This is a genomic window from Parabacteroides sp. AF39-10AC, from assembly GCF_003635405.1.
In the GTDB taxonomy this organism is placed as follows: Bacteria; Bacteroidota; Bacteroidia; order Bacteroidales; family Tannerellaceae; genus Parabacteroides; species Parabacteroides distasonis.
In genome coordinates this window covers 1-45653 of the sequence record NZ_QTLP01000030.1, presented here as the reverse complement: position 1 = coordinate 45653, position 45653 = coordinate 1, and the positions used below count along the sequence as shown (strand labels likewise).

The following is a 45653-nucleotide window of genomic DNA, read 5'->3' as shown; positions in this document are numbered from 1 at the left end:
AACAGGATTGTTGAAATCATAAACCAACTGTCGGATGATTGGAAAAATAAAAAAGGGAAGCGGATTTAAAGGCTGCGTGAACTATGTACTCGGTAAGGAACAGGCGGCTTTGCTTCATGCGGAGGGAGTGTTAGCGGAAAGCAACTGGGACATCATACGCAGTTTCATACTGCAAGCCGGGATGAACCCCGACCTGAAAAAGCCTGTCGGACATATTGCGCTAAGCTATTCCCCAGTGGACGCACCCAAGCTGACAGACGGGAAAATGGTACAGCTTGCGCAGGAGTACATGCGTGAAATGAAAATCACCGATACGCAGTACATCATCGTGCGACACCAAGACCGGGAACATCCGCACGTGCATATCGTGTTCAACCGTATAGACAACAACGGCAAGACCATTTCGGACAGGAACGACATGTACCGCAACGAACAGGTATGCAAGAAGCTGAAAGCCAAACACGGGCTTTATTTCGCTAAAGGCAAGGAGCATGTAAAACAGCACCGTTTGAGAGAGCCGGACAAATCCAAATACGAGATTTACAATGCCGTAAAGGATGAAATCGGGAAATCAAGGAACTGGCAGCAGTTACAAACCCGGCTGGCAGAAAACGGTATCGGGATTCATTTCAAGTACAGGGGACAGACTGGTGAAGTGCAGGGCATATCTTTTTCCAAAGGTGAATACACGTTCAAAGGTTCGGAGATAGACCGCAGTTTCAGTTTCTCCAAACTGGATAAATGTTTCGGGGATGCGGGGCTGAACACTACCGAAAGCAACCGACAGACGGTTTCCGCACCTATTCAGGAGCTATCGCAGACACTGGGCAAAGCCGACAGTCCGTTACTGACAGGCTTGGGCGGTCTGTTCTCCGCCCCGTCCTCTCCGGCTGATGAAACACCCGACAATCCCGGTGAAAGAAAAAAGAAGAAAAAGAAACGACACTTAAAATTATAGGAACATGGAAAATAACTTAATTTTGGAGGGGCTTCTCTCTATGGTTACGGAACTGAAAGAACGGCAGGAGAAGCAGGTAACGCCAGCCAGCCGGGAGGAAATGATTAACCGACTGGACGTTATCGAACAGCGCATTTCGGAAATGCAGGGCAAATCCGGCATTCCTGAAAACATGGTGCGGGAGATTCTAAACCAAATCGGCAGTATCAGAAATGGGCAGTCCGAGAACCAAAAACAAGACCTTGAAGATATAAAGGGGCTTATCATGACCTCGCACCGATATTTCAAGGAGCGGTTAAAGGTGTTGTTCCCGGCTGATGATACACCAGCCGGAGAAATAACGCCCGTTTCATGGTACGACAAACTGATATATCGGGTAACTCCCTACCTGAAACCCAAGTTCTTTCTTCTTTCAGCAGGTTTTATTATCTGTATCATTTCGCTAATCTTGAATATTCGTTTTACGGAACGGATGCAACGGTTACAGGACAACGATATAAAATACCGCTATATCCTGATGAAAGGAAAGGCAGACGGCAGCAGCCTTGATTTGCTGGAAACGAAGTTCAGCAGGGAACGGGATAACGCTTTCATCCGAAGCCTGACCGATTCGGTGAAAGACTTTGAATACCGCAGCAGGAAGCAGGCGGAAGCGTTGGAACGGGCAAGGCTGTTAAACGAGCAAGCCGAGCAGCTAAAGGAGGAAGCCGACAAGCTGGGCAAGCCATAAGCCAAAACAAAGCCGGAGCAGAACCGCCCCGGCTTTTTAATTCACTTCTTTTTCTTCGTGCAGTGTCCTTTCTCGAACTGGCGCAGCGTGGTGACGCTGAACCGTTCCTTGATGAACTCCCGGACATCGGAAGCCTTGTAGTACACTTTTCCGCTGATTGTGAAGTACGGCAGCGCACCGATAGCCCGGTAGCGTTGCAGGGTCTTGATGCTTACTTTGAACAGCAGGCACAAGTCCTGATTATCCAGCAGGTTGTCATCTTCGGGCAACACCCTGTCGGCATTGCGCAGTACCCGTACATCCTTGCAGAGTTCTTCCAGTTTGGCGTACAGCTTCTGCATCCATACGCTGAAATCGTCATTATCTATATACATGATTGCTTCATTTTTCTGATTATACATTATGGTCTGTCAATCGATTGATGAAGCAAAGTTCAGAAAACAGGTGCAAAGAAATTATAGGGGGACTAATGGAATCCCCTATAAATAAGTCATAAACAGCTGGTTATCTGTACCCTTTCTTTTCATGTTCCTTGCGAATAAGCTCTGCCAGTCCATTAAGAAACTCTGTCAGCTTGCCCGGCTTTCGTTTTATCACGTCCTCATGCTTTTGGTAACAGTCACCTATCTTGATATTGAAAAGCCATTCAAAGGCTTTCGTCAAGTCCACTAAATAAACAGGCTTGCCATTTTGATACACAATCTTTTGGGAAAGGAACAACCCGCTAACTATTTCCATGATATTGATAAGAGTGGTTCTGTCAGCGAGATATAGAGGGGAAAGGGCTTGTTTGTTGGTGCGTTGCTGCAACTGTTCCGGGTACTTGATACGCCATTCGATTAGGCGTATTTCGGTATTCAATAGCCCTATCGCTTCATCAATTAGATACAAATAGGATATTTTTTTCCTGCTCAAACCATACACGGTATGATTTAAGACGATACAAACCAAAAGAGAAATAGCGGAGTAAAATGCTATAATCTTGTTCTGTAATACTGAAATCGGCTACATGGGTCGCCAATTCTTCGATAGCTTCTGCAAATTCAGATGCAGACACTTTACGTTGTGAGCATTCCGACAATAAGCGGAAAAATCTTTGGTCGAATATTTTTTTCATTTAGTCGATTAAAAATACTATTTGACAGCAATCAAATAGAAATGTTATTGATAATATTTTTAACTTCATATTTTAAAGAATCTGGTCTTATTATAGTTGCACTATCTGCAAAAGACAGATACCAATGTGCAAACTTACTGATTGAAAATGTTAGAAAATGAAGCTCAAACATATCCCCTATCTCTTTCTCAGATGTTAATCCGTAATAATATTTATCATCATTCATTATGGAGGTTTTATTCTTTTTTATTCTTATAACGATTTCATGTAATTTTTCTTTATCATAAAACTCGCGTATGAATTTTTCCAAAGAAGGATGTTCCCGTGATTGTAATTCATTAAGAATGTGCATTTTTTGAATTCTATCTATCCGAAATGTAAGATAGATTTCTTTGGGAAGATAAAAGCCTATTAGATACCAGTTAGTTCTCGAAAAGAAAATTCCAACAGCTTCAATCTTTCGTTCTGAAACACTTAACGCATTACTTCCCAAATAAGATATTTCAATAATTCTTTTTTGGTATATACTTTGTAAAATAAGTAAAAGAATATCAGGTTTATAGGTAGATGATTTATAAGTATCCAATACAGACATGCACTTTTCCATTGTTTCTAACATATTTTTGTCTGCAAAACGCATGACAGACCTAATCTTTTCTATTCCAGACTTATAATGTTCGTTGCTATTTGAATCAGTTAGTTCATGTACTAATTTCTCTGCAATCAAAAAGGACAAAGCCTCTTTTTGAGTAAACATTAGAGGAGATAATTTGAATCCTTCTGCAAGTGAATAACCAATACCGGGATTTCCTATGATAGGAATGCCTGCCTCTTCCAATGTTCTTATATCTCGATATACAGTGCGAATGCTTATATTAAAACGTTCTGAAATTTGCTGTGCTTTCACTAACGAGTGCGATTGTAACTGAATCAATATAGCAGAAATACGGTCTATTCTATTCATTTTGCATCTTTAATTTGAATATTTGAATCTTCAATAATAACAGCTTGTTTATTACTTATAGGAATAAGCTGCAACTTCTCATTATATAGTTGAACTATCTTTTCACCTTTTTTCTTGAATGGAAAATTTCCATAATGGGGAATCGTATAAAAATCGACCAAATCTAAAGAAGTACAGTCTTTCAATTCAGGAGCCTTTTCTATTGGATCAAAATTCACACTTCTCATATATTCTGCATCGGGAGAGGCTATTATTGCTCCGGCAGATTCCCCAATATACAGTTTACCCAATTTCACTTGTTTAGATATAATTTTATCAACACCTTTTCTTTTTAACTCTTGCAAAAGGAAAAATGTATTTCCACCTGTTATGTAGATATAATCGCATTTATGTAATATAGAAGATATTTCCTCTTTGGGCAGTTGGGTAATCTCGACTTCTTCAACAATCATTCCTGCTTCTTCTAAAGCCTTTTTCCCCTTTTTTACATAGAATCGTATTGGTTCTGTAAGGCTTGCAGTTGGTATAAAAGCTATAATTTTCCCTTGCAAATCTTCTTTGGCACAATCGACAAATAGATTAGCAACATCAGCAAATGATGAGCATAAAAATAATCTTTTCATATTCTATAATATTAAGTTGAATACTTTTTGATACAAAGATAGCGTCTTCTATGACAGCCCTATGTCAGTAAGTCTAATATTGAAGAGTTTTTTTCATCAAAACAATCCATTATTGAAATTTACCCTATTCGTAATGTGGCTGCACGTTTCGAAACCAGTGGGGTTTATGTAGTTATACATATTACTCGATAAAAATACTCCTTTACGATTCAATCTATTGGGAAAATTGATACCTGACATTTCGACTAAAGTTCTTTCTATATACTTCATGGATATTGAAAACCTTCCGTCACATAGCCTGCAATTCTTCTTAATGATACAGAGAAAAATCCTCAAAACAACTCCTAAAAGAATACTGAACAAAATTCAAACAGACTTTTAGCAGTAAATACAAAAAAAGTTCTTGGAAATATTGATAATTCCAAATAAATATCTACCTTTGCACGCAGAAATCGAACCTGAGACACAAACTTGTGTTGAACGGTGCAAAGTTGTGAAAACCTTATTCAAGGGACTAACATCGTAATAAAGATATAACTTATTGAGAAATAGTGCTATACAAACCGATTTTCGGTTACTGGTGGCACCACTGAAAATCAAAGGGTTACTCATATGAGTAACCCTTCTTTATTTTTACCTCTCTGCGATATAAACTCCACTAATAATGGCTAAAGCGCCAATACCAGAAGCTATCGTAATAGTTTCTGATAGAAAAATCGCAGAAGTTATCAAGGTGACCAGAGGGACAATGTAAATATAATTGGCTGTTTTTGATGCTCCGAGGGCTCTGACTGCCGTATTCCACATGATATAACAAAGCATTGAGGCGATGACACCCAGAAATAATATATTTAAATATACGACTGGCAGTTTCAATAACTCTAGTTTGATATTTAAAGGGTAGATCACAAAATAGAAGAAAAGAGAAAGTATCCCATAAAAAAATACTTTTCGTGTAATAAACAAGGTGGGATAAGAACGACTCAAACGCTTTAGGATAAGGCAGTAAAAAGCCCACATCGTAGCGGCAACTAAAGTGAGAAAATCACCAAGTGGATTTACTTTTAAAAGAACACTGCCGTTGAAAACAACTAATCCGACTCCAAATAAGGCAACTAAAGATCCATATAACAGTCCTTTCCTAAGAGATTCTTTATAAAATAGGTGAGACAATACCGTTGTAATGATCGGTGCTGTACAAATCAATAATGAAACGTTGGAAGCCAATGTGATGCCCAGTGCCGTATTCTCCGCTATGAAGTATAGGGAACCACCACATAATCCAGACAAGAACAATAAGAATTCATCTTTTACGCAATTAGCCCACAACCGTCGATGCGCTATAGTCAAAATACAAAAATACGCAAGCACGAAACGGTATAACAATATCTCAACCGGTGATAATCCTGTATTAATCAGTATTTTTGTGGAGACAAACGTTGTTCCCCATATAATGACTGTCAATATGGCGATACTATGATACAGAAGATCTTTACTTTTAAACATAATTGTGTTAGAATTAGATTTTTATTTGCTGCAAAGTTATTTAAAGAAGATTGTTTTCCTATACGTCAAGCTTAAATACGATAATTTTCCTATTTTTGTCCTGTTTTGCATTCTATAATTCTAATTCGGGGATATTAAATCAAATAAAACAGGAAAAAAAACTATGGCACTACTTGATGAGACAGATATTGAAATTCTTCATTCTTTGCAAAAGGACGCGAAGATCAATACAAAAGAGCTTTCTGAGAAACTTCATATCTCCAAGACTCCTATTTACGAACGAATCAAACGTTTAGAAAACGAAGGATATATAAAAGGATATGTGGCATTGGTCGACAATAAAAAAATAGGATTACCCTTGATCATTTTCTGTAATGTATCTTTAGCTGTACACGATGATGAGCATATCGAACGCTTCAAAGAAGAAATACGGAATATCGATGAAATAATGGAATGTTACTCGACGGGAGGTATTTATGATTTCTTTGTCAAAGTGGTTCTTAAGGATTTAGATGCCTATAATCAATTTGTGTTCGAGAAATTAACCAAGGTTCATGGCATCGTGAAGATGCAAAGCTCTTTTGTGCTTAATGAAATCAAGCATACTACAGTTTTGAATATACCCAAAAATAGTTGATTGAAGCTTAATGTCGCAGTATTATATAAAATGTCTCTTTTTTACTATAGAATTGATTAGGGGTTATTTACCTTTGCCCCGATAAATTAAATTCTATAAGATGCAGTCATTTAAAATAATAAAGCCTATTCATATATTAACTCCTTATGTGAGATATTATTGGATACTGGAAGATGGCGCGGATGTTTCTGTATCTGAACGGACTTTACCAACGGGCTGCATACAATTAGTATTTCATAGGGGTAAAAGGCTTTTATTAGTAGGAAAAAAAGAATCGCAGCCTCAAGCGTTCATCTGTGGGCAATGCCTCAACTTTTCAGATGTGATGTCAGCCGGAAAGATTGAAATGATCACGGTTGTTTTTCAGCCGTACGCGGCAAGAGCCATCCTTCAACTTCCCCTTAAGTTCTTTTATGGAGAACTTATAGCGGTGGATGCTATAGCAGATTTGGAATTATCAATATTATCCAGAAAAGTGATAGAGGCTGATGACCATGAAACTTGCATCCGCTTGATCGAGCAGTTTTTGATTCACCGTCTTTATAGGTTTGAAGGCTATGAATATAACTTAAAGCGAATATCCGCAGTCCTCCATCAAATAAATGAACAAGCGAAAACTAATATTTCTGAGTTATCTGAAACCGCATGCCTAAGCTCTAAACAGTTCAACCGCATTTTCTTAGATTATGTAGGAGCTACGCCCAAAGAGTTTCTTCGTATCGTTAGGATGCAACGAGCTTTATTTAAGGTACAACAGAATCCATCCATTTCATTCGCTCAATTAGCTTATGAATGTGGGTTTTCAGATCAGTCACATATGATAAAAGAGTTTAAACTGTTTTCCGGCTATACACCCACGGAGTATCTTTCCTTATGCGCTCCTTATTCTGATTATTTCTCGGAGTGATCAAGATGTCCTTTTTCTTCTATCCTATAGATACGATACGCTCTACTTTTGTGATGTCTTCGCGAGGACATTAACAGTAACTATAAAAAGAAAACAAAATGAACAATTTAATTGCTTTTTTCGAGATTCCAACTGTAGACTTTTATCGAGCGATCAATTTCTATGAAACTATTTTGGGGTTAAAACTATCGGTTTCCGAATGTGAGACAGAGAAGATGGCCTGTTTTATCGAGCAAGGAGAAGCGGTTGGGGCTTTGTTCTACGCTCCTAGTTATCAACCTTCGCCGGATGGTATCTTAATCCATTTTAATAGCCAAGATATCGAGGACACTTTATCTAAAGTATTGGATAAAGGGGGTAAAATTATTATACCCAAGACAAAGATTGAAGCGGAAAATAAAGGATACTTCGCCGTTTTAGAAGATAGCGAAGGAAATCATGTCGGTATCTACGAAAAATAAGTATCTTCGGCCAAGATATCCCTACAATATATAATATGAAAGAAAATAAGTATGATGATGAACGCTTTTTCGGTCAATACAGTCAGATGTCTCGCTCTGTACAAGGGCTGAGAGGAGCAGGAGAATGGCATGAGCTAAAGAAGATGTTGCCTGATTTTAACGGAAAGCGTGTATTGGATTTAGGGTGTGGTTTTGGCTGGCATTGTCGATATGCCATAGAGCGAGGGGCGACCTTCGCTTTAGGCATTGACCTTTCCGGGAAGATGTTAGACAAGGCACGGGAGATAAATCCCTCCCCGTTGATCGAATATAAAAGAATAGCAATCGAGGATTTTGATTTTGCTCCAAATTCTTTTGACATCGTGATCAGCTCCTTGACATTCCATTATCTCGAGTCGTTCGATACGGTTTGTACAGAGGTATATAAATGTTTAACGCAAGAGGGTGTCTTTGTCTTCTCTGTGGAACATCCCGTTTTTACTGCTTATGGCAATCAAGATTGGATTTACGATTCGGAAGGGAAACCTGCGCATTGGCCGGTGGATCATTATTTTCAAGAGGGAATCCGGCATGCTCGTTTTTTGGGAGAGGATGTAACCAAATATCATAAGACACTTACGACTTACGTGAACGGATTGATCAAGGCGGGTTTCTGTATCACCCATCTGGTGGAGCCTCAACCGGACGAATCGATGCTGGATACGGTTCCCGGGATGCGAGACGAACTTCGCCGTCCGATGATGTTGCTTATCGCCGCTCGAAAGAATTAAAAAAAAGCGTATCTTTGTGGCTGAAAAGATGTCTTTTCCGTGTGCTTGCTAAACCACGTATTAAAAACAAGAAAGATATGAAACAACAAGATGCCGCTTTGGTATGCTTCTCGGGTGGACAAGATTCCACGACTTGCCTTTTCTGGGCGAAGAAGCATTTTTCACGTGTAGAGGCCGTATGCTTCACATACGGACAGAAACATTCCTTGGAAATAGAGGTCGCTCGAAAGATCGCTGCGGATGCGGACGTACCTTTTCAGTTATTGGACGTATCGCTTATCAGCCAGTTAGATCCCAATTGCTCGCTTACGAATGCGAGCATAGAGATGGATCAAGAGAAGCCGGAGGATAGCTATCCGAATACGTTTGTGCCCGGCCGTAATATGGTATTCCTTACTTTCGCCGCTATCTTAGCCCGTGGTAAGGGGATTTATCATTTGGTAACGGGTGTCTCCGAGGCTGATTATAGTGGTTATCCGGATTGCCGGGATACGTTCGTGCGTTCTCTTAACGTAACATTAAATCTGGCGATGGATGAGCAATTCGTAATTCATACCCCGCTTATGGACCGGGATAAGAGCGAAGTCTGGGAATTGTCGGACGAGCTGGGCGTCTTTGATCTAGTACGTACGCAGACGCTGACTTGCTATAACGGTGTTATGGCTGAGGGATGTGGGCATTGCCCCGCTTGCAAACTTCGCAAGGACGGATTGGAGAAATACCTGAAAAGGAAAGAAGAGAATCAAAAGTAAATTTAAAGAAATGGACGAGAGAAAACAAGAAGGAGAGTTGCACTTATTAGGTGGCTCTACCGTATATAAACAGGATTACGCTCCGGAGGTATTGGAGGCATTTACGAACAAGCATCAAGGAAATGATTATTGGGTACGGTTTAATTGCCCGGAATTCACCAGTCTCTGCCCGATTACCGGACAACCGGATTTCGCTACGATTCATATCGATTATATCCCCGACGTGAAAATGGTAGAGAGCAAGAGCTTGAAGCTTTACTTATTCAGCTTCCGCAACCATGGGGCGTTTCATGAGGATTGCGTGAATATTATCATGAAGGACTTGATAAAATTAATGGATCCGAAATATATCGAAGTTACTGGTATATTCACACCGAGAGGCGGTATAAGTATTTATCCGTATTGCAATTACGGTCGTCCGAACACCAAGTTTGAGCAGTTGGCCGAGAAAAGATTATTTGATCATAATCAATAAGATTTCTGACAAATCGTTATCTGTTTCGGCAAAAAACGGTATATTTGCAGCAAGAAATGTTAACTAACTAATAAATCATTTTAGACCATGAACAAAAGATTGCTTACAGTTGCGGCTTTCGCTTTAGCGGGTTGCGTCACTATTGTCGCTCAAGACAAGAAAAAAGAGTTCAAGATGCCTACAGGTTATGCGGGTATCACGCATGAGATGTCCGAGTTTTACGAACCTGTTCCGCCGGTAGTCACTCCGGGTACAGATTTAAAAGGTGGAGGTTTCACGGCTCCTTCCGACGCTATCGTTTTGTTTGACGGCAAGGATCTTTCCGCTTGGGAGAGCGTAAAGGGCGGTGCCGCCGAATGGGATGTGCATGATGGTGTATTTACCGTAAACAAGAAGAAGGGTGACATCCAGACCAAACAGAAATTCAACGATTTCCAGATGCACATCGAGTGGCAGGTCCCGACGAATATTACCGGTGAGAGCCAGTCGAGAGGTAACAGCGGTATTTTCCTACAAGGGATGTATGAGGTTCAAGTGTTAGACTGCTACAATAACCCGACTTACGTGAACGGCCAGACTGGTAGTATCTACAAACAATCCATTCCTTTGGCCAATGCCATGCGTAAACCGGGCGAATGGAACGTATACGATATCATTTATACCGCCCCCACTTTCAAGGAAGATGGTTCTTATCGCACGCATCCAACCGTAACGGTTATCCAGAACGGCGTGGTTTTGCAGAACCATACGACGATATTGGGTACGACAGAGTGGATCGGTTTCCCGCAAGTGAAGAAACATGGCGCAGGCCCTATCATCCTGCAGAGCCATGGCGATCCTAGCGAGCCGATCAGCTTCCGTAATATCTGGATTCGTGAGCTATAAGAGAAACGTGTTGATTGTAATAAGAAGGGATGGACTTGATATTAAGTTCATCCCTTTTTCGTTAAATAACAGGCTGGTTTTATATGAGAGAAACATTTTTTTCTATAGCACGAAATTTTAGTTTTCCTTAGATGAAACAAAAGTTTTCCAATGGAGAAACTCTAGTTTCCTGCTGAAAAAACTTTAGTTTTTCGATAATGAAATTAACAAAAACTGTAATTGGCTGATTAATAGCAATTATACTATTATCTCTTCTCCGGCATATATTTCCAAAAACGAGCCGGCATATGTTGGCGATGAAGCCGTGGGTTTAAACGCTCCTTGATAGCGATAGACTTAAAATACTCTTTCCACATACTTTGAAAAAGTTTCTCATCCTTATCCATGATATCCTCACTGAGCAATCCGGTCAATAAGTGTGAATCTTTCTCTTCGAAACGGACTTCTATCGTATCGTTAAGATCATAATAATATCCATACTCTCTTTTTAAGTCGTAAATGAGCCATTGCTGATCAGCGAAACGGTCTTGCGCATAAGGTAATACCAAAGGTAATACGTTATATATAGGTGCGATGGCAGCAAAGTAAGTTCCATCCGCCGCTTTTTGGAAACGAAAGAATTGCATCACTCGCAAGCGTTCGTTGTTTACTTTCTTCCAGATCTTGGCCGTTTCCAATATGTCCGGGTCACCAAGATTGAACTCAATCGTGGCTGGAGCGTCGATCGCTTTGCGGATATATCTGAATAACAACAGGTCTACTTCCGGTAATTCCGACAACCAAGTTACCGTCAGCCCGGAAAGAGAAGACTTGGAGATTTTCTTCTCAAGCCCTTTCCATACCCGTTCTGCTTTCCGGTCGTCCGTATAAATCCGGATCGCCTCGTCATAGAACAATGGAAATGGCTCGCCCTCGGTTACTAACAAATCCGGAAAAGTTCGACGGGAATAGGCATCGAATACAGCGGTAAGCAATCCCTCAAAAGTCTTGTCGTAAACAAATATAATCATTATCAATCCTTCTTATAAAACAGGCGTTAATCTATAAAAGGCAGTATAAGCTGCCGATCGTCTACTTTCTTTCCGCTCTTTCTCGTCAATAGTTGCCGGACGGTTTCAGGGCTGACCTCATTCACGGTCTGCGTCGGGAGTTCCCGGCAAGTAATAAAATAGCTAGCCTTTTTCATGACCACTCCTATTTTCTTCAACTGCTCTGAACCGAGATTAGCGTAACGCCGGGAAACGATTATGATCTTTGCCGATTTCACGCCAATTCCCGGAACCCGAAGAAGCATCTCGTAATCCGCTTTATTGATATCTACCGGGAAGACCTCCGGATACCGCAGGGCCCAAGCCAACTTCGGGTCCACGTCTAGATCCAGATCCGGATATGCGTCATTGACAATCTCATCTACCTTGAATTGATAAAAACGCAATAACCAATCCGCTTGATATAAACGATTCTCACGGACCAGCGGAGGCGTGGTAAGTGCCGGAAGACGGTTATCATACGCATTTACCGGAATGAATCCCGAATAGTAAACACGCTTCATCGTAGGTCTCTGATATAAGGCCGATGATAGACGAAGTATATCCTTGTCGGTATCCGCCGTAGCGCCAACGATCATCTGCGTGCTTTGCCCGGCGGGAGCGAATCGTGGGGCATACCGGAAACGCTTGCGTTCCTCGGCGCTTTGTAATACACCTTGTTGGATATAACGCATAGGGGCAAATACGCTTTTAAAATCCTTTTCCGGAGCTAGAGTCCGCAAGCTCGCCTCATTCGGGATCTCTATATTCACGCTTAAACGATCGGCGTAAAGCCCAGCCTCATTTACCAATTCTTGGCTGGCTCCGGGGATACTCTTCATATGTATGTATCCATTGAAGTGATGTACGAGGCGCAAATCCTTGATGGCTCTCACCAACCGTTCCATCGTGTAATCCGGGTTTCGGACCACGCCGGAGCTTAAAAACAATCCTTCAATGTAATTACGCCGGTAAAACTCGATCGTAAGATTCACCAACTCGGTAACGGAAAGCGTAGCTCTCGGTAAATCATTACTTCGCCGGTTGATGCAGTAGGCGCAATCATACATACAATAATTCGTCAGCATGATCTTTAAAAGCGAGATACACCGTCCGTCCTCAGCGAAACTATGGCAAATACCCCATCCCGCGGCACTTCCTATAGCCCCGCTCTTATGCGAACGGGAGGTTCCGCTGGAAGCGCAGGATACGTCATATTTTGCCGACTCGGCCAAGATTTTCAATTTCTCGAGCACTTTCTCGTCCATAATTTCACCGATATGTTTCGTACAAAGATAATGATCTCACAGAAATCAATAGTACGTTTTAAAGAGATTTAAATGTGATAAAAACCTTATATTTGTATCGTGAAAATTTTGGAAGTGCCTTACTTCGTTGAAATCGCCAGTTTTAACAGCACACAAGGCACAAGCCCTCGCTATATCTGCGGGTTGCTTGTCTACGTGTGCATAGGTCTCTGGCGATACCTTACGAAGTGTGGGCGACAACCCGCTTTTTTTCTAAGCATAAAAGGGCATGAAAGTATCTAAACAAAATATTAAGAACTTGTTATCTTCTGTTTCTTCAGACGGCAGAGGGGCATTTGAGCGCTTTTATAATTTGTATTACGATCAGGTATTCCGTTTTGCGTATTATTGCCTTGGAGAGAAAGAGGCTTGCAAGGAGGTCGTGTCCGACGTGTTCTTTTCTATTTGGAAATCAAAAGCACGCTTAAAAGAGATAGACAATATAGATACTTACTTGTATATAACGGTACGCAACGAAGCGCTTCGTCATATTTCAAGAAGCAATAGTGTCAATAAAATCCAGATGGATCAGTTATATTCATTTGAACCAGAGGAAGAAGCTACTCCTGAGGGTATGTTGGAATCGCAAGAAATGCGGGAACTTTTTAATCTGGCAATTGATGAGCTTCCCGAAAAATGTCGCCTAATATTCTTGATGATCCGTGAGGAAGGATTAAGTACCAAGGGGGTCGCTAAAATCCTATCCATCCAAGAGAGTACGGTCCGAGTGCAAATGAAGATTGCGGTGGAGAAGTTAATAAAACGGTTGAAATCGGATTTTCCTGATATTTCGTTTGTTTTCATATTAATATCCATTTTCCAATAAAATCAAATTAGCCAATGAAGTATATATTCCAAGGCACTTGAAGTATATATCCTATAGCACTTAAAGTATATATTCTACACAGAAGGGAGTAATACTAGGTGAAAATGACTTTCTACACGACAATTATTTGGATGTTTTATGTATCTAGGACATATTTCAAACATTTTAAAAAAAACGTCTTTCTCTTTAAACGAATTTCACCGATCCTTACTCCTTATTATAAGAAAGACGAAATATGGAGACAAGAAAAGAGATCATAAAGCAAATGGGTGACGAAATGAGGGAAGATATCTTCCTAGAGGTCAACAACCGTATCGAACGCAGCTTGCGCAGAAGGTTTTGGTTGAGAATATCTGCGGTCGCCGCCTCCGTCACGCTTTTGTTCAGCATCTCCAATTATATCTCTTTCCATGAAGGTTACAAGAAACTGAACAGCCAAATGATAGAGATGGTGAATCCGATGGGAATGCGATCCTCCGTAGTCCTGTCTGACGGCACGAAAGTGATCCTCAATGCCGGTACAACATTGAGTTATCCGGCAGCTTTCGTCTCCGGGCAGAGGGAGGTAAAGGTGAACGGTGAGGCATTCTTCGAGGTATCGCACGACAAGGAGCATCCCTTTATCGTTAGCGCTGAAAATGTTAAGGTGAAAGTATTAGGAACAAAGTTTAATGTGAAGGCCTATGATGACGATGATAATATAGAGGTGACTTTAGCGGAAGGGAAAGTCGGTGTCGGACTTGACACTAAAAATCTCATCCAGATAATGCCGGGACAGCAAATAAAATATATGAAAGCCTCACATCGCTTTATCAAGAGAGAGGTGAGATTGCAAAGTTATACGGCATGGGTTTGTGGTAAATTCTATTTCACCAATTATCCACTAGAGAAAATCGCTAAGCAACTGGAAAGGAGTTTTAACGTGAGAATCCAGATACTCGGAGATGACTTGAGAAAGGCTGCTTTCACCGGTGATTTCGTACGAGGAGAGAACATAGACCAAATCCTTCGGGTCATGACCGCTAATCGACCTATAAGGTATGAGATAGAAGGGGATCAAATCACGATCTCGAAAAAATAAACTAAATGAGTTATAAACGTTAAATCGATATGCCTATGAAATAGAAAAAAGAGGGAATAGAGAAAAACAAAACGGAAAATGCTACCAACATCTTCCGTTTCTAAAGACTCAAGTCTTAATTATCGCAACACAATTAAAAACTTTAAATCATTGCAAAAGTATGAAATTTATTTCACACACAAGGCATTATATGCCTAATGTTAACCTAAAAAAAACATATAACATCATGAGACTATCTGTTGTACTATGTATGCTCAGCTTATTTTGCGCATCCGCGAAAACGGGTTACTCTCAAGTAGCGGAAATATCATTGAATCTGCACAATGTTACTATCTCGGAGGCGCTTGAAGAGATCAAGCACCAAAGTGAATACTCTTTTTGGTATAAGAATGATGAGATTAATCTTAATGAGAAGATCTCTGTGAAGGCTAATAAGCAAAGTATCAACCAAGTATTGCATGGCATTCTTGGTAAACAAGGTTTGTCTTATACAATCGATGATAAACATATCATAATCTACAAGAAAAATGAACAGCCTCGGATGGTCCAACAAGATGGTAAAATTACAGGTATCATTACCGATCAAGCGAATGTACCCATCATTGGTGCAAATGTTATCGTAAAAGGTTCCTCTATAGGTAGCATATCCGATATGAATGGGCATTTCAGTTTAGATGCGTCGGAAAAGGATATACTTCTGATATCTTATATCGGTTACATGACTAAAGAAGTAAAAATAGGCAAGCAACGTTCCCTTAAAATCCAACTGACTGAGGATACCCAAAATATTGATGAGGTTGTTGTCATTGGCTATGGTTCTGTGAAGAAGAGTGATTTAACGGGTGCTGTATCTTCTGTTAAAACAGCTGAATTACAGCAAACGCCCATGACTTCTATCGATCAAGGTTTAGTCGGTCGAGCCTCTGGTGTGCAAGTAATCCAAACCTCTGGTATGCCGGGAGCCGTAGCCTCTATTCGGGTACGTGGCAGTAGTTCTTTGCAAGGTGGAAACGAGCCTCTATATGTTATCGATGGTTTCCCTGTTTATAGTGGTAGTGGTTTCGGTAATACGGGTGGTAAGACACAGATGAGTGGTTTGTCTACAGTGAATCCATCAGATATTGAGTCTATAGAGATCTTGAAAGATGCCGCCGCCACGGCGATCTATGGAGCACGTGCGGCGAATGGTGTCGTATTGATCACAACAAAAAGCGGTAAAAAGGGACGGGATATTATCTCTTTTGAGGCAAGTTTTGGAATATCAAACGTATCCAAAAAGATAGATGTCATGAATGCGCAAGATTATGCGAAATTAGTGAATGAGGCTTATGCAAATGATGGATTGAAACCCTATTATGATGCTACGGCTTTATCTGAGATCGCAAAGATCGGTAATGGGACGGATTGGCAAGACGAGATCTTTCGTGGAGGAAGTACGCAAACATATCAATTAAGTTTTTCGGGTGGTGACGAGAAGACACAATATGCGATATCAGGCAATTATTTGAATCAAAAGGGAATTATTGAAAATTCGGACTTTAAACGTTACTCGATCCGTCTAAATTTAGATCGCAAAATATTTAAGAACTTCAATGTCGGAACCCATATGACAGCAAGCCATACGATTAATAATGCGGTAGCTACTGATACGGGAGGAGAAGATGGCGTTGTTTCCGGTGCGATTAAGATGAATCCGATACAGCCTGTTTTTGAGGATGAATTGACTGGCGCATATACGCAGGTCAATGTGCCGGGTACGTTGTACCGCAATCCTGTGGCGACAGCTAAAGAGCAAAAATTCAACAATGCTACATCTCGCCTGTTAGGTGATATCTACGCTCAATGGGAGATTATTCCGGATCTACGCTTAAAGGTATCTCTGGGTACGGATATCATGTATCATAAAACAAATAGATATACCCCCTCCAATATCTATCAGTCAGGAGGTGTGGCATCTGCTTATGTAGGTGTAAATAAAAGCATAAATTGGTTGAATGAAAACACATTGACATGGAATAAGACATTTGCGGAAGATCATGATTTGAGTTTGTTGGGTGGCTTCACAATGCAAAGAAACAATAGGGAATATGTCATGGCTTCCTCTTCTAATTTCGTGAATGATGTGATGCAATGGAATAATTTAGGAGCCGGTTCCGTTTACAATAAACCGGAATCAAATGCTACACAATGGAGCTTGATGTCTTATTTGGCACGTGTGAACTATACATTGAAACATAAGTATCTATTTTCTCTAAATGCTCGTGTTGATGGCTCTTCCCGTTTTGGCGCGAATAATAAATATGGATTCTTCCCTTCCGCATCCGCAGGATGGCGTATATCCGAAGAAGCTTTTATGGAATCAGTAAAAGAAACGATTTCAAACTTGAAGTTAAGAGCCAGTTATGGTTTTACGGGAAATACGGAGATCGGAGTTTATGAGTCTCTTGCCACACTAGGTACAAGCAATTGGATTCTGGGTAATCAATTGGTATCTGGATTTTTCCCGAATAAGATACCTAATCCCGATTTGAAATGGGAGCGTACTGGACAGTTTGATGTCGGTTTGGATCTTGGATTATTCAATAATCGGTTACGTGTAACTATGGATTACTACAAGAAGAAAACAACCGACCTTTTATATAATGTAGCGATTCCTTATACCTCTGGTTATGATACCATGCTGAAAAATATCGGAAGCTTAGAGAATCATGGTTATGAGTTATCAATAGAAAGCGATAATTTGACAGGTCCTTTTAGCTGGACAACAGCGTTTAATATTTCTTTCAATAGAAATAAAGTGCTTGAGTTAGGAGGAGAAGAGTATAAAGAGATGGCAGAAGGTGACGGACACTTAAAAACAGGATCTGTGCGTCGCTTAATTGTTGGTGAGCCTGTCGGTGTTTTCTATGGATATCGTTTTGATGGCATTTTCCAAAATGAGGAAGAGTGCAAACAACAAACTTCCTCGGCTGCGCCCATAGGAGTGGGTTTACGGAGATATAAGGATTTGAATGGAGATGGTAAAGTTGATGCTGTTAATGACCGGGAAATATTAGGAAATGCGAATCCGAAGTTTTTTGGAGGTTTAACGAATACTTTTGCTTATAAGGGATTTGAACTGAATGTATTCTTGCAATATTCGGTTGGAAACAAGATCCTTAATTATAATGCGATGGAACTGGAGACTCCTACCGGTGGACAAAATGCTTATGCGGACATGGTAAATCGTTGGACACCAGAAAATCCCAGCAATATTTATCCAAAGGCAACAACAAATAGAAATGTGTTGGTAAGCGACCGATTTATAGAAGATGGATCCTATCTGAAACTAAAAACCTTGTCTCTTTCTTATAGCTTCCCGAAAGTAAATATCAAACATATCCAAGGGCTACGTATATATGTGACCGGACAGAATTTGTTGACATGGACGAAGTATAGAGGATATGATCCGGAAGTTAGTTATCGTGGTGCTTCAACGCTTGAAAGTGGAGAGGATTTCGGAGGTTATCCCCAATCTCGTACGTTTATGCTCGGTGTAAAGTTAGATATTAAGTAACTCTTAAATTGTATAGTCATGAAAAAAATCATAATATGCAGCTGCATATCAATAATCGCATTATTCAATACACAATGCTCATTTTTAGATGAAAAGCCTATAGATAGGTTGGTTGTAGATAATTTTTACACAAGCCAGAAAGATGCACAAGCGGCGGTTGATGCGACTTATCAACAGCTTAATAGCATTTATAGCCGTGCTATGTATATGCTATGTGATCTGACATGTGACGGAATGAAGAATGGTCTAGGAATGCCAAATGCCTTTTTGCAAAATTTAGAATTTCTGCGTCATACACCCGAGAATACATTTATCAGGGATATGTGGAAAAATAATTATATGGGGGTTATGAAAGCAAATGCCGCGATTAATAATATTCCATCCATTACAATGAATCCTGATTTGCAAAAAAGATTTATCGCAGAGGCTAAATTCTTGCGCGCCCTTTATTATTTTAACTTGGTTCGCTTTTTTGGGGATGTTCCATTAATAACTCAATTGGAAAATATTGATGACGCAATGGGACCAAGAGTCTCGAAAGAGCAGATCTATGAGCAAATCATATCAGACCTGACAGAAGCAGAGAATAGTCTCCCATTTCCTTCTGAATATAAGATTACGGATGCTGGACGAGCAACCAAAGGTGCCGCAAAAATCTTATTTGGAAAAGTCTATTTGACAAAAGGCGATTTTGCTAAGTCGAAGGAAAAACTAGCGGAAGTAGTAGAGCAGGAAGGTGCTTATGGATATGGTCTGCATACGAATTATGGGGATAATTGGAACTTGGATACTGAAGTAGGGAAAGAAGCTGTGCTTTATATAGAATATAAACCAGACCCATTTCCTCACAATGATGAGATGAGCTTGACAGGCCCGAAATATTCTATACCTGAAACTGTTGGTGTAACAGGTTCGAATGAAGCTGATATTCCAACAATGGAGTTAAATAATGCTTTTAAAGAAAATGACAAGCGGAAAGCTGTGAATTTAAGGACTCATTATACGAATCCTACAAATGGAAAAGAATTAATATCAAGCATTCCTTTGTTTGGCAAGTATTGGCAAGAGGGTATAACTGCCATTAAATTCTGTGAAATCAATATGCATATCATTCGTTATTCAGATGCCTTGCTTATGTATGCTGAAGCATTAAATGAAATCGGAGAGTCCGCAAAGGCCCACCAAATTCTTAACCGTGTTCGGGAACGTGCGTTTGGAGATTCCTCTGGGAATTATTCGGGCTTGTCCAAAGATGCATTTAGGGAAGCAATACTGAATGAGCGTTTTTTGGAATTTCCGATAGAAGGGCATCGTTGGTTTGACTTAGTTCGTACAGGTACATTTATAAAACGGATGAAAGAGCATAGTGCATACGAAGCGAAAGTTGCCGAAAAAAATAAGACGGATATCGCTAGTAACATAAAAGATCACATGACTCTAATGCCTATTCCTCAACGAGAATTAGATTTGAATCCTGAGTTAACTCAAAATCCGGGTTGGGACTAATTATGAATTCGGAGCTGTATATTTTACAGCTCCAAAATAATTCTTTTCTATGGATGCAAGATTTAATAACACGCTGTTGGCATTGACTATCGCAAGTCAATGTCTAGCAGGACAGCCTGAAAATCAGAAAGCGGAAAATACTTCTTCTGGTATAAAGCCTTTAAATGTCGTTTTCATTCTTTCGGATGACCATCGGTATGATTATATGGGATTCATGGGAACTATCCCTTGGCTGGAAACACCCAGTATGGATCGGATGGCAAAAGAGGGAGCGCATATTAAAAATGCGTTTGTCACGACTTCTCTCTCCTCACCCAGCCGGGCTTCTATATTGACAGGTATGTATTCGCATAGTCATAAGGTTGTTGATAATACCGCCCCTCTTCCCGAAGGGTTGATCTTTTTTCCTCAATACCTGCAAGAGAACGGATATAAAACAGCTTTCTTTGGAAAATGGCACATGGGAAATGACTCGGGTGCTCCCCAGCCAGGATTCGACCATTGGGAAGGATTTAAAGGACAAGGAGAATATTATAACCCCCGTATTAATACAAATGGAGAATGGATTCAGTATAAAGACAGTACCTATGTTACGGATTTGTTAACTGAGCATGCGATCCTGTTTATGAAGAATCAGAAACAAGCGGATAAACCATTTTTCGTTTATTTATCTCATAAGGGCGTACATGATAATTTCTCTGCGGCAAAACGACATAAAGATTGTTATAAAGACAAGGAGTTAGTATTACCTCAGACAATCAATACCCCTTATTATGGTGTTAAAGATTTACCGACTATTCATGAGGAAACCGGAAAAGCTGCTTCAGGAAAAGATTATTATGGAGAGAAAATGTCTCCTAATTGGGTTAAAAATCAAAGAGAAAGCTGGCATGGGGTAGATTATTCTTATCATGGTCGTCCTTGGGATGTTCAAGTCCGCAAATATTGCGAGACCCTGCGTTCCGTGGACGAAAGTATTGGCTCTGTCCTAGATTATTTAAAAGAGGCAGGATTGGATGATAACACGTTGGTGATTTATATGGGTGATAATGGCTTCGCATGGGGAGAGCATGGATTGATTGACAAGAGACAATTTTATGAGGAGTCTGTCCGGGTTCCTATGCTAGTTCGTTGTCCCGGCTTATTTGAAGGTGGTAAGGTTATAGAAAACATGGTGCAAAATGTTGATGTGGCTCCTACAATAATGGCATGTGCTGGTTTGGATAAGGCTAAGCAAATGGTAGGGTATTCTTTTTTGCCATTGCTTAGAGGAGAGCTGGTGGATTGGCGAGATCATATTTTCTATGAATATTATTGGGAATATGAATTTCCGCAGACACCTACGATGCATGGTATTCGTACCGACCGATACAAGTACATACGTTATCATGGGGTTTGGGACACGAATGAATTCTATGATTTACAAAATGATCCGTATGAAACAACTAATTTAATTGCAGAGCCTGAATATAAAGAGGTTATCAAGCAATTGAATGGTCGCATTTATGATTGGTTGGAATCTACGGATGGAATGAATATTCCTTTGAAACGAACTGTGAGACCTCATACGGATCATAGGAATCAAGGGGATTATTAATCTGTGAATGTATGATTCAAGGCTTGTCTAGTGAATAACTTACGGTTTGTCAAGCCGCAAGCTTGCGGCTACCCCCAGCCGTTAGCTTACGAGTTTGGAAGTGATAAGTTATTCACTTGGGAAGCCTTGTATTAGTCGTTTTATGAATCTTTTAAAGATTTGTTATTTAGAAGTTTAGTTGTAATAAATTAATACAAAATGTCATGAGATACAAATATCTTTTACTTTCAAGCATTTGTCTGTATGACCTTAGTGCCGTTCAAACAGCAATAGCACAGAATGGGGCACCGAATATTATCTACATCATGTCTGATGATCATGCTTCGCAGGCGGTAAGTGCTTACGGCGGCATCTTATCTAATATTTTGCCGACACCCAATATCGACAGGATAGCGCATGAAGGCGCTATCCTTCGGAATTGTTTTGTGACAAACTCGATAAGCACTCCTAGCCGTGGAGCGATTATCACCGGTCAATATAGTCAAAAGAATGGGGTTTATACCTTGCAAGATCCGCTGAATCCGGATCATCCCAATGTGGCTAAATGTTTGCAGCAGGCAGGTTACCAAACGGTCATCTTTGGTAAATGGCATTTGCACGCTGAACCTACCGGATTTGACTACTACAACATCCTTCCGGGACAGGGACGTTATATAGATCCACAATTGATAGAGAAGGGAGAATGGGGAGACGATCCAAGAGTGGATCACAAAGGTGGAAAGGTTTATAAAGGACATTCCACGGATGTGATTGGTTCCGAGGCTATCAAATATATGGAAAATCGAGATAAGAGCAAGCCTTTCTTTATGATGTGCCATTTCAAGGCTCCTCACAGACCGTGGACACCCGCTGAGCGTTTCAAGGATTTATTGAAAGATGTAACGATCCCGGAGCCGGAGAATTTATTGGACACATATGAGGGCAAGGGAGAGTATGCGGAGTTGCTACGGATGAGCATGGAGCATTTGAGGCAGACGGATGTGAAAACGGATATACCTACGGACATGAGCCGGGATGAGCTGCGTCATTGGGCTTACCAATTATATATCAAGGATTATTTACGCTGTATCGCTGGCATCGACGAGAACGTAGGGCGTATCTTGAAATATTTGGACGATAATAGCTTGGCTGAGAATACGGTTATCATGTATACGGGTGACCAAGGTTTCTTCTTGGGGGAACATGGTTGGTTTGATAAGCGATTGATGTATGAGGAGTGCCTGCGTATGCCATTCGTTATCCGTTATCCGAAAGAAATCAAACCCGGCACGGATAATAAGGATATAACATTGAACATCGATTTCGCTCCTCTATTTTTGGATTATGCCGGAGTGGACAAGCCTAGCCAAATGCAGGGAGAAAGTTTCCGCTCGAATTTGAGAAATGAGACCCCAGCTAATTGGAGACAGGCTATGTATTACCGCTATTGGATGAATGCAGATAACGACCATAACGTGACAGCCAACTATGGTATCCGTACGGATCGCTATAAATTGATATTCTATTATGGAGAGTCGTTGGGAATGACCGGGACCAAGAATGAGTCCAGAACTCCCGAATGGGAATTGTATGACTTGAAAGAGGATCCAATGGAAATGAAGAACCTGTATAACGACCCATCGAAAAAGGCGTTGATTAAAGAGTTGAAGACAAAACTATTGGAATTGAAACAACAATATGACGATGAGGATAGTAAATATCCGACTATGGCTGAGATAGCCCGGAAGTATTATTGGTGATAATTTCTGTTTTTTGTACGTTTGTGTAATTTTAAAATTTTGAATACATGAAGAATGCGATTAACTATGGGGTCTTCTTAGCCCCTGCCCTTTTATTCTCCGCATGCGGAACAGGGCAAAAAGAAGTGGCAGAGAAGCCGCTCAATATCATTCATATCATGACGGATGATCATTCGTATCAAACTATTAGCGCTTATGGACATGCGCTAGGTAAATTGGCTCCTACACCAAATTTAGATCGTTTGGCTGCGGAAGGTATGTTATTCAGGCAAGCCTTTGTAGAGAATTCTCTGTCTACTCCTAGCCGTGCTTGTTTGATGACCGGTCTTTATAGCCATCAAAACGGACAAAGACAATTAGGAAAAGGTATTGATACGACAAAAGTATTCTTCTCTGAAATCTTACAACAGCACGGTTATCAAACAGGTGTTGTCGGTAAATGGCATATGCAATGTGAGCCGAAAGGTTTTGATTATTATCATGTGTTATGGGATCAGGGAGATTATTATAATCCGGAGTTTAAAAGCAATGAATCGAATGGCAAGTATGTAAAAGAAGAGGGATATGCGACGACCCTTACGACCGATCACGCTATCGAGTTTTTGGAAGAGAGGGATAAGGATAAGCCTTTCTGCCTGCTGGTTCATCATAAGGCTCCACATCGTAACTGGATGCCGGATACGAAATATATGGATTTATATGAGGATGTAGAGTTCCCATATCCAGATACTTTCAATGATAATTATGCTACTCGTTGCGATGCCGCACGTACACAAGAGATGAGTATAGACAAAAATATGACTTTGGTTTATGATTTGAAGGTAGATGAGCTTAAAGATAAGGAGGCTTATAAAAAGGAATGGAATATTGGTGGTTGGGAGGCCTCTTTGGATCGTATGACCCCGGAACAACGGGAGGCTTGGATCGCTTCTTATAAGCCTCGTAACGAAAAATTCATTAACGAGAACCTGAAAGGTGAGGATTTGGTTAAATGGAAATATCAACGTTATATCAAGGATTACGTACGTTGCATCAAATCGATTGACGATGAGGTAGGGCGTTTGATCGCCTATCTGGAAAAAGAAGGGCTTATGGATAATACCGTGATCGTTTATACCTCGGATCAAGGTTTTTACATGGGTGAACATGGCTGGTTCGACAAACGTTTCATGTATGAGGAATCTTTCCGTACGCCGTTGATTATCCGTTATCCTGCTAAAATCAAGGCGGGAAGTGAATGTACGGCCTTAGTACAGAACATTGACTATGCCCCGACTTATCTGGATATAGCCGGTATCGAGAAACCTGATTATATGGTAGGAACTTCTTTAGTCCCCTTGTTTGGAGGCGAGACACCAAGAGATTGGCGTGAGTATCTATATTATCATTATTATGATTATCCAGCTATCCATATGGTACGTCGCCACGATGGCGTACGTGACAGTCGTTATAAATTGATCCATTTCTATGGAGAGAAGAATGAGCATAATGACGCGATTAATTGCAATGAGCTTTACGATTTGCAAAGTGATCCGAATGAGCTGAATAATTTATACGATAATCCGGAATATGCTGATATCCAAACTCGCCTGCAAGCACGTTTGGATAAGTTCCGTGTAGACCAGAAAGTTGACGAATATTAAGGTGCTAACTCTGTAAAATCATTTATTTTGTGTAAGTTTGGCGGATAGAAAGAATCATTCACCTAAAATACGATCGTGAAATGAAAATCAATTTATCCGCCAGATTTTTAATGCTGGCCCTGCTTTGTGGTTCTTGCGTATTGAACACGCCAAAGGAGGAGCTTGAATACAACGGAATGAATACGCTACAGATATCAAATGTAGATGATTTGATATCTTTCTACCAATATGCCGATGACCGAATTCCTTTAATTAGTGGACACCGAGGTGGACGGGGAAAAGGCTATCCTGAGAACAGTATGGAAACCTTTGAAAATACCCTCTCTTATACTCCTGCCACGTTCGAGATAGATCCGAGGTTAACCAAAGATAGTGTTATCGTCCTTTTCCACGATGATACACTGGAGCGTACCAGTAATGGGACTGGGAAAGTTTCTGATTATACTTGGGAAGAATTGCAAAATTTCCGTTTGAAGGATCCCGAAGGAAATATCACAAACTATCGTATCCCGACTTTAGAGGAAGCGATTCGTTGGGCCCGTGGAAAAACAATCCTAATCCTTGATAAGAAGGATGTTCCGATGGAGCGCACTGCTCAGTTGATTACCGATATGCAAGCGGAACCTTATGTAATGATTACGGTTCATGATGGTGCCTCGGCTCGTTTCTTTTACGAGAAAAATCCGAATTTCATGTTTGAGGCTTTCGTGAAAACGAAAGAGGCGGTTCAAGACTATGAGGATAACGGTATACCTTGGAATCATATCATGGCTTACGTAGGTCCGAAGATTACCCCCGAAGTCCGTGAGGTGATCGATATGTTACATGAAAGAGGTGTCATGTGCATGATATCTACCGCTCCCTCCGACGATAAACTATCCACACCCGAAAGTCGTGCTGAAGCATACCGTATGATCATCCGTCAAGGTGTGGACATCATAGAGTCTGACCGACCTATAGAGGTTGCTGAAGCGATCTCTAGCTTGATTCCGGTTAGCAGTTCCAAAGGAAAGTTTTTCTCTACACTATAAACATAATCAATATAAGACATGAACAAAGAACTAGAAATGACTCCCAACGTATTAGTGGAGTTTTTACAAAAGCCAGCGTCCGAGTTTACGAAAGAGGACATTATCCGTTATATCTATGAGAAAGATATCCAGATGGTTAATTTTATGTATCCTGCAGGCGACGGACGTTTGAAAACACTAAACTTTGTAATCAACAATGCGGCCTATCTGGATGCGATCTTGACTTGCGGTGAGCGTGTGGATGGCTCTAGTCTTTTCTCGTTTATCGAGGCGGGAAGTAGTGACCTGTATGTGGTGCCCCGTTTCCGTACGGCTTTCGAGGATCCGTTTGCGGAATTACCTACGCTTACCATGCTTTGCTCATTCTTCAATAAGGATGGAGAACCCTTAGAAAGTTCCCCGGAATATACCTTGCATAAAGCTTGTAAGGCTTTTCATGAGGTGACGGGAATGGAATTTGAGGCAATGGGTGAATTAGAATATTACGTAATCGCACCGGATGAAGGCGTTTTCCCTGCTACCGACCAAAAAGGTTATCATGAATCCGCTCCTTACGCTAAGTTCAATGAGTTCCGGACGGAGTGCATGCACTGCATAGCGCAAGCCGGGGGACAAATTAAATATGGTCATTCAGAAGTTGGTAACTTTACGTTAAATGGTTTGATCTATGAGCAAAATGAGATCGAGTTCTTACCATGTCCTGCGGAAAATGCAGCGGATCAATTGATGATCGCTAAATGGGCGATCCGCAATCTAGCGCATGAATATGGATATAACATCACTTTCGCTCCGAAAATTACGGTGGGAAAAGCAGGTTCCGGTCTGCATGTCCATATGCGTATCATGAAAGATGGCAAGAATCAGATGTTAGCGAATGGTATCTTATCCGAAACCGCCCGTAAGGCTATCGCTGGAATGATGTGCTTAGCTTCCTCTATTACGGCTTTTGGAAATACGAACCCAACCTCATATTTCCGCTTGGTTCCACACCAAGAAGCACCTACGAATATTTGTTGGGGAGATCGGAATCGTTCAGTTTTAGTTCGTGTTCCGCTAGGTTGGGCCGCAAAAACGGACATGTGTGCTTTGGCGAACCCATTGGAACCTGCCAGCCATTATGATACGAGCCAAAAGCAAACGGTCGAGATGCGCTCACCGGATGGCTCCGCTGATTTATACCAATTATTGGCAGGATTGGCAGTTGCGTGCCGCCATGGTTTTGAGATCGACGATGCTTTGGAGATCGCTGAGAAGACTTATGTAAACGTGAATATTCATAAGGAAGAGAATCAAGATCGCCTAAAGACATTGGATCAACTCCCAGACAGTTGCGCAGCCTCAGCCGCCCGTTTAAGACAACAGCGTGCTGTTTTTGAAAAATATAACGTATTTAGTCCGAGTATGATAGACGGCATCATCCGTAAACTGGAATCTTATGATGACGCTTCTTTACGCAAGGACCTAGAGAATAATCCGGAAGAGATGTTGAAGCTGGTCAATACTTATTTCCATTGTGGCTGAAAATCTTTTTTATGGTTTCACAAGAGGGTGTGTCATGACACACCCTTTTTATGCCCTGCTTTCATTTCTTGAACTTTCCATTGCGTTTTTTTGAATATCCGAGCACAAGAGAGGCCATAAATTAAAACGAAAATATTCTAGAGAAGAAAAAAAAGATATAATAGTAAAAAAAACATGATAAAAAATTGTTATTTACAAATTAAAGGCTTACCTTTGCCAACATCAAAACAAAATGATGTTATAAATTCATTTTGAAGTTATATGTTTTTCGAGTTTAACCTTGACTGTGAGCACAAAAGATTATCGCGAAGATCTTTTGAACGGTTGGATAGAGACGTCTATTTAGCCGTTTTTTCTTTTAGCCCTATCCAATAAAGCTATTCAGCTATTTGACAAATACAGCTTTATTTGTCACGGAGATTTTATATCCTTTTATTTTATGGATTACGAAATAACATACTGCATAAAAGCGGTATGTTGTATCGCACTATTATACAGTTGAGCAATGAATTATACATATAAACAAATATGGCTCATCAACTTTCCTGTAATAATGAGCATCTTAATGGAACAATTAATCAATATTACGGATGCTGTTTTCTTAGGCCACGTTGGAGAGATAGAATTAGGAGCGTCCGCTATCGCCGGAATTTATTATTTGGCGATTTATATGCTTGGTTTTGGGTTTAGCATTGGGTTGCAAGTAATGGTAGCTCGAAGGAATGGAGAGCAAGATTACAAGGAAACCGGCAAGACCTTTTTTCAAGGCTTATTTTTCCTTTTGGGATTGGCTATCTTTCTTTACCTTCTCATTCATACGGTTTCCCCATTTATACTAAAGAAGCTGATCGTTTCCTCGGATATTTATCGAGCGGTAATCCTATACTTGGATTGGCGTAGCTTTGGATTGTTGTTTTCATTCCCATTTTTAGCGATACGTTCTTTTTTAGTGGGGATAACGCATACAAAAGCTCTATCTTGGGCTGCTGCCATAGCGGTATTAATCAATATTCCTTTAAATTTTTATTTGATATTCACTAGGGAATTAGGAATCTCGGGGGCGGCAATTGCCTCTTCTTTGGCAGAGATGGGCTCCTTTATGATGCTTTTCTTCTATATGTGGATACGATTGGATAAAGAAAAATATGGGTTAAGGCCGGTCTATAATGGTAATTTACTTATAAAAGTCTTGAAGTTATCAATATGGAGTATGCTTCATGCGTTTATTAGTGTAGCCCCTTGCATAGTGAAAAAATATTTCCAAAATGAAAGAGATACAGAAGGTTTATTTAAAAAACAGTCGTATGTCCTCTTCCGAAAACAATATAGCGGTATTGACTAGTGCCAAATGGGAATATGCTTGAGGAAAATTCCCCAGTTGCTCCTTGGTTTCAAAATCAATGTCTTCACTGAAAAGTCCCAAGTGATTTGAATTATGAAGCATTTCCTCAAACAGACTACGTGCTTCTTCTTTTTCTCCTATGACATAAAGAGCACGAATGAGCCAGAACGTACAAATAGTAAAGGCGGAAGAGGGAAGTCCGAAATCATCATGAGATTTATAACGGTACATCAACCCTTTGTAAAGTAACGCATTCTTTATCGCTTGCACTGTTTTATGGTAGCGTATGTCTCTCGGATCGATAAATCCGTACGGTTCCATTAACAACAAGGACGCATCAAGGTCGGAATTACCGTAGGCTTGCGAGAAACTTTGCATCTCTTCTTTCCAACCGTTTTTCATGACATTTTCTTTGATTACGGTCGCTTCTTCCGACCAACGTCTCCGGTATGTCGGTTTGTTTAATAAATCTGCAATACGAGCTCCCCTGTCTAATGCGACCCAGCACATAACTTTGGAGGAAACAAAATGCTGTCCTTTTCCTCTAATTTCCCAAATGCCTTTGTCTGGTTTTTTCCAGTCAATCATCACATTCGTCAGGATACTTTTTACCATTTCCCACATATCTTCCACCTCGTCCAATGTACCGGGCATCAAACGATAGTATTGGTAGATCAGGTCCATTAAATAGCCGAACGAGTCATTTTGAAGCTGGTGGTAAGCATCATTACCGATCCGAACGGGTCGTGAGTTCTTATAACCGGAAAGATGTCCCAGAATAACTTCCGTCAATTTTCTTTCTCCGCGAATACCGTACATGATCTGGTAAGTATCGTGTTGAGAAACAAAAGTAGACTGGACAAATCTCATGAACCGCCTTGCGGCTTCCACATGGCCTATCTGGAACAAAGTTTCAATGGACATGGAGGCGTCGCGCAGCCAACAAAAACGATAATCCCAGTTACGGACTTCTCCGATCGTTTCCGGTAGGCTAGTTGTTATGGCCGCCAATACGGCTCCATTATAAAAAGACATCAATTTTAAAACTAGGAGACTTCGCTCAATGACATCGTTATAGACCGTAAACTTCTTGGTTCGGTCAGTCCAATTCAACCAATAAACCAGCGTCCGGCAGTATTCCAGTTTCTCACGCTCAATGTTGACAGGTATTACTTTCTCGTTATATGAAAGTAGCAAGAACTCGTCCTTAGCCAGTACGATTCCTTTCTGTTCCAAGATGTTGTGCAAAGGTAGTGAGGAATAAAGATATTGCCTATCTTTGCTGTTAGAAGTAGAGTAGGTCTCTATATATTCCGAGGTCGTGTTGAAAATTGTCTTTCCACGGGCATAGTCCGGAGCCGGCTCATAGTTGATTTTAAAACGGGGAGTACCTTTGATTCTGCGGATATATCGGTAGATCTCTGCCGGACGATAACAATTGCTCGCATCGCTCAGATGGTAACAAGGCATGAAATCTACAACGGCAAATTCATTTTCTTCTGATACGAAGTTGGTCGAAAGAATATTTGTATGAGGAACATACGATTGCGATATTTGATAATCCGGAGAAACCTCGAAGCCGAAATATCCCCCTTTCTCCCGATCGAGCAATGATGCAAAGATGGAAGGTGAGTCGAAGTTAGGGAAACATAACCAATCTATACTGCCTTTATCCGAAATCAAAGCCGCAGTGCAGCAATTTCCTATTACTCCGTAATTTAACTTGTCCATAAAAATTATTTTTTATTTGTCCACAATCCTTTAAAAAAATCAACGGTGGCTTTCAGTTGACCTTTTATGCTTTTGGAAGTCGTTCCGTAACTAACACCTTCACCCGACAGTTTTTCCAAAAAAGGCAATACTTCTTCCTGCGAGGACAGATTGTATTTGGCTTTTTCAGATACAATTCCAACTTTAACTGTTATGGCGGATACTGGAAGAGCCCGGAACATATCCTCATCCGTCGTGTCATCTCCCATTGCTAGTATAAAATCATAGCGGGAAGCCAATAATAGGCGAGCTACTTCCGAACCTTTTGTGCATTCTGGAGATTTTATTTCCACGACTTTGTTGCCCTGCATGATTTGTAATCCCTTTTTCAGGCAAACAGGCATTATAGCCTTTGTTAGCTGTTGCGCTCTCAGCTCTCCCAGCCAGGCGTCCGATTCTCTATAATGCCAGGCAAGAGCAGCTTCTTTTGTCTCAAGATGAGAGTACGGGGTTTTGCTTACAAACAAATTTAGAATAAACAATAGCTCCGAATCCCACTCTCGATTGCCTATGTTTTTATGCCATGCGCCTTTTTCCTTGTAAAATGCACCATGCTCGGCGGCAAAAGACAGAGGAAGATCTCCCAGCCATTTCTCCAATGTATAGTGGTCCCGCCCGCTATTAATGGTTACATGATTCCGAGAGTCGGAACAAAAACGCTGTAACAGGTCTCGTAATGCAGGTGTTGGAACTTCATCTTCCGGATGATTTTTGAATGCAGTTAATGTTCCGTCGTAATCCAGCAAAATCAAGCGCTTTTTCGCTTGGTCATATAATGTTTTGATTTCGTTCTGGTCTTGTGCGGAGATCTTTTTCTTTTGTAATCGTTTGTTTTTCTCTGCGGTCTGCCGCCATTCTCTCATGAAATCCGCAGCCCATTTGTTTACGGTTTGAACCGAAAGGATGGCTTGCATTCGCTGAAGCCTTTCTCTTTGTTCCTCCAATGGCATTTTCAATGCACGGCAAATGGCTTGTTCGATCTGGTCCGTGTCGTTTGGATTAATCAATAAAGCATCAGACAATTCAACCGAAGCACCGGCCATTTCACTTAAAATGAGTACCCCCGGATTATCTTGTTTGGTAGCGACATACTCTTTTGCCACAAGATTCATACCATCGCGCAAAGGGGTTACCAAGGCTATATCGGCAACATAATACATCGCTACTAATTCCTCAAAAGAGAAACCGTGATAAAAATAACATACCGGAGTCCAATTCATGGTAGAGTAAGTTCCATTGATAGAACCGATCTCCTCGTCTATTTTGGTTTTCAATTCGGCATAACTGCCTACATGGTCGCGAGAGGGGACGATAACCATCGCCAATGTCACTTTCCCGTGATATTCCGGATGATTTTTCAAAAAAGAGGCGAATCCGTAAAGACGGTGCAATATTCCTTTGCTGTAATCCAGTCGGTCTACCGATATGATTAACTTATGATCTCCAAATAGAAGTCGTGTTTTCTCTACTGCGTGGTGGACTTTGTCATCAGCTATCACATTGTGATAAAGATCATAGTTTATCCCCATCGGTAATGCATCCACACGGGTTACACGATCATTCATTTGAACTTCATCCAGATTGAAATTCTTATGAAGGATGCGTTCCGTCGCACTGATGAAATGACGCATATAATCGTGAATGTGAAAAGCGACAAAGTCGGCTCCCAAAAGTCCGTTCAGGATCTCGACCCTTTCGGGCAGAATCCGGAAAAGTTCATGTGAAGGGAACGGAATATGGTGGAAATACCCGATATGAAGGTTGGGAAACTTCTCACGGAGCATGCCCGGCAACAGCATTAACTGATAGTCCTGTACCCAAACCCAATCATTAGGTTCAACTATCCGAGATATCTCTTCACAAAAAACAGCATTGACTTCCCTATATGATTCCCAAAAGTTCTTTTTATATAACGTATAAGCAAAAAAGTAATGACAGAGGGGCCATAGGGTACTGTTGCTATATCCTTCGTAGTAATTTTCATACTGCCTGTCGGATAAGAATACCGGATGATAATTATTTTTTTCCAATTGACTGCAAATGTCATCTTTTTCCGTCTTTTGTTCTACGCAGACGCCAGGCCAACCAATCCAATGTTTTTCACAATCAACGTCCAATGACTTCAAACCTGTAGCCAGCCCTCCTTCGCTCCGTGAAAAAACAAATTTTCCATCGGAGGAACGTGTAACTTTTACAGGCAACCTATTCGAAATGATAAATAATCTCATATTTGAAATATTATATACAACACAAAGCAAAATCCATACCAATTTGTATTTGTCATTGATAAACAGATGTTTGCAAATAGGGAAGCCTAAGTAATATTACCAAAATGAAAAAGTGTTTTTCATTTTAGTTGTTTTTTTTACTTTCAATTTAGAATTGATATTTTTAATCTATTGATATATAGTGATTTATGTTTATTGTTCTTAAATTGGTCTGATTTTGGCATTATCTTTATCAGTTTAGATTTCCGAAGAAAGTATCATTAATATTCATCTTCGGTTGTCTGCTATAAGAAACAATGTAGAACAACAAAGAAACAAAATGGTATTTTTTATTTATCAGTTAGGCTCGCTTGCCTCTGTATGGGCAATCAGCAATTTAATAAAAAAAGATGTTCCTCAAAGGATCAAAAACAAGATTATCGTTCTGTTACTAGTAACAAGCTGGATTGGTGTTTTGGGGTATTTTTTCATTTTGAAAAACAGGATTGAAAAATGGTGGCCTTGCAAGAAGTACTTGGTTGCTCATAGAAGGATATGAGTTTCATATTATATATTATTGCAATTAAAGTTGTTTTATGTGTACCAAAATCTTTTTCTCCATTCATTCTGTAAAGATTTGAATTGTTTTTTTCTTTTTGAGCCGTGGATATAATTTATTCACGGCTTATTTAAAGGATTTGATTTCAAAAATTAGGATACAAATGGAAAAGAATATGCGGATGAAATTTTTAAAGCAACGGATAACGGTAATATTACTGTTAGTGGCTAGCGTATGTATATGTGGTAGCATCAATGAATTCTATGTCTTCGAAAATGATTATTATTTTAAATATCTGCTGAATACTTTTACAGGAATCATCCTTTTGACAGGAATTGCCTATTTATGCTATCCTCAAAAGAAGACAAATCAGGAAAATGAATTGGTGCTGAATGAATACAAACTGGTGTATGAAACGGAGTCTACCGCATCGCAATATTTTATTTCTGATACAGAAGCTTGGAACACATTAAGAAAACAATTGAAAACAACAGCTCAAGGACATGCTATTTTATATATCAGCGAAAGTTGCGAATTGCCTATAATCAATAACATGATTTTAGCTAAAAAGAGAAATTTCGATTGTTGGAAGCCTGCCTGTGCAGGGCAGATATCTAAAGATTTTGGTGAGATTTAAAGTGATCATAAAAAATATATGGCAGCCATAAAACGATGTCCATGGAAAGGAAATGTCAATTATCTGAAAATACGGGGAATAATATTGAATTGGACCTAGTCAGCGTTGAAAAGCACCACATTCAGAAAGTTCTCCAACATACTAACGGATACAAACCCGAAGCTGCTCGTCCTCTTGGGATAGCCTTAACCACACTTTATAGGAAGATGGAAGCCTATGGACTATAATGTGGAACACTTTGTTCTTGCATACCCGGTAGGTTTACCTAAAACAGGCAGCTTGCGTTTTTTATATACCTTTTCAAAATGAAAATATCTTTTTCCTTTTGAAAAGGATTGAGCATATTACATAATAATATTATTTTTTGATTATATAACTGATAAACAATGTATTGTGCAAGAACTCGATTTTTTGGCACAGCTTTGGCATATAGTAGGGTGGAAAACAAATAAATAGTATTAACAATTAAAAAAGACAAGTATGGAAGATACGTTATCATTTTTGTTCTTGTGTGCTACCGGTGTAGCATGCTATTGGTTTTTCTTCAAGTGTGTGGACTGGTTTGAGAAAATTTAATGTAAGAAAGGAGAATTAAATTATGTTTTTAGCACTGTTTATACTTTGCTTATTGATCTTCGGGTATTTGATGTATGTCCTAATTAAGCCCGAAAAGTTTTAATGGTAATTAGTTTTTTTAAGTGAAAAGATGAATACAGAAATTTTAGGTGTAGCATTGCAGATATTGCTGCTGCTGGTTATCAGTTACCCGCTGGGAAAGCATATCGCCAAGGTGTATAAGGAGGGAAACGACTGCATGCGTTTCATGGCTCCAATTGAAAGATTTATTTACAAGTTGGCGGGTATCAACCCCAATGAAGAGATGGATTGGAAGGCATTCTTGAAATCTCTGCTTATTATAAACGTATTTTGGTTCTTCTGGGGTATGATCCTGTTGGTATCGCAAGGATATCTTCCTTTGAATCCTGATGGGAACAGCGGACAAAGTCCAGATTTGGCGTTCAACACGTGTATTAGTTTCATGGTTAACTGTAACTTGCAGCACTATAGCGGAGAAAGCGGTTTGACTTATTTTACACAGTTGTTCGTCATCATGTTGTTCCAGTTCATCACTGCTGCAACAGGTATGGCTGCCATGGCTGGAATTATGAAGTCGATGGCCGCCAAAACAACTAAAACAATCGGCAACTTCTGGCACTATTTAGTGATCAGCTGTACACGTATCCTTTTCCCGATGTCTCTGATCGTGGGGTTCATCCTGATCATACAAGGTACGCCGATGGGCTTTGACTCCAAAATGACAATCCCGACATTGGAAGGAGCTGAACAAACTGTTTCACAAGGTCCTACAGCTGCAATCGTTCCGATTAAACAGTTAGGTACGAATGGTGGTGGTTACTTCGGAGTAAACTCTTCTCACCCATTGGAAAACCCGACTTACCTGACCAATATTGTAGAATGTTGGTCTATTCTGATCATTCCGATGGCATTGGTATTTGCTTTGGGATTTTATCTGAAACGTAAAAAGTTAGGTTATGTGATCTATGGTGTGATGCTGTTTGCTTATCTTTTGGGGGTATTCTGTAACGTTCACTATGAGATGGCAGGTAACCCGAAAATCGACGAGATGGGTATTGACCAGTCTTGCGGTGCTATGGAAGGTAAGGAAACCCGTCTGGGTCCGGGCGCAACCGCTTTGTGGTCTGTGACTACGACCGTCACCTCTAATGGTTCCGTTAACGGTATGCACGACAGTACAATGCCTCTTTCTGGTATGGTGGAGATGTTGAACATGCAGATCAATACATGGTTTGGTGGTGTCGGCGTAGGTTTCATGAACTACTATGCATTCTTGATTATAGCCGTATTCATCAGCGGTTTGATGGTCGGACGTACGCCGGAATTCTTAGGTAAAAAGGTAGAAGCCCGAGAAATGAAGATTGCAACGATCGTTTCGTTGGCTCACCCATTCGTGATTTTGATCTTTACGGCTATCTCTTCCTACGTATGGGTATATGCCCCTGAATTCGTAGAGAGCGAGGGTGGCTGGTTGAACAACCCTGGTTTCCATGGTTTCAGTGAAATGTTATATGAATATACTTCTTCTTCTGCTAACAACGGTTCCGGTTTTGAAGGATTAGGCGACAATACCTATTTCTGGAACTACACTTGCGGTTTGGCACTGATCATTTCACGTTATTTGCCAATTGTCGGACAGGTAGCTATTGCAGGTCTTTTGGCAAACAAGAAGTACACTCCGGAGAGTGCGGGTACATTAAAGACTGATACGGTTACATTCGGTGTGATGACATTCTTCGTAATCGTCATCGTTGCTGCCTTGTCATTCTTCCCGGCACAAACATTAGGCCCGATCGCCGAATATTTTAGTATTTACTAATTGACAGATTAAGAAGATGAGAAATAACAAAACTGCTTCTTTATTTCCAAAGAAGCTCGTTATAGAAAGTTTGAAGCAATCATTCATTAAGTTGAATCCGCGGATGATGTTCCGTAACCCGATCATGTTTATCGTGGAGGTGGTGACATTCGTCATGTTGTTTGTTACGATTTGGGCGGCTACCACCGGTGATACGACACAAGGATCTTTCGGTTACAATATCTTAGTGTTTATTGTATTGTTCGCCACGTTGCTTTTCGCCAACTTCGCAGAGGCGATTGCAGAGGCACGAGGCAAGGCACAGGCCGACAGTTTGCGTAAGACCCGGGAAGAAACTCCTGCCAAATTGTGTGTCGGTAACAAGATCGAAACGGTCAGTTCTTCTCAGTTGAAGAAAGGCGACATCTTTATTTGTGAAGCCGGCGACACGATTCCTTCCGATGGTGAAATTATCGAAGGTCTGGCTTCTATCGATGAAAGCGCCATCACAGGTGAATCTGCTCCGGTGATCCGTGAAGCGGGTGGAGACAAGAGTTCTGTAACAGGCGGTACGAAAGTATTGTCCGACCAGATCAAGGTGAAAGTGACGACCGAACCGGGTGAAAGTTTCTTGGATAAGATGATCGCCTTGGTGGAAGGCGCTTCTCGCCAGAAAACTCCGAACGAAATCGCCTTGACAATCTTGCTGGCAGGTTTTACATTGGTATTCGTTGTTGTTTGCGGTACCTTGAAACCGTTTGCTGATTATTCCAACACGACGATTACGATCGCAGCCTTTATCTCTTTGTTCGTTTGTTTGATCCCGACTACGATCGGTGGTTTGTTATCTGCCATCGGCATTGCCGGTATGGATCGTGCGTTGTCTGCTAATGTAATCACCAAATCCGGTAAGGCGGTTGAAACAGCCGGTGACATTGATACTTTGCTGCTCGACAAGACCGGTACGATCACGATCGGTAACCGTAAAGCAACCCAATTCTATCCGGTATCCGGCATTGACGAACACTCTTTTGTACAAGCTTGTCTACTGTCCTCTCTTTCTGACGATACACCCGAAGGTAAGTCAATCGTGGAACTGGGACGTGAAAAAGGTGTACGTGTACATGATCTGAATACATCCGGATCAAAGATGATCAAGTTTACGGCAGAAACTAAATGTTCAGGGGTGGATTTGGCAAACGGTACTCGCATCCGTAAAGGAGCTTTTGATGCTATTCATAAGATGAGTGAGGCTGCCGGCAACAAATATCCGAAAGAAGTGGCCGATTTGGTTCAGAAGATCACGAGTAACGGCGGTACTCCGCTGGTTGTTTCACAGGATGATTTCATCATTGGTGTGATCGAGTTACAGGATATCATCAAACCGGGTATCCAAGAACGTTTTGAACGTTTGCGTAAGATGGGTGTGAAGACGGTAATGGTAACCGGTGATAACCCGTTGACCGCAAAATATATCGCTGAAAAAGCCGGTGTAGACGATTATATCGCCGAAGCCAAACCGGAAGACAAGATGAACTATATCCGTAAGGAACAGGAAAACGGTAAGCTGGTCGCCATGATGGGGGACGGTACGAACGATGCCCCGGCCTTGGCTCAGGCAAACGTTGGTGTCGCAATGAACAGTGGTACGCAGGCTGCCAAGGAAGCTGGTAATATGGTTGATTTGGACAACGACCCAACGAAACTGATCGAGATTGTCGAAATCGGTAAACAGTTGCTGATGACTCGCGGTACGCTGACTACTTTCAGTATCGCTAACGACGTGGCCAAGTATTTCGCTATCGTACCAGCTCTGTTCATGGTTACGATCCCGGCATTGGCCCCGATGAACATCATGCACCTGCACAGTCCGGAATCAGCGATCCTGAGTGCGATCATCTTTAATGCGATCATCATCCCGATTCTGATCCCTCTGGCATTACGTGGTGTGGCTTATAAACCGATCGGTGCTTCCGCATTGCTTCGTCGCAACTTGCTGATCTACGGTTTGGGCGGTGTAATTGCCCCGTTCATTGGTATCAAGTTGATAGATATGATTGTAAGTTTATTCATGTAAAAGTAAAATCAATATTAAAAACCTTCCTCCCTCTGTATGAAGATAGGAGGAAGGTTAAGAAAATAAAACAATAATTCATTATGATATCAAATCTTTTTAAATCATTAAGACTGACAATTGCATTTTGTTTGTTCTTCAGTGTTTTCTACATCTTCGTTTTGTGGTTGTTTGCCCAAGTGGCAGGACCGAATAAGGGTAATGCCGAACTGGTTACATTGAATGGAAAAGTAGTGGGGGCCGCCAATGTTGGTCAGAATTTCACGCAAGATATTTATTTCTGGGGACGTCCTTCCCATGCTGGTGACGGTTACGATGCATCCAGTTCGGCAGGTAGTAACAAGGGACCTTCCAATGAAGAACATTTAGCTTTGTTGGAAGAACGTATTGATACATTCTTGGTTCATCATCCTTACCTAACCCGTGAAAAAGTTCCGGCTGAAATCATCACGGCCAGCAGTTCCGGTTTGGATCCCCATATCTCACCGAAAGCCGCTTATGCACAGGCCAAACGTGTAGCGGACGCTCGTGGATGGTCGGAAGAAAAGGTAATGGGTATCGTCAATTCTCATGTTGAGAAACCGTTATTGGGTATGTTCGGAACGGAGAAAGTAAATGTATTGAAATTAAATGTTGCGCTTGATCAAGCATCAAATAACAAATAACAAATTTTTAATAAGTCAATTAGATTTAGGTTATGAAATCATTCGTAAAAAAAGTAGCAGCCTTGGCAGTTGTATTCTCAATGGCATCTTCTACGTTGGCTAATGCACAGGAAGAGGATGGTAAAGTAAGTTTTTCTGTACAGGGAGATTTGGTAAGTTCCTATATTTGGCGTGGTTTCTACCAAACTGGTGCTAGCTTCCAGCCGACACTATCACTGGGGGTAGGTAATTTCTCTTTGACAGCCTGGGGATCTACCGATTTTCAGGGAGCAAACTCTACATCTATGCCTGCGGCTAAAGAGATAGATTTAACGGCAGCGTATACATTCGGATCAGCTGGTCCTACATTGTCTGTCGCTAGCTTATGGTGGGCAGGGCAAGGCTCTTGCCGTTATTTTAACTTCAAAAGCCATGAAACAGATCACCATTTTGAAGCAGGTTTGGCTTACACTTTGCCTATTGAGAAGTTACCTTTGTCTATCACTTGGAATTTCATGTTTGCCGGTCAAGACAAAGATGAAAATGGAAACCAAAACTATTCTTCTTATGTGGAGTTGAATTTTCCATTCACAGTGAAGGGCGTCGATCTGAATGCAACTTGTGGTGTTCTTCCGTATGATGCGGGAATAACTACGTATGGAGGTGATGTAAATAGTGGATTTGCAGTAACGAATGTTGCATTGAAAGCAACGAAAGATATCAAAATCACGGATTCTTTCTCATTACCTATTTTTACACAGGCAATTTGGAACCCTCGTATGGAGGATGCCCATCTTGTCTTGGGAATTTCTTTAAGACCTTGATATAATAATACGCATGGACCGAGAACAAAGTGTACAACATTTTTTAGATTTGTTGAAAAAGTCTCGTCGTGGCAATTTTAAAATCTACATCGGCATGATTGCCGGTGTAGGTAAATCGTATCGGATGCTATCAGATGCCCACCAATTACTGGAAAGCGGTATCGATGTCAAGATCGGTTATATAGAAACACATGGGCGAGTCGAGACGGAGGCATTGGTGGAAGGATTGCCTATCATCCCCCGCCGCAAGATATTTTATAAAGGAAAAGAGATCGAAGAGATGGACTTGCAGTCGATTCTCAGTATCCATCCTGAAGTTGTCATCGTTGACGAATTGGCTCATACCAATGTCGAAGGCAGTAAGAACGAAAAGCGTTGGCAGGATGTCATGGATATACTGGATGCCGGTATCAGTGTGATCACGGCGGTCAATATTCAGCATATAGAAGGACTTAACGAGATGGTGCAGGACGTGGTTGGCATTGAGGTCAAGGAACGTATTCCTGATATCGTACTGGAGCAGGCTGATGAAGTGGTCAACATAGACCTTACCGCTGACGAATTGCTGGCTCGGTTAAAAGCCGGAAAAATATACAAACCCGATAAGATACAAACAGCATTAAATAATTTCTTTAAGGCTGAACATATTCTTCAGCTTAGGGAGTTGGCATTGAAAGAGGTAGCTTTGCGGGTAGAAAAAAAAGTGGAGAATACCATTCCAGAGAATCTCGGTGTACGCCACGAAAGGTTTATGGCCTGCATCAGCAGTAATGAGAAAACTCCCCGTAAGATCATACGGAAAGTCGCACGGTTGGCAACCCGATATAATTCCAAGTTTTTTGTACTGTATGTACAAACCCCAAGAGAAAGTTCCGACAGGATTCCGTTGGCAAGTCAAAGGCATTTGCTTAACCATTTCAAGTTGGCAACGGAACTTGGAGGAGAAATCATTCAAGTGCAATCCCCACATATAACGGATGCGATCGTACAGGTTTGTAAAGAAAAGCAAATCAGTACGCTATGTATCGGACGACCAGCTTTAAAATATCCTTCCGCTATCCTTGCGATGGTTCACTATCGGAACATGTTAGAAGAGTTGGCTCAATTAGGCATTGATTTAATAATATTAGCATAAAAATCCTTCCATGAATATGAATATAAAAACAAAGTTGACTTATGGGATAGGACTTTTATTTGTCCTGATCACTTTATTAGGTGGATTGGCTATAAAAAACATTCATAATGTATCGGATGACACGCAGAATATCCTAGCGGATAATTATAATTCACTCCTTTATTCCCGTCAGATGCTTGAGTCACTGGATGCCATTCGGGAAAATCCGAATGCCCGAAAAGAGTTTGAGGCCGGGTTGGAAGCTCAGAAAAAAAATCTGACAGAGAAGGATGAAGACATACTGACTAACCGATTAAGTTCGAACTGTGAAAAGGCGTTGGATGACATGGATGATGAATCGATTCGGCAGATACGCCAGACGATTTATACCATTATGGCAGTCAATATGTCTGCCATTTATGAGAAGAATGAAGTGGCTGTCCACACGGCGGAAAGGTCTCTCTTTTGGATCTGGACGGTAGGGATTGCTTGTATCGTGATCGCCTTCCTCTTTTTGGCTCGCCTGCCACGCTCGGTCAGCGTACAGATCCGGAAATTGACGGATGGCATCAAGGAAATCACCAATGCCAATTACAGCAAACGGCTCAATTTGGGCAATGAACCGGAGTTTAAGGAAATAGCCACGTTGTTCAACGAGATGGCCGAGCGCTTGGCCGAATACAGGAACAGTTCGCTGGAAGATATCCTGCAAGGGAAAAAATATATAGAAACAATTATCAACAGCATTGCAGAACCTATCATAGGCTTGAGTAAGGAACGGAAGATTTTGTTTGTCAATGACGAGGCTTTGACTGTTTTGAATTTGACACGGGAAAACATTATCGACAAACCGGCTCCCGAAGTGGCGTTAAAAAATGATCTGCTGCGCCGTTTGATCCGCCAGTTGGTACATCCCGATGACAATAAGGATCCGTTGAAAATCTATGCGGACAACAAGGAAAGCTATTTTCAAGTAAAATACATCCCGATCAACGTTAACAGGCAGACTGGACTGGAGGGTAAGTATGTCGGGGATGTGATCCTGTTGAAGAACGTGACCGAATTTAAAGAAAAAGATATTGCAAAGACAACCTTTATTTCAACGATCTCTCATGAACTGAAGACACCGATATCGGCTATCATGATGAGCTTGGAACTGCTGGAAGACAATCGGATCGGAAAACTGAATACAGAACAGGAGAGCCTTTCCAAGAACATAAAGGAAAATAGCAACCGTTTGTTGGAGATCACTGGCGAATTGTTGAAGATGTCACAGGTAGAAAGCGGTAAGCTCTACCTGAATCCGAAGATTACCAAACCGATCGAACTGATCGACTATGCCATCAAGGCGAACCGGGTACAGGCCGAGCGTTTTAACTGTCAGATCGAAGTGGAGTATCCTGAAAAGATCACCAAATTGTTTGTCGACAGCGAGAAAATTGCTTGGGTTGTGACCAACCTGTTATCGAACGCCATCCGTTATTCGTCGGAGAACGGACGGATTATCATCGGTGCACGACAGATCGACAAAGCCGTCGAGATCTATGTCAAGGACTTCGGAAAGGGCATTGACTCGCGTTACCACGAAAGTATTTTCGACCACTATTTCCGTGTGCCGGGAACAAAAGTACAAGGTAGCGGTTTGGGACTTGCCATCAGCAAGGACTTTGTGGAAGCTCATGGTGGTACGATCCGTATCGAAAGCGAAGTCGGTAAAGGTAGCACGTTCGTGATCAGATTCAATGTATAAAAAGTAAAATCAAAAATCAGATAGTCTAATGAAAGTATTAAAATTTGGTGGTACTTCAGTCGGTTCTGCCCAGCGGATCAAGAATGTCGCATCAATCATTTGCGATCAGGAACAGAAAATAGTAGTACTCTCTGCCATGGCAGGGACAACAAACTCTTTAGTGGAGATATCTGAGTGTTTCCATAAGAAAGATCCGGGAAAAGCCAATGCGATCCTTTCTGCTTTGGAACAAGCTTATGTCAATCATATAGAAGAATTATACCAAAGCGATACCTACAAAGAAAGGGCCATGCAATACATGCTTGAACGGTCTCAACATGTCTGGTCTTTCTCTAATATGCCTTTCAGCATGTTCGATGAAAAGGAAATCTTGGCGCAGGGTGAGCTAATATCAACCTTTCTGATGACCTGCTATCTGGAAGAACAAGGAGTGAAGGTAGTTTTATTGCCTGCGTTGAACTTCATGCGAATTACAATGGACAATGAACCGGACATGGAATATATCGCTAAACACCTAAATACACTTTTGGAGCAAAACAAAGAGGCAGAAATATATATTACGCAAGGTTTCATCTGCCGGAATGCTTACGGCAGCATTGACAACTTGGAAAGAGGAGGAAGCGATTACACCGCCTCTCTAATTGGAGCGGCTATCCAAGCAGAAGAGATACAGATATGGACGGATATTGACGGGATGCACAACAACGATCCACGGTTTGTCAATGACACCGCTCCTGTTAGGCAGTTGAACTTCGACGAAGCCGCTAAGTTGGCACATTTCGGTGCCAAGATACTACATCCGACTTGCATCCTGCCTGCCAAGGAAAAGAACATACCGGTACGCCTCTTGAACGCATTGCAGCCAAATGCGTCGGGTACATTGATCTCGAATACGGTGGAAAAGGGTACGATCAAAGCTGTTGCCGCCAAAGACAACATCACGTATGTCAAGATCAAGTCGCTCCATACGATACCGACACCTCATTTTCTGAGCATCGTGTTTGATACGTTCTATAATTACAATACGCCGGTGGACATGGTGACCACTTCCGATATCGGGGTTTCCGTAACGATTGATGATGACAAGCATATAGACGAGATTGTGGGTGTATTACGGAAATACGCAACGATTACAGTCGAAAAGAATATGGTGATTGTTTGTGTTGTTGGTGACCTAGAATGGCAAAATGTCGGTTTTGAGGCACGCATCATCAATGCATTGAAAGATATTCCCGTACGGATGATTTCATACGGCGGAAGTAGTAGTAATGTATCGTTGGTGATGAAAGCGGAAGATAAAGTGCATGCTTTGAAGGCGCTTAGTGAACACTTGTTTTCCGTATCAGACAAACCTGTGTTATCATCCGTTTCTTAAAAGAAAATTAAGATTAATAGTTGAGCATATTTGTTTTTTGATTTGTTTTAGAAATGAAGCAGAAGCAGTCTTTTTTTGTAGAGACTGCTTCTATTTTTCGGTAATAAACAATGAAAATTCTTCTGTGTATTGACAGGTGGAAAATTTGGTATAAACTGTCCCCCCATTGTCCTATCTAAAGAGTTCCCCAAAATCCAATTTAAATTGCCCCACCCAAAAAACATTAAAAGAGTTACAGAATCAGTTCATAATTCTACATTAATCTATTAAATAGACAAAACAGATAGTATTCCCAATAAATCAATCAGCATGAACAAGATTTGTCAAGGAGGTGTGCTACTTGTTTGTCATGGGAAGCTCCGGTACAGGAAAGAGCTACATTGCCACAGCCTTGGGATACAGAGTCTGCCAGAAAGGATTGAAAGTACTGTATGCCAATACTTCCAGACTTTTAGGGCAGTTGAAGGCCACCAAGGTAAAAGGTAGCATCCTGTAGGAGCAGAAAAAAATAGAAAGGACAGATATGCTTATACAGGATGATTTCGGCTTGCAGCCGTTGGACAACGGAAGCAGAATGCATCTGATGGACATCATCGAAGACCAATATGGTAAGAAATCAACACTGATTACATCACAATTGCCGGTCAAAGACAGGTATGATGTCATCGGCAAGGAGACAATAGCCGGCGCAGTCATGAACAGAATAACTCACCTAGCCGTAAGAATTGAGCTGCACGGAGAGTCCATACGCAAAATTTGCGGGAAGAAATGAATGACTATATTGGCAGTAAATAAAAATTATAAACCCAGCACAAATCGAAAACTAATAAACTGATTATGTGATGTTTTTTTTGTATTTTAGGAAAAATAAATCGGGGGTCAATTTAAGTTGGATATTGGGGATCTGTTTCATTCGAGTTTCCAAGTTGTCGTTATACTCCTTGAACACATTATATAATGTTTTGAAAGTTTCGTCCTTTCCCTGATAGCGGTTTACTATGGCACGTGCGGAGACAATCTTTTCCTCCAATTCCAAGTCTTGGTAAATCTGATAGAATTTCACACGCAGAGGTACTTTCCCGTTTTTAACGTTTTACTACGCTTAATGAAGAACAACACGCTGAATATTTCTCTTTCCATACGGCTCAATTTTTAATGATACAAAGTTAGGAAATCGAACCGAGAACCCGGTTATGTAAAATAGATCAATGTGCTGTAAAAAAACGAAGTAGCACTTGTGCTGTGTAACATTTTAGGCTTTCTAAAACTATCCCCCGAATAAGGATGTATAGGGCTCACCCGATAAACCTGGGGGATTAAGCATACAGCTTTGTAAGTCTGA

The 45653-nt window shown here is 40.9% G+C and carries 38 protein-coding genes and 4 pseudogenes; 31 read left to right on the top strand and 11 right to left on the bottom strand.

Translation table 11 applies throughout. The annotated features are described in order from the left end of the window. From DW033_RS25075 to DW033_RS20840, 3 genes and pseudogenes are all read left to right on the top strand, one after another. A pseudogene (locus DW033_RS25075) lies at positions 1-69 on the top strand (plasmid mobilization relaxosome protein MobC); the annotation flags it as partial. Beyond that, positions 38-958, top strand: coding sequence for a relaxase/mobilization nuclease domain-containing protein (locus tag DW033_RS20845; protein ID WP_233554281.1), 921 nt, complete (start codon positions 38-40; stop codon positions 956-958). The pseudogene DW033_RS25075 and the gene DW033_RS20845, both read left to right, overlap by 32 nt. A gap of 4 nt (positions 959-962) precedes the next feature. Continuing rightward, on the top strand, positions 963-1688 hold the full coding sequence (locus tag DW033_RS20840) for a hypothetical protein (protein WP_045899369.1): 726 nt from the start codon (positions 963-965) through the stop codon (positions 1686-1688). 41 nt (positions 1689-1729) lie between these two features. Here DW033_RS20840 and DW033_RS20835 read toward each other — a convergent pair whose 3' ends face one another. From DW033_RS20835 to DW033_RS20810, 6 genes are all read right to left on the bottom strand, one after another. After that, positions 1730-2062: a helix-turn-helix domain-containing protein gene (locus DW033_RS20835; protein ID WP_045899506.1), complete on the bottom strand. Its 333-nt coding sequence runs from the start codon at positions 2060-2062 to the stop codon at positions 1730-1732. A 130-nt stretch (positions 2063-2192) separates the two neighbouring features. Beyond that, positions 2193-2612: an RteC domain-containing protein gene (locus DW033_RS20830; protein WP_025866771.1), complete on the bottom strand. Its 420-nt coding sequence runs from the start codon at positions 2610-2612 to the stop codon at positions 2193-2195. After that, entirely contained in the window at positions 2566-2805 is a 240-nt protein-coding gene (locus DW033_RS20825) for a hypothetical protein (protein WP_025866770.1), read from the bottom strand. Before DW033_RS20825 ends, DW033_RS20830 begins: the two co-directional genes overlap by 47 nt. Before the next feature lie 31 nt (positions 2806-2836). Beyond that, complete coding sequence (locus tag DW033_RS20820; protein WP_045899370.1) at positions 2837-3769, bottom strand: YafY family protein; 933 nt, start codon at positions 3767-3769, stop codon at positions 2837-2839. Next, complete coding sequence (locus DW033_RS20815) at positions 3766-4392, bottom strand: Type 1 glutamine amidotransferase-like domain-containing protein (RefSeq protein ID WP_004315354.1); 627 nt, start codon at positions 4390-4392, stop codon at positions 3766-3768. The genes DW033_RS20820 and DW033_RS20815 overlap by 4 nt, the downstream gene beginning before the upstream one ends. Before the next feature lie 633 nt (positions 4393-5025). Next, the gene (locus DW033_RS20810; RefSeq protein WP_036614751.1) at positions 5026-5898 is read right to left on the bottom strand and encodes a DMT family transporter; all 873 of its coding nucleotides are present in this window, start codon (positions 5896-5898) and stop codon (positions 5026-5028) included. Positions 5899-6061: 163 nt separating this feature from the next. Here DW033_RS20810 and DW033_RS20805 point away from each other — a divergent pair, with 163 nt between their 5' ends. The 7 genes from DW033_RS20805 (at position 6062) to DW033_RS20775 (ending at position 10785) form a co-directional block, all read left to right on the top strand. Further along, positions 6062-6535 (top strand): Lrp/AsnC family transcriptional regulator, encoded by a 474-nt coding sequence (locus DW033_RS20805; RefSeq protein ID WP_009276097.1) that lies wholly within the window; start codon positions 6062-6064, stop codon positions 6533-6535. A 100-nt stretch (positions 6536-6635) separates the two neighbouring features. Beyond that, the gene (locus tag DW033_RS20800) at positions 6636-7442 is read left to right on the top strand and encodes a helix-turn-helix domain-containing protein (protein WP_005858426.1); all 807 of its coding nucleotides are present in this window, start codon (positions 6636-6638) and stop codon (positions 7440-7442) included. Between the two features lie 98 nt (positions 7443-7540). Further along, a complete protein-coding gene (locus DW033_RS20795) occupies positions 7541-7903 on the top strand; it encodes a VOC family protein (RefSeq protein WP_048928184.1) in 363 nt (120 codons plus the stop codon). A 35-nt stretch (positions 7904-7938) separates the two neighbouring features. Next, positions 7939-8673 (top strand): bifunctional 2-polyprenyl-6-hydroxyphenol methylase/3-demethylubiquinol 3-O-methyltransferase UbiG, encoded by a 735-nt coding sequence (locus DW033_RS20790; protein ID WP_005868658.1) that lies wholly within the window; start codon positions 7939-7941, stop codon positions 8671-8673. 77 nt (positions 8674-8750) lie between these two features. Beyond that, on the top strand, positions 8751-9425 hold the full coding sequence (queC, locus tag DW033_RS20785; RefSeq protein ID WP_005858432.1) for a 7-cyano-7-deazaguanine synthase QueC: 675 nt from the start codon (positions 8751-8753) through the stop codon (positions 9423-9425). 10 nt (positions 9426-9435) lie between these two features. After that, a complete protein-coding gene (gene queF, locus DW033_RS20780; protein WP_005868655.1) occupies positions 9436-9900 on the top strand; it encodes a preQ(1) synthase in 465 nt (154 codons plus the stop codon). An 87-nt stretch (positions 9901-9987) separates the two neighbouring features. Continuing rightward, positions 9988-10785 (top strand): DUF1080 domain-containing protein, encoded by a 798-nt coding sequence (locus DW033_RS20775; RefSeq protein ID WP_005868653.1) that lies wholly within the window; start codon positions 9988-9990, stop codon positions 10783-10785. A gap of 245 nt (positions 10786-11030) precedes the next feature. Here the strand turns inward: DW033_RS20775 and DW033_RS20770 are convergent, their stop codons facing one another. Together DW033_RS20770 and DW033_RS20765 are read right to left on the bottom strand one after the other, a co-directional pair. Then, positions 11031-11795: a TIGR03915 family putative DNA repair protein gene (locus DW033_RS20770; RefSeq protein ID WP_005858438.1), complete on the bottom strand. Its 765-nt coding sequence runs from the start codon at positions 11793-11795 to the stop codon at positions 11031-11033. Positions 11796-11821: 26 nt separating this feature from the next. Then, positions 11822-13081 (bottom strand): putative DNA modification/repair radical SAM protein, encoded by a 1260-nt coding sequence (locus DW033_RS20765; protein ID WP_121961339.1) that lies wholly within the window; start codon positions 13079-13081, stop codon positions 11822-11824. A 268-nt stretch (positions 13082-13349) separates the two neighbouring features. Between DW033_RS20765 and DW033_RS20760 the strand changes: the two genes are divergently transcribed. The 10 genes and pseudogenes from DW033_RS20760 to DW033_RS20715 form a co-directional block, all read left to right on the top strand. Continuing rightward, positions 13350-13946, top strand: coding sequence for an RNA polymerase sigma factor (locus DW033_RS20760; protein ID WP_048928186.1), 597 nt, complete (start codon positions 13350-13352; stop codon positions 13944-13946). A gap of 235 nt (positions 13947-14181) precedes the next feature. Continuing rightward, positions 14182-15027, top strand: coding sequence for a FecR family protein (locus DW033_RS20755; RefSeq protein ID WP_057327966.1), 846 nt, complete (start codon positions 14182-14184; stop codon positions 15025-15027). Positions 15028-15277: 250 nt separating this feature from the next. Continuing rightward, a complete protein-coding gene (locus DW033_RS20750; RefSeq protein ID WP_057327965.1) occupies positions 15278-18583 on the top strand; it encodes a TonB-dependent receptor in 3306 nt (1101 codons plus the stop codon). 18 nt (positions 18584-18601) lie between these two features. After that, positions 18602-20089, top strand: coding sequence for a RagB/SusD family nutrient uptake outer membrane protein (locus tag DW033_RS20745; protein ID WP_122383112.1), 1488 nt, complete (start codon positions 18602-18604; stop codon positions 20087-20089). A 49-nt stretch (positions 20090-20138) separates the two neighbouring features. Next, on the top strand, positions 20139-21686 hold the full coding sequence (locus DW033_RS20740) for a sulfatase (protein WP_122383111.1): 1548 nt from the start codon (positions 20139-20141) through the stop codon (positions 21684-21686). A 203-nt stretch (positions 21687-21889) separates the two neighbouring features. Beyond that, positions 21890-23425, top strand: coding sequence for a sulfatase (locus DW033_RS20735; RefSeq protein WP_122383110.1), 1536 nt, complete (start codon positions 21890-21892; stop codon positions 23423-23425). 47 nt (positions 23426-23472) lie between these two features. Further along, on the top strand, positions 23473-25068 hold the full coding sequence (locus DW033_RS20730) for a sulfatase (RefSeq protein WP_122383109.1): 1596 nt from the start codon (positions 23473-23475) through the stop codon (positions 25066-25068). An 80-nt stretch (positions 25069-25148) separates the two neighbouring features. Next, complete coding sequence (locus DW033_RS20725) at positions 25149-26099, top strand: glycerophosphodiester phosphodiesterase family protein (RefSeq protein WP_005868641.1); 951 nt, start codon at positions 25149-25151, stop codon at positions 26097-26099. 18 nt (positions 26100-26117) lie between these two features. Then, positions 26118-27620, top strand: coding sequence for a glutamine synthetase family protein (locus DW033_RS20720; protein ID WP_044546068.1), 1503 nt, complete (start codon positions 26118-26120; stop codon positions 27618-27620). Between the two features lie 505 nt (positions 27621-28125). Then, positions 28126-28860: pseudogene (locus DW033_RS20715) on the top strand (MATE family efflux transporter); the annotation flags it as partial. A 45-nt stretch (positions 28861-28905) separates the two neighbouring features. Here DW033_RS20715 and DW033_RS20710 read toward each other — a convergent pair. Together DW033_RS20710 and DW033_RS20705 are read right to left on the bottom strand one after the other, a co-directional pair. Continuing rightward, a complete protein-coding gene (locus DW033_RS20710) occupies positions 28906-30693 on the bottom strand; it encodes a glycoside hydrolase family 15 protein (protein ID WP_122383107.1) in 1788 nt (595 codons plus the stop codon). Positions 30694-30698: 5 nt separating this feature from the next. Continuing rightward, positions 30699-32960: a bifunctional alpha,alpha-trehalose-phosphate synthase (UDP-forming)/trehalose-phosphatase gene (locus DW033_RS20705; RefSeq protein WP_048928190.1), complete on the bottom strand. Its 2262-nt coding sequence runs from the start codon at positions 32958-32960 to the stop codon at positions 30699-30701. Between the two features lie 701 nt (positions 32961-33661). Here DW033_RS20705 and DW033_RS20695 point away from each other — a divergent pair. The 11 genes and pseudogenes from DW033_RS20695 (at position 33662) to DW033_RS25070 (ending at position 45083) form a co-directional block, all read left to right on the top strand. Continuing rightward, positions 33662-34135 carry a hypothetical protein gene (locus DW033_RS20695; RefSeq protein ID WP_005858467.1) on the top strand — a complete coding sequence of 158 codons (474 nt, stop codon included), beginning with the start codon at positions 33662-33664 and terminating at the stop codon, positions 34133-34135. Between the two features lie 35 nt (positions 34136-34170). Further along, positions 34171-34362, top strand: a complete 192-nt coding sequence (locus DW033_RS25370; RefSeq protein WP_009017080.1) for a helix-turn-helix domain-containing protein — start codon at positions 34171-34173, stop codon at positions 34360-34362. Positions 34363-34733: 371 nt separating this feature from the next. Continuing rightward, positions 34734-34814, top strand: coding sequence for a potassium-transporting ATPase subunit F (locus tag DW033_RS25365; protein ID WP_080504992.1), 81 nt, complete (start codon positions 34734-34736; stop codon positions 34812-34814). 27 nt (positions 34815-34841) lie between these two features. Further along, complete coding sequence (gene kdpA, locus DW033_RS20675) at positions 34842-36551, top strand: potassium-transporting ATPase subunit KdpA (RefSeq protein ID WP_005858471.1); 1710 nt, start codon at positions 34842-34844, stop codon at positions 36549-36551. Between the two features lie 16 nt (positions 36552-36567). Beyond that, positions 36568-38607, top strand: coding sequence for a potassium-transporting ATPase subunit KdpB (gene kdpB / locus DW033_RS20670; protein WP_122383106.1), 2040 nt, complete (start codon positions 36568-36570; stop codon positions 38605-38607). Positions 38608-38687: 80 nt separating this feature from the next. After that, positions 38688-39269 carry a K(+)-transporting ATPase subunit C gene (locus tag DW033_RS20665; protein WP_005868610.1) on the top strand — a complete coding sequence of 194 codons (582 nt, stop codon included), beginning with the start codon at positions 38688-38690 and terminating at the stop codon, positions 39267-39269. A 32-nt stretch (positions 39270-39301) separates the two neighbouring features. Continuing rightward, positions 39302-40072 carry a hypothetical protein gene (locus DW033_RS20660; RefSeq protein WP_005868608.1) on the top strand — a complete coding sequence of 257 codons (771 nt, stop codon included), beginning with the start codon at positions 39302-39304 and terminating at the stop codon, positions 40070-40072. Between the two features lie 13 nt (positions 40073-40085). Beyond that, entirely contained in the window at positions 40086-41207 is a 1122-nt protein-coding gene (locus DW033_RS20655; RefSeq protein ID WP_005868607.1) for a sensor protein KdpD, read from the top strand. A 10-nt stretch (positions 41208-41217) separates the two neighbouring features. Beyond that, positions 41218-42936: an ATP-binding protein gene (locus DW033_RS20650; RefSeq protein WP_005868605.1), complete on the top strand. Its 1719-nt coding sequence runs from the start codon at positions 41218-41220 to the stop codon at positions 42934-42936. Between the two features lie 28 nt (positions 42937-42964). Continuing rightward, positions 42965-44311: an aspartate kinase gene (locus DW033_RS20645; RefSeq protein ID WP_005858483.1), complete on the top strand. Its 1347-nt coding sequence runs from the start codon at positions 42965-42967 to the stop codon at positions 44309-44311. A gap of 331 nt (positions 44312-44642) precedes the next feature. After that, positions 44643-45083: pseudogene (locus DW033_RS25070) on the top strand (ATP-binding protein). A gap of 153 nt (positions 45084-45236) precedes the next feature. Here DW033_RS25070 and DW033_RS25360 read toward each other — a convergent pair. Continuing rightward, positions 45237-45451 (bottom strand): annotated as a pseudogene (locus tag DW033_RS25360) (site-specific integrase); the annotation flags it as partial. Positions 45452-45653: the final 202 nt, after the last annotated feature.

Coding starts and splice junctions, on each gene's coding strand:
- DW033_RS20710 (WP_122383107.1), bottom strand. CDS start 30,693: ATGGACAAGTTAAATTACGGAGTAATAGGAAATTGCTGCACTGCGGCT.
- DW033_RS20800 (WP_005858426.1), top strand. CDS start 6,636: ATGCAGTCATTTAAAATAATAAAGCCTATTCATATATTAACTCCTTAT.
- DW033_RS20770 (WP_005858438.1), bottom strand. CDS start 11,795: ATGATTATATTTGTTTACGACAAGACTTTTGAGGGATTGCTTACCGCT.
- DW033_RS20730 (WP_122383109.1), top strand. CDS start 23,473: ATGAAGAATGCGATTAACTATGGGGTCTTCTTAGCCCCTGCCCTTTTA.
- queF (WP_005868655.1), top strand. CDS start 9,436: ATGGACGAGAGAAAACAAGAAGGAGAGTTGCACTTATTAGGTGGCTCT.
- DW033_RS20720 (WP_044546068.1), top strand. CDS start 26,118: ATGAACAAAGAACTAGAAATGACTCCCAACGTATTAGTGGAGTTTTTA.
- DW033_RS20660 (WP_005868608.1), top strand. CDS start 39,302: ATGAAATCATTCGTAAAAAAAGTAGCAGCCTTGGCAGTTGTATTCTCA.
- DW033_RS20695 (WP_005858467.1), top strand. CDS start 33,662: ATGGAAAAGAATATGCGGATGAAATTTTTAAAGCAACGGATAACGGTA.
- DW033_RS20750 (WP_057327965.1), top strand. CDS start 15,278: ATGCTCAGCTTATTTTGCGCATCCGCGAAAACGGGTTACTCTCAAGTA.
- DW033_RS20790 (WP_005868658.1), top strand. CDS start 7,939: ATGAAAGAAAATAAGTATGATGATGAACGCTTTTTCGGTCAATACAGT.
- DW033_RS20645 (WP_005858483.1), top strand. CDS start 42,965: ATGAAAGTATTAAAATTTGGTGGTACTTCAGTCGGTTCTGCCCAGCGG.
- DW033_RS20765 (WP_121961339.1), bottom strand. CDS start 13,081: ATGGACGAGAAAGTGCTCGAGAAATTGAAAATCTTGGCCGAGTCGGCA.
- DW033_RS20795 (WP_048928184.1), top strand. CDS start 7,541: ATGAACAATTTAATTGCTTTTTTCGAGATTCCAACTGTAGACTTTTAT.
- DW033_RS20745 (WP_122383112.1), top strand. CDS start 18,602: ATGAAAAAAATCATAATATGCAGCTGCATATCAATAATCGCATTATTC.
- DW033_RS20810 (WP_036614751.1), bottom strand. CDS start 5,898: ATGTTTAAAAGTAAAGATCTTCTGTATCATAGTATCGCCATATTGACA.
- DW033_RS20835 (WP_045899506.1), bottom strand. CDS start 2,062: ATGTATATAGATAATGACGATTTCAGCGTATGGATGCAGAAGCTGTAC.
- queC (WP_005858432.1), top strand. CDS start 8,751: ATGAAACAACAAGATGCCGCTTTGGTATGCTTCTCGGGTGGACAAGAT.
- DW033_RS20805 (WP_009276097.1), top strand. CDS start 6,062: ATGGCACTACTTGATGAGACAGATATTGAAATTCTTCATTCTTTGCAA.
- DW033_RS25365 (WP_080504992.1), top strand. CDS start 34,734: ATGTTTTTAGCACTGTTTATACTTTGCTTATTGATCTTCGGGTATTTG.
- DW033_RS20665 (WP_005868610.1), top strand. CDS start 38,688: ATGATATCAAATCTTTTTAAATCATTAAGACTGACAATTGCATTTTGT.
- DW033_RS20825 (WP_025866770.1), bottom strand. CDS start 2,805: ATGAAAAAAATATTCGACCAAAGATTTTTCCGCTTATTGTCGGAATGC.
- DW033_RS20820 (WP_045899370.1), bottom strand. CDS start 3,769: ATGAATAGAATAGACCGTATTTCTGCTATATTGATTCAGTTACAATCG.
- DW033_RS20705 (WP_048928190.1), bottom strand. CDS start 32,960: ATGAGATTATTTATCATTTCGAATAGGTTGCCTGTAAAAGTTACACGT.
- kdpA (WP_005858471.1), top strand. CDS start 34,842: ATGAATACAGAAATTTTAGGTGTAGCATTGCAGATATTGCTGCTGCTG.
- DW033_RS20735 (WP_122383110.1), top strand. CDS start 21,890: ATGAGATACAAATATCTTTTACTTTCAAGCATTTGTCTGTATGACCTT.
- DW033_RS20755 (WP_057327966.1), top strand. CDS start 14,182: ATGGAGACAAGAAAAGAGATCATAAAGCAAATGGGTGACGAAATGAGG.
- DW033_RS20655 (WP_005868607.1), top strand. CDS start 40,086: ATGGACCGAGAACAAAGTGTACAACATTTTTTAGATTTGTTGAAAAAG.
- DW033_RS25370 (WP_009017080.1), top strand. CDS start 34,171: ATGTCCATGGAAAGGAAATGTCAATTATCTGAAAATACGGGGAATAAT.
- DW033_RS20775 (WP_005868653.1), top strand. CDS start 9,988: ATGAACAAAAGATTGCTTACAGTTGCGGCTTTCGCTTTAGCGGGTTGC.
- DW033_RS20740 (WP_122383111.1), top strand. CDS start 20,139: ATGGATGCAAGATTTAATAACACGCTGTTGGCATTGACTATCGCAAGT.
- DW033_RS20650 (WP_005868605.1), top strand. CDS start 41,218: ATGAATATGAATATAAAAACAAAGTTGACTTATGGGATAGGACTTTTA.
- DW033_RS20725 (WP_005868641.1), top strand. CDS start 25,149: ATGAAAATCAATTTATCCGCCAGATTTTTAATGCTGGCCCTGCTTTGT.
- DW033_RS20760 (WP_048928186.1), top strand. CDS start 13,350: ATGAAAGTATCTAAACAAAATATTAAGAACTTGTTATCTTCTGTTTCT.
- DW033_RS20815 (WP_004315354.1), bottom strand. CDS start 4,392: ATGAAAAGATTATTTTTATGCTCATCATTTGCTGATGTTGCTAATCTA.
- kdpB (WP_122383106.1), top strand. CDS start 36,568: ATGAGAAATAACAAAACTGCTTCTTTATTTCCAAAGAAGCTCGTTATA.
- DW033_RS20840 (WP_045899369.1), top strand. CDS start 963: ATGGAAAATAACTTAATTTTGGAGGGGCTTCTCTCTATGGTTACGGAA.